General features: G+C 35.3%; 28 protein-coding genes. 12 read left to right on the top strand and 16 right to left on the bottom strand.

Going from position 1 to position 45,799, the window contains the following annotated elements; genetic code table 11:
* Positions 1-433: 433 nt before the first annotated feature.
* The 3 genes from F6K54_RS07810 to F6K54_RS07800 form a co-directional block, all read right to left on the bottom strand.
* On the bottom strand, positions 434-7,753 hold the full coding sequence (locus tag F6K54_RS07810; protein WP_293076214.1) for a sigma-70 family RNA polymerase sigma factor: 7,320 nt from the start codon (positions 7,751-7,753) through the stop codon (positions 434-436).
* Positions 7,754-8,017: 264 nt separating this feature from the next.
* Positions 8,018-8,158 carry a hypothetical protein gene (locus F6K54_RS07805; RefSeq protein WP_293076212.1) on the bottom strand — a complete coding sequence of 47 codons (141 nt, stop codon included), beginning with the start codon at positions 8,156-8,158 and terminating at the stop codon, positions 8,018-8,020.
* A 24-nt stretch (positions 8,159-8,182) separates the two neighbouring features.
* The gene (locus F6K54_RS07800; protein ID WP_293076210.1) at positions 8,183-8,365 is read right to left on the bottom strand and encodes a hypothetical protein; all 183 of its coding nucleotides are present in this window, start codon (positions 8,363-8,365) and stop codon (positions 8,183-8,185) included.
* A gap of 754 nt (positions 8,366-9,119) precedes the next feature.
* Between F6K54_RS07800 and F6K54_RS07795 the strand changes: the two genes are divergently transcribed.
* The 3 genes from F6K54_RS07795 (at position 9,120) to F6K54_RS07785 (ending at position 14,096) form a co-directional block, all read left to right on the top strand.
* Entirely contained in the window at positions 9,120-11,645 is a 2,526-nt protein-coding gene (locus F6K54_RS07795; RefSeq protein WP_293076208.1) for a tetratricopeptide repeat-containing sulfotransferase family protein, read from the top strand.
* 561 nt (positions 11,646-12,206) lie between these two features.
* Positions 12,207-12,452 (top strand): hypothetical protein, encoded by a 246-nt coding sequence (locus tag F6K54_RS07790; RefSeq protein ID WP_293076206.1) that lies wholly within the window; start codon positions 12,207-12,209, stop codon positions 12,450-12,452.
* Between the two features lie 762 nt (positions 12,453-13,214).
* Positions 13,215-14,096, top strand: coding sequence for a hypothetical protein (locus tag F6K54_RS07785; protein WP_293076204.1), 882 nt, complete (start codon positions 13,215-13,217; stop codon positions 14,094-14,096).
* 239 nt (positions 14,097-14,335) lie between these two features.
* On the opposite strand, the gene F6K54_RS07780 is transcribed toward F6K54_RS07785, so the two are convergent.
* Together F6K54_RS07780 and F6K54_RS07775 are read right to left on the bottom strand one after the other, a co-directional pair.
* Positions 14,336-16,672 carry a TOMM precursor leader peptide-binding protein gene (locus F6K54_RS07780; RefSeq protein ID WP_293076202.1) on the bottom strand — a complete coding sequence of 779 codons (2,337 nt, stop codon included), beginning with the start codon at positions 16,670-16,672 and terminating at the stop codon, positions 14,336-14,338.
* A 518-nt stretch (positions 16,673-17,190) separates the two neighbouring features.
* The gene (locus F6K54_RS07775) at positions 17,191-17,358 is read right to left on the bottom strand and encodes a hypothetical protein (protein ID WP_293076200.1); all 168 of its coding nucleotides are present in this window, start codon (positions 17,356-17,358) and stop codon (positions 17,191-17,193) included.
* Positions 17,359-17,554: 196 nt separating this feature from the next.
* Between F6K54_RS07775 and F6K54_RS07770 the strand changes: the two genes are divergently transcribed.
* The 4 genes from F6K54_RS07770 to F6K54_RS07755 all read left to right on the top strand — a co-directional run bounded on the left by F6K54_RS07770 (position 17,555) and on the right by F6K54_RS07755 (position 20,243).
* A complete protein-coding gene (locus F6K54_RS07770) occupies positions 17,555-18,124 on the top strand; it encodes a choice-of-anchor W domain-containing protein (RefSeq protein ID WP_293076198.1) in 570 nt (189 codons plus the stop codon).
* Positions 18,125-18,740: 616 nt separating this feature from the next.
* A complete protein-coding gene (locus F6K54_RS07765; RefSeq protein ID WP_293076197.1) occupies positions 18,741-18,860 on the top strand; it encodes a PEP-CTERM sorting domain-containing protein in 120 nt (39 codons plus the stop codon).
* 184 nt (positions 18,861-19,044) lie between these two features.
* Positions 19,045-20,082, top strand: coding sequence for a hypothetical protein (locus tag F6K54_RS07760; RefSeq protein ID WP_293076195.1), 1,038 nt, complete (start codon positions 19,045-19,047; stop codon positions 20,080-20,082).
* A complete protein-coding gene (locus F6K54_RS07755; RefSeq protein ID WP_293076193.1) occupies positions 20,076-20,243 on the top strand; it encodes a hypothetical protein in 168 nt (55 codons plus the stop codon). The genes F6K54_RS07760 and F6K54_RS07755 overlap by 7 nt, the downstream gene beginning before the upstream one ends.
* A gap of 845 nt (positions 20,244-21,088) precedes the next feature.
* On the opposite strand, the gene glcD is transcribed toward F6K54_RS07755, so the two are convergent.
* The gene (gene glcD, locus F6K54_RS07750) at positions 21,089-22,567 is read right to left on the bottom strand and encodes a glycolate oxidase subunit GlcD (RefSeq protein WP_293076191.1); all 1,479 of its coding nucleotides are present in this window, start codon (positions 22,565-22,567) and stop codon (positions 21,089-21,091) included.
* Positions 22,568-22,681: 114 nt separating this feature from the next.
* Between glcD and F6K54_RS07745 the strand changes: the two genes are divergently transcribed.
* Positions 22,682-22,816: a hypothetical protein gene (locus tag F6K54_RS07745; protein ID WP_293076189.1), complete on the top strand. Its 135-nt coding sequence runs from the start codon at positions 22,682-22,684 to the stop codon at positions 22,814-22,816.
* Positions 22,817-24,787: 1,971 nt separating this feature from the next.
* Here the strand turns inward: F6K54_RS07745 and F6K54_RS07740 are convergent.
* The 4 genes from F6K54_RS07740 to F6K54_RS07725 form a co-directional block, all read right to left on the bottom strand.
* Positions 24,788-28,165, bottom strand: coding sequence for an ATP-binding protein (locus F6K54_RS07740; protein ID WP_293076187.1), 3,378 nt, complete (start codon positions 28,163-28,165; stop codon positions 24,788-24,790).
* Positions 28,166-28,952: 787 nt separating this feature from the next.
* Positions 28,953-29,366, bottom strand: coding sequence for a hypothetical protein (locus tag F6K54_RS07735; RefSeq protein WP_293076185.1), 414 nt, complete (start codon positions 29,364-29,366; stop codon positions 28,953-28,955).
* A gap of 440 nt (positions 29,367-29,806) precedes the next feature.
* Complete coding sequence (locus F6K54_RS07730) at positions 29,807-30,529, bottom strand: 1-acyl-sn-glycerol-3-phosphate acyltransferase (RefSeq protein WP_293076183.1); 723 nt, start codon at positions 30,527-30,529, stop codon at positions 29,807-29,809.
* Positions 30,530-31,215: 686 nt separating this feature from the next.
* Entirely contained in the window at positions 31,216-31,686 is a 471-nt protein-coding gene (locus F6K54_RS07725; RefSeq protein ID WP_293076181.1) for a nucleoside deaminase, read from the bottom strand.
* 223 nt (positions 31,687-31,909) lie between these two features.
* Here F6K54_RS07725 and menB point away from each other — a divergent pair, with 223 nt between their 5' ends.
* The gene (menB, locus tag F6K54_RS07720) at positions 31,910-32,743 is read left to right on the top strand and encodes a 1,4-dihydroxy-2-naphthoyl-CoA synthase (protein WP_293076216.1); all 834 of its coding nucleotides are present in this window, start codon (positions 31,910-31,912) and stop codon (positions 32,741-32,743) included.
* Between the two features lie 190 nt (positions 32,744-32,933).
* On the opposite strand, the gene F6K54_RS07715 is transcribed toward menB, so the two are convergent.
* Positions 32,934-33,149: a hypothetical protein gene (locus tag F6K54_RS07715; protein WP_293076179.1), complete on the bottom strand. Its 216-nt coding sequence runs from the start codon at positions 33,147-33,149 to the stop codon at positions 32,934-32,936.
* A 750-nt stretch (positions 33,150-33,899) separates the two neighbouring features.
* The gene (locus tag F6K54_RS07710) at positions 33,900-34,460 is read right to left on the bottom strand and encodes a DUF721 domain-containing protein (RefSeq protein WP_293076177.1); all 561 of its coding nucleotides are present in this window, start codon (positions 34,458-34,460) and stop codon (positions 33,900-33,902) included.
* A 72-nt stretch (positions 34,461-34,532) separates the two neighbouring features.
* Between F6K54_RS07710 and F6K54_RS07705 the strand changes: the two genes are divergently transcribed.
* From F6K54_RS07705 to F6K54_RS07695, 3 genes are all read left to right on the top strand, one after another.
* Positions 34,533-35,795, top strand: coding sequence for a hypothetical protein (locus F6K54_RS07705; protein ID WP_293076176.1), 1,263 nt, complete (start codon positions 34,533-34,535; stop codon positions 35,793-35,795).
* A 664-nt stretch (positions 35,796-36,459) separates the two neighbouring features.
* Positions 36,460-37,146, top strand: a complete 687-nt coding sequence (locus tag F6K54_RS07700) for a PspA/IM30 family protein (RefSeq protein WP_293076174.1) — start codon at positions 36,460-36,462, stop codon at positions 37,144-37,146.
* 252 nt (positions 37,147-37,398) lie between these two features.
* Positions 37,399-37,548, top strand: coding sequence for a hypothetical protein (locus tag F6K54_RS07695; protein ID WP_293076172.1), 150 nt, complete (start codon positions 37,399-37,401; stop codon positions 37,546-37,548).
* Between the two features lie 1,448 nt (positions 37,549-38,996).
* Here the strand turns inward: F6K54_RS07695 and F6K54_RS07690 are convergent.
* The 4 genes from F6K54_RS07690 to F6K54_RS07675 all read right to left on the bottom strand — a co-directional run bounded on the left by F6K54_RS07690 (position 38,997) and on the right by F6K54_RS07675 (position 45,342).
* The gene (locus F6K54_RS07690) at positions 38,997-40,094 is read right to left on the bottom strand and encodes a DUF563 domain-containing protein (protein WP_293076170.1); all 1,098 of its coding nucleotides are present in this window, start codon (positions 40,092-40,094) and stop codon (positions 38,997-38,999) included.
* Positions 40,095-40,238: 144 nt separating this feature from the next.
* The gene (locus F6K54_RS07685; RefSeq protein ID WP_293076168.1) at positions 40,239-40,874 is read right to left on the bottom strand and encodes a tetratricopeptide repeat protein; all 636 of its coding nucleotides are present in this window, start codon (positions 40,872-40,874) and stop codon (positions 40,239-40,241) included.
* Between the two features lie 191 nt (positions 40,875-41,065).
* Positions 41,066-43,102, bottom strand: a complete 2,037-nt coding sequence (locus F6K54_RS07680) for a tetratricopeptide repeat protein (RefSeq protein WP_293076166.1) — start codon at positions 43,100-43,102, stop codon at positions 41,066-41,068.
* Positions 43,103-43,290: 188 nt separating this feature from the next.
* On the bottom strand, positions 43,291-45,342 hold the full coding sequence (locus F6K54_RS07675) for a tetratricopeptide repeat protein (protein ID WP_293076164.1): 2,052 nt from the start codon (positions 45,340-45,342) through the stop codon (positions 43,291-43,293).
* Positions 45,343-45,799: the final 457 nt, after the last annotated feature.

The following is a 45,799-nucleotide window of genomic DNA, read 5'->3' as shown; positions in this document are numbered from 1 at the left end:
GCTTAAAAACCCTCATAGGCTATTGCGGGAATATACTTAGTAAAACAAAATTAACAGGTGTTATTCAGCATTCAAAGATAAGAGTCTATGTTATAGGGGCGTTTTGCTCCGCAACATATAAAGCGGAGCTTTGCGGAACGCAAATGGCATTCGCTCCTAACCATTGTATGTATAAGATCGACGGAATTATATTACTCCGATTTCATAGATTTTCCATAGATTGATGTTTTATCGATCTATTGGACAATAGTTACAGCAGTTGATGTTTTATCGATCTATTGGACAATAGTTACAGCAGTTGATGTTTTATCGATCTATTGGACAATAGTTACAGCAGTTGATGTTTTATCGATCTATTGGACAATAGTTACAGCAGTTTCCGTGCGTTATGAAGTACATATGCGCAGCAAGTGCAGCAGCTATATCGCTACTTTCATGCAACAAAGCGATCTATAACTATTGCCTGCAAGATACGTCCCACAACAGGGTCAACTCGCCAGTAGTTTTTTCCATCCTTTTTGCTACCGACGGGGGTAGCGAGACTGAGTAAATCTGCCCACTGGAGAGTTTTGTCGATCATTTCTGGGGAAATGTTCTTATCCTCAGCGAGTAAGATTAAATCCTCAACTGATGCTTCCTCTAATTCGGCTAAAATTTTCAACACTTGTTGTCGTTGAGGTTGGGAATCATCAAATCCCATTGATAGATATACCTCCTTTGCAAATTCAGTAGTTTTTAACTGCTGTTCCAAATTATCTAAAGCATCTTGCCATCGACTAGGTTCAGAATTTGCTAGTTTATAGAACTTTTGCAGCAGAAACGACCAATTTCCGGTGACATTAGTAATTTTTTCCCTGACTTGTTTTTTACTGGGAAAACTACAATCTTCTAACCATTGCCACAATGCAACATCATGCCAAGGTTTGAGACTAACAGTTATATCCTTAAACCAATCCCAAATCAAACTTTGATTGACTAACTGCCACGCTTTTTGAGGATTAGTAATGAAAACAATTCGGACAAACCTTTCTTCTGATATCAATCGTCCCACTTTTTGTGTTGCTTCATCAATCCAATCCTTAGTCCAAGAACATGAAGAGGAGACAACAATCAGTGTTGTACCATATTTGTTGCGGTTGTGAATCCAACTATGTAAGCGTTTGCTAAAATCAGTTTGATTGGAACAGTTCTCTAAATAGCGAAAAAATTTATTATCGAACCCTGACTTGAGGAAAACTGGTAAATCGTCAAAACCAGTAGCAGAAGAACCACATATAATAGAAACCTTGTTGCTACTCCGACGCAGTTCTGACTCCTGTTGAACCGTTAAAGGACTTCTCCTGGGGTCATTTTTAGCATCCTTCAGAGGAGCGCGAAAAGTGGCAGGTTCGTATTCTGGTGGAAGCTCGCGGGGTTCAATGAGAGCTGTCTCAATCTCTTCTGGAGTTCCCATAAGTCGTAGAACATTAGTAGTATTTCTGAGGGTGAAGCAACGACCCTCATTGGTGGAACGTAAAACTCCTAATCCCACCATTTCTTCCAACAAAACTCGCATTTCATCAGATGATAAACCTTGAAATCCCTTGTGCCACCAAGTTAACACCTCCTCCCTAATCCAAGACACCGGAAAACCATCCGCTTTACCTTCTTTATTTTCCAAACAATTATAGGCAATGACATAAGCAATTACCTTGTAGCGTTCATCCAGTCCTAGCGTTAACATAAAGCGATAGCGGATTTCCTTTCGCAAATCCAGATTGTGATAAGCTTCATCAACTTGCTCAGACGTAATTATGTAGGGTGGGGTTGTTTTCTGATCAAAAGTTACAAAATCAGGGTTATTAATATGTTTCAGCAACTGTTGGCAGTATAGTTGAATTAAACTAGGATAGTAATTCGTTTGAGATAAAATCCGAGTGACTAGCTCAGGAGAATCAAAATAATACCCAAGACTCGCCAATGGTCGTTCAACTAAAGCTCTTGCTTCCCGAACTTCTCCATTATTTAGCAGAGGACCGATACAGATGGCTTCTCCCAAATGAGCCAAAGGATGATTTTCTAACCTTGTGGTGCGCTGCACATTGTGTAAACCAGCAAAAACAACCTTAAAATGGCGATTTGTTTGATCCATTAATCCTTTCAAACGAGCAGAGCGAATAAAGTCTCCTTGACTATCATCTGTACTCCTCTTCCCATCACTTTCAAGAAATCTATCTGCTTCGTCTAGCAATAGTAGAATGCGTCGTTTTTCATCACCCTCTAACCAGGTTTTGATTTGTTCGAGTAGTTCACTTGCTTTAACGGAGACAGATTTAGTCGCTGGAACTACACCCAGACGTTTAAATTCTATTGCTAATAGATTCCAAATCTCGTCTATATGTTTGTCGTAACAAATTCCTCTGCTTTTAAGATCGATCCACAGTGCTATTTTTCCTTCATTCGGTTTATGAAAAGTTCGTTCAACGTGGCGCAGCAAAACTGTTTTACCCAACTGCCGACCACCATAAATAAAACAAGACTCCATTGGATTAATTATGGAACTTTGCTCTCTCTCCCGCCCATAAAACATTTCTGGTGGCACAAAAGTGATTGTATAAGGTTCTAGCCATGTCAAAGGTAAGGCACAATTAAACAATACTGGTAAACGGGCACCTGGTTGAGTGCATAGGTAAAACATCAAGATATCGTCGATAACAATTAAGGTACGCAAACGCTGCCGACACAAACAGGCTAGGTTTCTACGTTTCTCTAAACTCATTTGCCCAAAACACAATACTATTATAGGTGAACCCTGAAAGTTCTCTCCAATAGCATTGAGAATACCTTCTGCAGTGGTCTCTCTTACAGGAAGGATGGGGTAGTGTCCTTTGGCGTCGGAACCGTAAGCAGGTAGAGGGCAACGATTTCTATCTTCTATGCTTTCAGTCTCAATATTTATCCAGGTATATTGCCCTGTCTGCTTAGTGTCAAGTTTAATGATATTGAAACCAAGAGGCAGCAGGATTTTTCTTATATCTTCTGGTTCGGGTTGTTTTTTTCCTTTGACACTTAACCAAGTCTTGAGCATTTCTGAAGCTTGTTGAGCTTGTTCGCCATCTGGCATCTGTAGTACCCCAATATTTCTGCCTTTTTTCACATTGTCAATCAGTTCTCGTTTTGGTCTACGAGATTTTAATGCCTTATCCATTTCATCTTTTAGATCGGGGTATTTATCCAGGAAGTCTTTAAAAGTATTTCCACTCTCAGTCTCTTCGGGAGGAAGAGGACGACCATCCCTTACTTTATCAATGTATTCATTAGCTGTAAAAATATCACCTTGTTCTAAAACTTTGGAAATGCGGACATAGCTATAATTTTCTGGTTCTAAATCAAGATTATTAAGTTTTTGCCTAACCTCCTCAGTCTCTTCTAAACGCTTATCTTGAATTACTTTATCTATGTTTTTCAGCAAATCCAACTTTTCCGAAAACCGGAGTGTTGACTCTATCGTATTTTCGATGTTTTCAATCTGCGCCACATAATCAGAACGTTCAGTTTCTCGGAGCAAACCAGACACTACTGCATTTTCAACCTGTTTGCTCGTTTGAGCGATCGCTCCTCTCAAATAATTACGACAATTACTAATTTGTCGCTCTCGTTCCTGTTTGAGTCGTTCAATATTAATTGACTCGGAAGGATTAACTTGAAGATACTCAATAATTCGTTCTGTCGCTTCATGGTCTTGTTGTTGGCAACGTTCTTGGAATGCTTGTTGCCAAGTACCACTACCATTGGCAATGGTTTCGACAATTCTCTCAATTCTTTCTTCGGTATTGAAAACATCTAGTTCCCACTCTTCATTCATCGAAAAAGACGGAATTTTTAATAGTGGAGCATGAAGGATATGTCTTGGGTTAGGATTTCCCATTGTTAGGGGTATGTCTGGATCGAAAAGGTGTCGGATGTCTTCAACTGCTTTTCTACAGCAGGAAATTCCAGCTAGTAAAAATACTGGTAATTTTTTCTGTTCCCAAGCATCTAATTCTTTGAGAACAGCTTCTTGACAACTCCAAACTTGCTTTCTTAACTGTTCTGCTTGATTCTGAATATAGTCTTTTTTCTGCTTTGCTCCTGGTCGTGACTCTTGCAATTCGATCCATTCCTGGACTAGATAAACTATTTCACGGACGCGAGTACGAAGTTGAAGCAGACTTTTGCCTTTAATTGCTGTATTAGAGTTGTAACGATAGATTTGACGGTCCATCCGAGCAACTTCCTCATCTAGCTGGGAATTATCAGATAATCTCTGAACCTCCTCTTGGAGTATTGCCAGTTTGCTCAAATCCTTTTGCAAAATTGGAAACAACAACTCGTGGAGTAACTCTTGAGGTTTGAGCCACTGAAGCCAAACTTTCTTAGCTCGTCCGTAAATCATGTCTTGTTGCGGTGCTTGAGACCACCAATACTCAATTTTTTCATGCAATTCATCTGAAGCTTTTTGCCAACTAGCTCGATCTGTGGCTTTTTTTAGAATACTTGGTTCTAGTGCTAGATGTTGGTCTCCGTATTTAGCTACTATTTGACAATAGTTGTAAAATTCTTCGAGTCCTCTTAAACGAAGTTGGTGAAGGATGTTAGAAGCACCAGTATTGGGAGCTAGTAACGCTGGACGTAGTGCAGTTGCTGCTAACAATAACATTACTGCTTGATTCCATTGGTTTTTCTCAGATATTTCCAGACTCTCACTATCACTACTGAAATCGTATTTGAGCCGATAGGCAATTTCTCCAACTTGGGAACGCAAGTGCTGACTTAGAGCTAATGCTCGAATTAACCATGATGGTAAATGTGGGTCTAGTGTGGGATACTGTTGTTCCACCGCAGAAGCTAAATGATAAGCAAAGCTTAGTTGTTGTTCGCGGATTAGTTGCCAAATTAAATCCCGCAAAGCTGTAGAGTTTTTTTCGTTGGTATCATTTTTAATAGATTTAGCGATCGCTTCTGCTGTATCTTCTGCTGAGAAGTTGTAAATAGGTGCTTCTGTTTCTATTTCCTCTTTCGCTACAGTTTCCTCTGCTACTTCTATGTTAGGTAATGCAGTTACTGTCTCCACTGGTGCTTTCTCTGGGATGACTTCAACAGTTGGTTGCGAGAGTGAATCTTCTATGGGAGGTGGAGCGATATTTTCTGGGGAGTAGTTGTCAATAGATTGTTCGGCTTCTATTTCCTCTGGCGCTTCCGTGCTTGGTAATGGTGTTGCTGTCTCTACTGGTGCTTTTTGTGGGATAGGTTCAACAGTTGGTTGCGAGAGTGAATCTTTTATAGGAGGTGGAGCGATCGCATTCTCTTTTGATGGTATTACTTTTTCTGGAGAATGTATCTTGACAAAGTCCTCATCTTCTGATTGTGATTCAACAATTTGTTTTTGCTCTTCTTTTGCTTTTTCTTGGAAAAGGATATTCCCTGTTAATATCGCCATAGCTAAAGGCATTCCAAACGCGGTACTAACGGCTGCCTGTAGTTCAGCTAAATGCTGATAGTCTTGAGATTCCCGTTCTGAAATTAGTTCCAAAAGTTGCGAAAAAGGACGAGTTTTCTCAGTCAAAACTTGAGTTTCTGCATCTACTTCACCTCCCAATATTTGTTGTTTAAGTTCTTGGGCTTTTTCCTGACATTCTACTAAAGGCTGAAAATCGTTATTATTTTGATGATATAGTCTTAAAACCTTTTCCAAAACTGTTAATGCTTCCTGTCTAACTTGCATTATTCGACTCTGTTTTTCTTCTGCTTTCCCAACAGTTTCGAGCAAAGATTCTAGTTCGGAAATAGAAACAATTTTATCCCACTGTGGCTGAGGCGATACTCCTAAAGATTCAGCTACTTTAAGTAGTTGATTTCGGAACTCATAAAAGCTATTTTGCAAAGATTCAAATTGTTTTTGTAAGTCAGTATAATTATTTGGCATAGTTTGAATATATCCCCTGATTTTATTAACTTTCAAATTATTATCTTTATGGTCAATTTTTTCATAATTCAGTAGATTTTGATTGGTATTAATGCAGTCAGTATTTGACGAAATAACTCCCACTATTTCTTGAGTTAAGGCGGTTTTTTGTAAAATATATGTGGCAATTAAATCTCCTTTTTGATTAAGTTTTTGAGGAAAATTATTATTGGTGCTAGTCTGAGGATTAACATTAATATTTTTTTTGATTGAGGTAGACTGAATATGCTCAAATATGGGATGTTTTTCCCGATTGATATTAACTTTTTTAGAGTAAAGATAATCCACTAAAAAACTTCGGATATTTTGACTTCTCAGTTTCTTCAGAGCTTTTTCCTCAATTTGCCTAATTCTTTCCTTGCTAACATTAAATTTATCCCCGATTTGCTGTAAAGTATTCTCACAACCATCATCTAATCCAAATCGCATTTTAATAACATCTCGTTCCCGTTTGCTGAGAGAACAGTGTAAAACTTTTTCTATATCTTCTTTCAAACAAGTCTGTTCTATTTTTTCTCCTAAAGTTTTCCCATCAGATGAAATAAACTCTCCTAATGTAGATTCTTCTTCACTGCCTATTTTTGCATCTAAGGATTTTATAGGTTGAGCATAGTATAGAATATCTTGCAGATTTTCTACACTTAATTCCAGTTCTGTAGCAATTTCATTTTTAGTTGGTTGTCGTCTTTTTTGTTTATATAGTTGTCTAGTGGTTTTCTTAATTTGATAAATTTTTCCCTCAAGATGAACAGGTAAACGAATAGTCCGCCCATGATTGTAAATTGCCCGTGTAATACCTTGACGAATCCACCAGTAAGCATAAGTAGAAAACCTATAGCCCTTGTCTGGTTCAAATTTTTCAACTGCTGTGATTAATCCTAAATTTCCTGACTGAATTAAATCTAAAAATTCTACACCTATATTTTGATATTTTTTAGCAATATTAACTACCAAGCGGAGATTAGAAACTATCATCTTTTCCTTGGCTTTTAGACCTTGAAGTAGGCATTTTTTTAGCTCTGGCAATTCCAACTTTGCAGCTTTAGCCCACTCATCATCCAGAGTTTTTCGCTCCAAAGATTGCTCTAATTTTTTCCTGATTTTTTCTAGTTTTTGTAAATCTGTAACTTGAAATCCTAGTTCAAATTCCTCCTCAGCAGTTAATAGTTTGAATTTACCTATTTCTCGTAGGTATAAACGAAGTATATCTACATCATTTCGATTATTTTTACCTTTCTTTTGAAAAAAAATGCTATCTTTTAATGCTTGATACTGAGTTTGAGGAATTGTTTCTATTTCTCGGTTAAAGACTGCGATTTTTTCGAGTGTATTTAGCTGCTGAAAAGTTGGATTAGTCAGGTCTATCTGCAAAAATTTGCTCTTAACTTTTAGCTTCCAATCATCATCATAAGTAGGCTGGGGGCTGACTAATAAAAGTTGTTTATAATCTTTAGTTGCAAGTAGTAAAAATCTAGAAGGACGTTGACATAAACTTTCAGCGATCGCCCTCATTCTACTCTTAGCTGTTTCCCAAGAATTGAACTCTTTATCTGTAAGTTGAAATAACAATATTTGCAATTCTCCATTGCCTATATCTGCAATGAGATAAGCATCTTTCACCACTTCAAAGCTTCTAGTTGGTAATTCTAATTCTGCTAAACTTAGTGGTTCTACTGTTGTCTTGTAGCCCAGTTTTCCAAAAATATTTGCTATTCCCTGTTGACTATCGGCATTTTGCAAATCTTCTAGTTTTAGGTAGCGCTTCTGCATTTAGATACTATTAATTGATAAAAATTTATGCTTTTGACAGATGTGTAGGTATTTCATGTAACTGTCCTAAATTGAAAATTAATCCAATAGGTGAGAAGTCTACAACTTCCTTATCTATTAAACATCTCCGGAAAATAAATAAACCTTTTAATTAGAGCAGGCTAAGGATACGAAAAATTAACCCTAAAAACTCCTTTTTCGTGCCTTTTGCGTGAAAATATCTTACCTGTTGCCTGTTGCCTGTTGCCTACTCCTACAACAAATCTATATCTTTTTCACCAGAGGTATATTGACAATTTGGAATGCCATACCTAAGTATTTGGCAAACTGAGAATTAGATAGTCCTAAATGTTGTCTGAGAGTTGTGATGAGAAATGGAATATCTACTGAAGTAGTTAGAATCATGGGAGTTATTACAAAAGTCTAGTATCATCCTACCGGATCTAACTTTTGATAGACAATAGTAAAATTACGGTTGTTAATTATTTGAAAAATACTTTTGTCATCAATTAAACTTAAAGGACTATTTGAAACTTGGATTAATTGAGTAACATTATTTTTGTTCATATTCCCATCATTGAAGAAGGCAGAAGGCTGAAAGGAAAATTTCATTAATGGATAATGGATAATGGATAATTGATAATTGATAATTACCTCTGGTTAAAACCGCTCTTGATTGAATATAAGGAGATATTATTTCTTTTTTTACCCTTAAAAGGGGAGGCTTCAAGGCGTGAATTATTTAATTAGGGCTTGCTGGTTAGATCTCAAAGTCTTTACACATAAAGGTTTGAAGATTTTTAGGTATCAAAAAGTTCTAGCTTTTAGGTAGTTCCGGTTCAAAAATGAGCGTATTTTGGGTAGATTATGGCAGAAAAATTAAGGGATGATTCTTCCAACTACCTCCTCTATAATTCCCGATTCCTCCTGAATTCACTGATTCTGACTCGGTCTTCCTACTCTTACCACTCATACTTTTTCAGCAAACCCTAATTATTAATTATTAATTATTAATTATTAATTATTCGGTAACTGGCTAATATCAAGTCACATTAATTAATTACAATGTAAGGACGTTGTATGCAAAGTTCCTATAGGTTAGGAAAAGCAATACTTAGGGCTTGCTGAAAAAGTCTTATGGGTGAAGGTAGGAGACAGGAGACAGGAGACAGGAGACAGGAGAAATGGGAATTTCGAGGAGGTAGGAGTAAGAATTTTCCCAAGATTGTTCTGCCCAACTCTTGAGCAAAATCCTGAATTTTTGAACCATTACCACCTAAAACCTCGCACTTTTTACAGATCTAAAATTGCTCAAACCAATATCAGTCAATAAGCGCGATATTTAATCAGCAAACCCTAATTATAAATGACTTTAGCAGGAAATATTAACTTAATGGAAAACCCAGAAACAATAGCATTACAACTAAACCAACAAGCAGAATTTTATCTCAATCAAGAGGAATTTGAAAAGGCTTATAACGCTTGCTTAAAAGCTTTAGAATTAGTTCCAGATTTTGTACCTGCTAGCAATACCATAGGAAAAATCATGGGAAAAATAGATGTCTTAGATTCAGCTATTGATTGGTATAAAAAAGCTCTGGAAAAACAACCAAATCTAGCTGAACTTCATGCAAATTTAGGGAAAATTTATGTCAAACAACAGCAGTGGCATAAAGCTATTATCTGCTACGAAATAGCCACCAAACTACAACCAAATTTTGCCAGTGCTTATGGTGCCTTAGCAGAAATATGGCATCAAATTGATAAGCCAGAATTAGCTGCCTCTTGTTGGTATCAAGCACTGAATTTAAAACCAGAATGGGCGACAGATTTAGAATATCTGAAATTGGCAAAAAATCTATTAAAGTACGAGCAAAAAAAAGAGGCGATCGCTTGTTATGAACAAGCACTTAAGTTAAATCCAAATCTATCCCAAGCACATCATAATTTAGGAGAAATTTATAGTGGCGAATCAAATTGGCAAGAAGCTATATTAAACTACCAAAAAGCTATTCAACTTAATCCAAAATTTTCCTGGTCTCATCACAGCTTAGGCAAAGCTTTCGCTAATATTCAGAAGTGGAAAAAAGCAATTTCCTCTTATCAACAGGCACTTCAACTAAACCCTGAAGCTGCTGTTACTTATCATTGCCTTGGAGATGCTTTAGTCAATCAAAAAAATTTAGATGCAGCAATTACTGCTTATCGAAAAGCCATAGAATTACAGCCTGAAACTTGGGTGGTTCATCATAAATTAGCAAATATTTTTCAAGAAAAAGAAGAATTAGATAAAGCTATCCTTGCTTACCATCAAGCTATTCAATTAAATCCAGATTTTCTCTGGTCTTACTACAGTTTAGGAGAAACATTCATCAAGTTACAAAGGTGGAATGAAGCAGTAGTAGCTTTTCTTTATGCCTTTAAAATTAATCAATATTTGTCAAACATCCATGAAAAATTAGGATATGCTCTCGAACAACAATCTCAATCAAATTTATCAGAAACTATTCACCATTATTCCCAGATTATTCAAAATCCCCACCAACAAAAATCCAGCACCATTAAAGAATTATCAATTCAGCCAGAAGCACCAGAATTTTACTTAAAATTAGGAAATATACTAGGACATAAAAACTTATTTAATGCAGCAATAATAATTTATAATATCGGCTTGCAAATTCAGCAAAATAATCCAGAAATTACTAACAAACTGACTCAACTAGAAAACAAAAAAAATCAACTAGACCAGGAACTTACTAACTGCCAAAATACCATCAACAAAAATCCCAAAAATTTCCGTCATCACTATCAACTAGGCAACATATTCTTCAAACTTCAGAGATTCGACAAAGCCATAACAACTTACATAAACGCCATTCAACTAAAACCTGAATATCCTTGGTTCTTCTTCTATTCAAACTTATTAAATTTTATTATTAAACAAGGAAAGCTCCAGCAAATATTAGAATTATTTCAAAAAATTACTAAAGAAAACCAAGACAGTATTTGGTCTTACATTAACCTCGGAGAAATTCTCACAGCAACAGGAAACCTAGATGCAGCAATCAAAAATTATCAAACCGCCTCCTACAACAAAACCCTTCAACTTAATCCCTCCTTTGTTAAACAACATTGGAACTTAAAAAATGCCAAAGGTCCTAATTTTATTATTATTGGCGCTCAAAAAAGTGGTACAACTTCACTAGAAAATTATATCGCTCAAAACCCCCATGTTATACCAGCAATAAAAAAAGAAACACATTTTTGGTATCGAGACTTCAACAAAGGAATTAATTGGTATCTTGCCCACTTTCCTCCAATTCCTAAATCAGAAAATTTCATCACCGGAGAAGCAACCCCTAACTATCTAGAAAATTATCAAGCTGCCGAGCGAATATATAATGTATTTCCAGAAGTTAAACTATTAGTAATATTGAGAAATCCTATAGATAGAGCCTTCTCTCAATACCATCATTGGATTAGACTAAATTGGGAAAACCGCTCCTTTGAAACAGCCATAAATTCCGAGTTAGAAATACTCAGAAAAAATCCCGAAAAACCAGAGGGAGACAAAAATTATTGGCAGCAACCAGGTAACTATATAGGGCGTGGTATTTATATAGAATTTATCAATAAATGGTTAGCAGTTTTTCCCAGAGAACAACTACTGATTTTAAAAGGAGAAAACCTTTATGAAAAACCTGTAGAAACAATGAAACAAGTTTTTGAATTTTTAGAACTGCCAGAACATCAACTGTCAGAATATAGAAAGTTAAACCCTGGTTCTTATTCACCAATAAGTAATGAAATGCGCCAGAGGTTGAGTGAATATTTTAAACCTCATAATCAGAGGTTAGAGGAATATTTAGGAATGAATTTTGATTGGGAATAAAATTTAACTTGCTTCAGTTTTGTAGAATAGTTAGGGTTTGCTGAAAAAGTCTTTTAGTAGGGGTAGGAGGTAGGAGACAGGAGACAACCCACCCCTCGCCCCTCCCAGGAGGGGAAGACAGGAGAAATGGGAATGAGTGAGGAGGTAGAAGTAAGAATTGTCCCTCAATTTTTCTGTCCTAGATTTGCCCAAAATGCGCTCTTTTTTGAACGTTTTAGACTAAAACAAGCGTACTTTTTGGGAATCTCATACCAAGCGTGAAAAAAGAATGTTACGAATAATAAGTGTAATAAAAAGATTTTGCCGGAAATGTCCCTTTGAGACAAAAGAGAATTTACGACCTAAAAACTGGTATTGAAGCTATTCCCATACGAATTCAAAATTCAGAATTATGACTTCTAAGAAATAGCCTAGCTATTTGTAGTAAACATTTATCAAATTGGTATCATAAGGCTACAACCAATATCAGTCAATGCTTTGATAGTTAATCAGCAAACCCTAGTTAAAATCAAACTAAATTACATTGAAAAGTATCGTCATTTTTAATATAAGGAGTAGTTTATGGGAAGAAAGATTTTAAAAGGTAAAGATGCAAAAATGCTTCAAAAGCCTCTAAAAAAAGATATTAAATGGACTCCAAAAAAATTAACTCTTGCCGGAATAGGTTTATTAGTTCCTTATACTGCAATTCTCGTCTATATCATATTTTCTGGAGTACCTTTAGGTTTAGTGATTCTGATGATAGCATTTCCTGTGATATTTTTCGTGGGATATTCTCTACTATATTATTTAACAAAAAATCTCTGAAAAAGTCGCAGTTTTTGACTTAATGAAGTATCAAGTATTAGAGCTTTTTGGAACAGAAAATACCAGATATTAGGTAAAAGTTTCATGATTTTTATCTACTTTGAAAATTTTTCACAAATTTTGAAAATATATATTACGTTGAGTCACCCTTTTTTCAGTGAACAACGTAGATTATACACACGGAGTTAGACTCAAACTAAGTGTATAAATCTAGCTAGTTAGAAGAGCAGCAATAACTTTTGTTCTTTCTCCGCGGAATGTCCAAGGTTTGAGGAAGTGCTTAAGACAATTAAGACAATAAACCTCGCGAACATTATTTATTTTTTCTCATAAAACTGAAATATAGAAGCCTACCTAAATTAAAAGCGCCCCGAACTTAAAAAAGTACGGGGCAATATTCGGAAACGAACTCAAGGCTATTTATTTGTTATTAGGTAGTCTAATTCGTTGTTGTTTACAATCAGCCCGATCCTTTGGACCTATCTTGAAGTTTAACGAAGACCCAGCTTTCCAGTTTAAAGTTAGTTCTTCCGTAAGAAACACAAGTATCAGTACCAAAAAGATCAATCCACCTAATAACACAATTGTCATAGGCTGATTGGATACTGCGGTTATTCATGTACAGTTCTTGTACTCTAAAAATTTTAGAGTACACTAACTAATATAGCAGTAAACTCTGGCATATTTACAGTCCAATAAATTTTTAATATTTATTTAAGATTTTGTGGGCTACAGGCTCTTTGTAAAAAAAGAGAGGAAGTAATGAAAGAAAGAGCGATTGAAGATTATATATACTTAGGTTCATCAGTTCATTTCATTAAAAACATAACAAAAAATCAATCTTTACGTGATAATAATACTGGTAATAGTGATACTTATAGTACTTTACTGGTCATAGAATTACTTTTGAAAAAAATAGAGGATTTGGGGTTCACGAATACTATAGACTCAGTTGCTTTTAAGCAGCTAAGAGAAATAAACATTGAACTAGAAAAATCTTCTAAAATTAGTGATGAGCAAGTAAATAGATTAAGAGGTATTGCTGAAAATTTAGAGTCGTTTTTACATGAAGAGTGTAATCAAAAATCAATTATTGAATTAGATTCTGAGGAGAAATTACCTATGAATTCTCATCCTCCTAATGATGATAATGATGATTGGAAAAAGTCAATTGCAGACTATCCAAAGCAACATCCTGTCTTGACTTTTTTGTTGATGGCGATAATATTGGGGTTGATAGGTTTTGCATTTCATCTAGTTGGAAAAGGATTAATCACTTTTCCAGATAAACTAGAACCAACAAATCCAGAAGAAGAAAATTCTTTAGTGACAGTAAATTTATTTTGTAGCTGGAAAAGCCAGGGAAATTTGACTAAACCGATAGAAGCAGCAGCAGTTACGGCAACATCTATGAGAACTGGAAATTCAATTAATGTTCTAGGTAAAGGAATTGATAGTGATGGACGAATCACACTTGAGATGGAAAAAAATGATCGTGTTTCAGTTACAATTAGACATCCTGATATACGTGATTCGCAAGTTACTATACCTAATATTATAATAAATAAAAATGAATCAAGGCTAAAAGAACAAAATTACACTGTTAGTCGCACAAACTGTTATTTTGACCGTAAGCAACCTTGAAGAAATTTGACAAAAAATTGTTAGTGAGCTTAAATAACTGACAATTGCTCTCCCAAAACCCAGACTGGTAGGTGTTGCTGATTTTGGGTATGATTTGTATTTTTTGACGATTGCTAAACTATTGAATGACAAATATTTGAAATTCTTCAGTTTTTCTTTTCATACCTTGATTCAGCAACGCCAACTGCTGCTATATAAGCGTTGAGCTAAGTCATTTGTGCTTAAGTTTGACTAAAAATTTACATCCACATAGGAAAAGGATTTAATTCCTCTTCCTTTAAAGACTCTTTCAAGCATCCCATTTTCACCGGAACATCATACAATCTTCCTAACCCTAATCTCTTCCACATATGACGCATTCCTGGAACAATTACCTTAGCTACCCTCAACCCAACATCACTACGAGTCTGGTCTAATACTAATAATTCCATATCATTTTTCTCCACAATTTCCTGACACAATTTAACATCCTCTAATAGATCGTCACTAGCTAATTGAAAATAATCACTACTTTTTTTCGACATAACTTCATTATTAGGAACCAGATAAGGTTGATTAATTAAAGTTGCAGTTTGCCACCATTTAAGTGCTAATACATCAGCAGAAGGAGGATAATTAGTTGTGCCATCATCCTGAAAAGATACTACATTAGGTAATATTTGATTCGCCTCAGTTAACGCCCGACTAATAGCGATTTCCGGGTCAAAATGCGCCCCATATCCCAACACAATATCTTCTACCTCTCTATCCTTTCTCGAACTAATAGCAGCAAAACAAGGAATATTCAAATCACTCGTAATATCTAACACCCATAAATCCCGATTCAGACTTTCATAATATTGTTTTAACTGCTGGAAATAAGGCTGTTCAAAACTGTCTAAATCCACTTGAGGTTTTGATAAACGATTGTACCACCATAAAGCCACACAATCTCTTTCTACCAACTCCATAAACCCTTGTAAAATTGCCTCCTCTATCGTATTTCCCGCCGCACAACCATTAGAATCACCCCAACAATCTAATAAATCAGAAGAATCAGATTCAGGATAACCATAGTAACAATAAGCAGTAGGTAAATATTTAAATTCCTGAGCGGTTAAAGACCATACAGGAGTCCAATCAATTACCCTCGTTTCATCAAAGGGTTCCGGTACTTTTTGAAACCACCCTTTACACTCAACATTCCACTCTTTTCGATTTTGATATTGTTGCTCACTAAAAATCATGCACCGATTCGGATGAATAGCTTTTTCTCCCAATTTTTCATAACTCCCTTGCTCCCTAATTTCATCTCCTTGAAACACCCCAGAATAACGTTCGATCGCCTCACAAAAACCACTTGCTCTTGCCTGACTATCAGTTCTCCCTTTCCCCGCACTTCTGCCACCCATATTTTGCCGTAAGCTATCTAAATTGTTGAAAACATTACGAAAATGATGTCTTGCTACATAAGTATGAAGTAATCCTTGACTGGGAATTTTTGCTAATTCTCGCACAACACCTGTAATCGGACTAATATGATGTTGATATCTCCTCAAAGTTTCTTCGGGAGAACAAAAACGATGTCCGCCATCGGCAGTAAAGGCTTTTTTTCGATGTCCTAAAACTACAGGTAAAGGTTGTTTATTAAATACATTTCCGCAGCTATGACATTGAGGACGTTTAACTAAAATGTGGTTTTGAGTTTGTAGAGTTAGATGGTCATAAGTAATCAGATTTCCTGCTAATCTAGGATTGCCTTTTTGGATAATCCATTTAAAAATTTCTGTTGCAGCTATATTTAAAGTTGTTTGGATTGTTGCCTGAGAAAAACCAAGGGGAGAAGTTAAAAGTTTTGCTTTTTCTTTCTTTCTATTAATAAACTCTTCAATCGGTCGATTATCTCGCCAACGTTGAGCAAAACAATCCCAACATCCTGTTTGATTAGGTTGAAATAAAGGTCCTATCCAAGAAATAGTTCCTAATGGTTTGATTAACATCCAAGGAGTTTGAGAGGCTAAAGCTTGTTGATTAAATTCAGCTAAATTAGGGTGGAGATAATCGTCAGTTAGAATAATCGTTAAATCTCCTGATTCAGCTACTTGAATCTGAAAAGATTTTAACAGGGAAATAAAATCTTCATCTGTGGCTGAACCTAATGTTTTGACAGTAACTTTAGTCGATTGTAATTGATGACTAGCTTGGGAATGAGAAATCTGAAGATGATGACAAAGAATAGCTAAGTTAGACGGTAATAAATCATTCTTTTCTAATAGATATCCTTGTTTGTGTAATTGAAATAGAGCTTGTTGGATTTTAATACTAAAATTCAGAATCTCTTGGAAAAAATTAGGATTGTCTTGTATTAATTCTTGGTCTTGTAGAATTTCTAATTGCAAAATATCGATAATTTCATCAACATTACGTTCACCATCAATTAACTGAACTAAACGATAATAAAGAGGATCTTGTAAACATACAGATTCTCTTTCAGATATGAAAAATACGGTATCTGGTTCTAGGGCTTCAACTAAGTAAGCGGGATTAAAATCAGGTTGATTGAGCATATTTGTCAATTTGTCAAATTTTCTTGCCAAAATAATTTTATTCTACTAGACTGACACACCTTAAATAGGGTTTGCTGAAAAAGTCTTTTTTAAGGAGTAGGGGACCCACCCCTAACCCCTCCCAGGAGGGGAGTAGGGGAGAATTTTTTCCCAACTATGCGCTAAAAATGCGCTCCATGCATGAGCATGAAAAGCTGAAAACCATGTACTTTTTCAATACCTAAAAAAGCACTTACCTTTATCTGGTAATTATTTGAGATTTAATCAGCAAACCCTAAATAGTGCATTAGCTTTTTTCGTCACCCCATCCCCCCATCACCCTATCCCCCCATCACCCCATTTTCTAATGCAACATTTAAGATGAAACAGTCCAGTAGACTGACACAGCTAAAACTGTGCATTAGCTTTTAACTTGAAAATTCTTACTTTTGACTTTTGACTTTTGACTTTTGAATTTAATCTAATACACCATTTAAGGTGTGTCAGTCCACTACAAGGGTAATTTATGGAGCATTGGCAGAGTCCAGGGACACCTAATATTGCGACTCTCAAAATAAAATCAACAATGGCAACGTAATACTTTTCCTTCTTCCTTCTTCCTTCCTTCCTCTTCCCTCTTCCTTCTTCCCTCTTCCCTCTTCCTTCTTTCTTCTTTCTTCTTCCCTCTTCCTTCTTTCTCCTGCTATACAGAGAATTAGGAGTAAATACTGATACATGAATTGAATTATTATTACCCAGTACTACATATATTTACAGATACACTTATTCTTTGATAATTATGACTTCTACCTATTAATACTTAAGCTCCTAACTTACCTTAAAGATTGTGTAAATTGTTACTATTGTAGTGGCAGATCGACTTCTCGGTAGCTTAGATTGGAATTGAAACAACAAACTTGAGAAGCAAAGCAGATGAATAAGTGCAAATCATTTTTAGCATTAGCAGCATTAACAATAGGATTTTTAGGAGCGCCAGTTTCAGCAAATGCTTTTACTCTGGGAGGTGTTATCAATGGCGAAGAAGCTTTTAATGAACTAGATGCGACAATAGATGTTGCCGCAGAAGGGCGAATTGGAGACCTATCAGGAGCAGCAGAACATGAATTTAATATTCATTACGATAATGAAAATGGCCATCAAATAGTTCCCACTGAGTACCGTAGATTTGATTGGGTAAGCGGACAAGGAGAAGATTTCACTCTGACATTCGACGACAGTACACTAACCTACGAAATTGGTGGAAAAACTTTGGAATATGGTATTACAGATACTTTTAACGATCTATTTATCCGCACAACAGCTCGTAAGCAAGGTAATAGTGTTGTGGTAGATAATCTAATGCTAAATGGTCAGGCGATCGCGGAAAATTCTAGTTTTGTCTGCTCTGAAGAGGGATGTGGTTATTGGAATAGTTCCCAATATTTATGGTTAACCGATCTAGAGGAGAGTTTCACATTGAAGGGTACAACAACTATGACGTGACGTTCTCCTACATCAAATCAAAGATTATGATGTAGGCTTCCCCACCTCACGGATGCGGGCTTTCTGTTTCACAGGGAGTGCAACCACTTAACCCTCCGCAGACAGAGACGATGGGACCCACCGCCTTTTTGTACTGAACAATTCTGTACTCATCTAGGACCCTCAAGAGTTTTACCTTTTCACGGGCTGACTAGAACTTCTGAATTGAACCCCATACTCTATGTTGTTTTCTATGTACTGTTATCAGGTGCGTATTACCGCCACTCCTGATATAATCATCATAACACAAATATGCATACAATGACAAGAAATAAACCGGTAGTAATTCGAGTAAATCAAGTAAATTATGAAAAAATTAATCGCGTCTGCTAAAAGGAAAGACTTATCTGTTGCCCAAATCATTCGAGACTACATCAAGGGTTTACCGAAAAATCCCGCTCAAGCGGACGCTACGCGGTTTATTTGTTGGTCGGCAATTCCCCTCCCGTTAACATTCGTATAACGGGAGACCCCTTGCCGACATCAAAGTTGGACTGGAGATGCTAAAGACCTTAAAGATAAGACAGCTCCCCATCGCTCGCAACTAGCATTTCAAGTTAAACTAGGGGATGTGATTATGGGAGAAGTATTGGCAGATGAATTAGCAACAGTGCCAGAACCGATTTCTATGCCACTATTTTCTGTTGGTGTTGTGAGTTTAGCAATGGCTAGTTTGCGTCGTCAGCAGAAAGGTTGACGAAGTCAGAACTCAGAAGTCAGAAGTCAGAAGTCAGAAGTTATTACGGTGATTTGAGCAAACCTCCAAAAATATTTGGCCTTAAAAGGTGAGGTTGCACGACCCAATTATTTTGATAACTGACAGCTGAAATGACTGGTCTTCTTTGATGATTAAATAACAATTTGAGGAGGTAGTAATATTTATGATGCCTTTCGATTTAGATAGTACTAATAATCAAAAATTATCTGGATATGAAGTTCTATCCCCAAATTTATCTCAGGGGGAAAATTTTCAATACCAAATTCTTTTAGTGGAAGAAGATGATAACTCTCATCTCGGAATCAAAACAACAGTATATACAGGAACTAAAAAATATTTAAAAGAAAAGTTGCCAGGAATAGGAAGTGAAAAAATAGACAATTTTCCCCATGAGGGATTAGACATGAAGGCAGTGATGAAGTTTAAGAAAAAGAGCTTAGATGATAAGATGTTTATCAATCAATATCATGCCTTGCGGAGGCTTCTGGCAGCGAGAAAATTATCTCAATTGATTGCTGAGACATGGCTCAGGGATGATCAAATAGAAGCAACTATTGATGAAAAGACATCATTAGTAGACCCAACAATTAGTAGTAACCAAGAGACTGAAATAAAAGAAGAGAAAGTATTAGCATTAAAGATTATTAGGAAACTATTTCTGAGTGCTAATAGACCGCCAGATCGTACTAAGTCTGAATCTTCAGCAACTAAATCTGACTGTCAAATGATTATCAAGAAAAATCAAGAAAGTTGGCGAAATATCTGTTTGAATTTGTTGCTTTGTGGGCAAGCTTATTACAAAAAAGGCGATCGATACATAGAAGTATTAAAGAATCCCATTATTTCAACTTATGAAGCGTCTTGTTTCTTCAGTTTTCAGGTAGTTTGGAACAGCTTTGTAGGGACTGTGGAAGAGATTAAGCAGGTAGGAAAGAATCAACCCCCTTTCTACAGAGTGTTTATTCCTTATCCTCAACGTCCTAATGTAACAGAAAAAGCAGATTGCGATGAGGATGGACTATTTCAACCAATACTAACTGCCGATACTATCAAAAATTGGGCATATTCCCAGGATATAGTACGGAAACCAAATTCTACAGAATTTCCGTTTGCCAAGAAAAAGTGGAATTCAGAAGATGGTATCCATATAGAATATGTTTCACCGCCCTATCCTTATTTACCAATGAGTTGTCTTTGCTAAATAATAGTCCTAATGTTTTGACAGTAATGATTGCCTTTCCACCTCGCCCACAATTTAGTGAGGCAACAATCACAAAAGAAGAATTATCAGATTGGCTGAATGACCGAGATAATAGTAACTATACACCTCCTAATTCTTATATTCCTAACTGTAGTTCTTAGTAACTAGGATAGACCCAAAATTTGGGTTTAAAGTCCTATTTCCACAGGCCAAAAAGAACATCTAACCGCAATACTTTAATAATCTCTCATTAACCAAACACAGTTTTAATGGGAGATTCTTTGCTTTATTGGCGGCTATTAAGTAGACTTGCTTATGGCGGTTGGATGAAGAGTACAAAAATTTACATTGGGAAGTCAAAGATATGGTTAAATTCTTACCTTCAGAGTATTTTCGCCTAATAATTAACAATTAATAATTAATAATTACCTCTTCTTATAAAGAAGAGAATTGGCTAAAAGGATTTTTTTTTCTTTCTTTCGCCTGAAGCACACTTGTATTGCATTGTCTTATTGTGACATACGCATGAGTAGAGAAGGAAGATGTTAACTAGGAGGTTTATAGAACCCATTTGATATCTATTTAAAATAAAGATGGGGTTGATATTTATGTGTAATCTGACTGAAAAATAAAGAGGAAGTAGGAAGTGGAAAATTTCTCGCTAGATCATACTCCCCTTCTTTAAAAGTAACGCTAACTTGCCGTCACAAAAAAGATGTTTTATAGCCTCTATCTTCATCTACAGTTTTTTGATTTAGTCACTAGAAAATATTTATAATTAGGGTTTGCTGATTAAATCTTAAATAATTGCCAGATAAAGGTTTTAGCCTTTTTAGGTATTGAAAAAGTACATGGTTTTCAGCTCTTCATGCTCATGCATGGAGCGCATTTTTAGCGCATAGTTGGGTAAAAAAATTCTCCCCTACTCCCCTACTCCCCTACTCCCCTACTCCCCTACTCCTTAAAAAAGACTTTTTCAGCAAACCCTAATTAGGGCAAATAAAAATTAAAAAACTTCTGCTCCCTGAAACTGTTTAACCTGCTGAATATTAGCAGACTCTCCACAAGTTCTAGGTGTAGGAAATATTTTTTCAGGATTAGCTAAACCCTTGGGATTAAAAACACTTCTTACCCATTGCATCGTTTCTAAATCTGTCTCATTAAACATTAAAGGCATATAACATTTTTTATCTGAACCAATGCCATGTTCTCCAGATAAACTACCACCAACTTCTACGCAAATCTTGAGAATTTCCCCACCTATTTCTTCCACAGTTTCAAAAGCACCTTCAACAGCATCATCATATAAAACTAATGGGTGAAGATTCCCATCCCCTGCATGAAATACATTAGCAATACGATAACCATATTTTTTACTTATTCCTTCAATTTCACCTAAAACATAAGCCATTTTTGTCCGAGGAATTACTCCATCTTGTACATAATAATTTTTACTAATATTTCCAGCAGCAGCAAAAGCAGCTTTCCGTCCTTTCCATAATTTCATCCTTTTTTCTGGTTCATTAGCAGTAGTTATTTCTATAGCTCCGTTTTTTTCACATATTTCTTTGATGCGCTGTTTGTTTTTATCTACTTCTACTTCTAAACCGTCTAATTCTACTAATAAAACAGCAGCAGCATTTCGGGGATATAGATTTGTTTTGACCACATCTTCCACAGCATTAATACTGAAATTATCCATAATCTCCATCCCCCCAGGAATAATGCCAGAACTGATAATATCTGACACAGTTTGTCCGGTAGATTCAATATTAGGAAATCCTGCTAAAAGCACACAAACTGATTCGGGAGATTTGAGGATTCTAAGAGTAATTTCTGTGGCTATTCCCAAGGTACCTTCGGAACCTACAAATAAACCTGTTAAATCATAACCAGGCATCTCTGGAATTTGTCCGCCAATATCAACTATTGAACCTTCGGGAGTAACTATTTTTAATCCTAAAACATGATTAGTTGTCACACCGTATTTGAGACAATGAACACCCCCAGAATTTTCAGCAATATTTCCACCAATAGAACAAATAATTTGACTGGAAGGATCGGGAGCGTAATAAAAACCAGCTCCACTAACCGCTTGTGTTACCCAATTATTTATAATTCCTGGTTGTACAACAACTTGTTGATTTTCTAAGTCTATTTTCAGGATTTTTTGCATTAATGAAGTGACAATTAAAACACAGTTTTCTATTGGTAATGCTCCTCCAGAAAGACCAGTTCCTGCACCTCTAGGAAGCCAAGGAATATTTAAGCGATCGCATATTTTTACTGCTTCTGCGACTTGTTCAGTAGTGCGTGGTAATATTACTAATGCGGGACGTTGACGATAGCTAGCTAGACCATCACATTCATATACTAATAATTCTTCTTTGCGTTGAACTACGCCTTTTTTGCCTACAACTGCTTCAAATTGTTTGGCTATTTGTTTCCAATTTTGTTTTGTTTGTTGTTTATCTTTAGTAAGCATTTTAGTTTTATTTATAACATTTGAAATTTCATTAGGGGTTACACAAGGTATGAGGTATAAACGCTATATATCTGTAACGTTATAGTTTTTGTTTGCTATATATAGTGTTTTTGTGTGACTCGTATTAAATTAGGGTTTTTTAATTATACCCCACATTCCGCACCACAAAATGTAGCAACCGAAGAAGGAGTCAGGAGACAGGAGACAGGAGACAGAATTTTAGAAGAAAATCATAACTGCCGTGATTGAGTAATCATCAGAGCAAGTATTTATGCGTAAATTTTTTACTCGGAAGATCGATCGACGAAAAAAATAATTGAGATGATTTGCTTAAGTTACTTATTAATTATTAATTAGGGCTTGGTGATTAAATCTAAAACCATTGACATATAAAGACAAGTGCCTTTTTTAGACCTCAAAAAGTGCCTGGTATCACGTCTAAAACGCTCAAAAAGTTAGTATTTTAGGCAAAAGTTAGGCAGAAAAATCACTCTGACAATTCAAATCCGAATAATTAAGGTAAAAATCCTCTCATGAGCAAGGAGAGACAAGAAAATTTTTTCATTATTTAGTCAATCAATTCCCTTTTTTTTTGAGAGGTAATTATTAATTATTAATTATTAATTATTAATTGTTGAATCCTACCTCCTCGCTCATTCCCATTTCTCCTGTCTTCCCCTCCTGGGAGGGGTTAGGGGTGGGTTGTCTCCTGTCTCCTATCCCCAGCAAAAAGACTTTTTCAGCAAACCCTAATTAAGAACTGAAGCTTTAATGAAGTAAAGCATTATTTTTGGGAACTGGTATAAGTCGTGTTAGGGTTGTCAGACGTGAGTCACGGTTATTATTGTCAATTCCTCGTAAATGTAGAAAGAAAAGAAACTGATAATTTTGGAAGTAATTTAGCAGGAATTGACTTAGGTTTAAATGCTTTCTACGCTGATAGCAATAGCAGAAAAATCAAGGGACAAATATATCGGACTATCTCCTCTATAATTCCTCGTTTCTCCTAACTACTTTCTACTCCTTAAAAATACTTTTTCAGCCAGGGTCATTTCATTCTAGATATTAACAATGAATTTATTGATTTTCAGACAGCGAAAGATAAATTTCCTCAAGCTTGAAATAAGGTGGTTTTGTCAATACATAAAATGGCACAGTTTAGAATGAAATAGCCAGGCTTTTTCAGCAAACCTTATTTATCTGTAATTACCGAAAAATTATGGTCTAAAGCTTCCCCTTTTAAGGGGATAAAAAAAGAGAATATTTCGGGTGCATCTCAATGCGTGAATAAAGCCAAAAATTTATCGCTTTTAGGGAACAGGGAACAGGGAATAGGGAATAGGGAATAAGAAAAAAATATTTTTGCAAATATGAGATGCACCCAATATTTCAGATTTCAAGCCTCTCGCTTTCCGTTTGTCATGCTGCGCAAACAGCTAGAGGTACTGATAACTGATAACTGTAATTACCGAATAATTAGGGCTTGCTGAAAAAGTATGAGTGGTAGGGGTAGGAGACAGGAGACAGGAGACAGGAGACAGGAGGAATTGGAATTTATAGGAGATAGGAGAAAGAATTGTAAGAATGATTTTTCTGCCCAACTATGCACCTAAAATACTAACTTTTTGAGCATAAATAGCTGAAAAATTTGCACTTTTTTCGACTCCAAAAAGGCTTTAGTCTTTATATGTCAATGCTTTTAGATTTAATCAGCAAGCCCTAATTAAGGTTTAAAGTCTCCTCTTTAAAGGAGAAAGAAGAAAAAATTTTCCTTTGAGTAAATCCTCTCCTTGAAAAGAAGAGGTAATTAGGGTTTGCTGAAAAAGTCTTATGGGTAAAGGTAGGAGACAGGAGACAGGAGACAGGAGACAGGAGGAACGGGGAATTTAGAGCAGGTAGGAGTAAGAATTTTCCCAAGATTTTTCTGCCCAACTATGCGCCTAAAACACTAACTTTTTGAGCGTTTTATATCATGTCCGGTTGAATAATTAGACTTTGGTGGAAGGAAGGCAGAAGGCAGAAGGCAGGAGGCAGAAGGTTTTCTCCTATCGTCACCTTAATTTTATACACAAACGATGCTACCGGACATGATATTAGACTTAAATAGGCGCACTTTTTTCGACAAAAAAAAGGCTAAAGTCTTTATACGTCAATGCTTTTAGATTTAATCAGCAAGCCCTAATAATTAATAATTAATTATTAATTATTAATTATTAATTATTAATTGTTGAATATCTCTTTTTTCCATTCTTCTGGAATGCCGTAAATTTGAGATTTTTTACAACGTTTGAGATAAAGTTTTACAACTTTGTCTTCAGGGTTGATGTGAAAAATATTTAAGAAAATTTCTTTTGCTGCTGAATATTTCTGTTGATAATAAAGAAGAATAGCTTCTTCAAATTCAGTTTTGGTTTGAATTTTTAATTGCTTTTGTGCTTCAGTATCTCCATCCAAAATTTCAAATACTGCAACTGCTTCTTTTTTCCCTTTTACTTTAACTCTATCTAAAAAACGATAATTATATTTATCGAATTCTTCTAAATCAAATAAAGTATTTCCACTGATTAAAATATTAGCTCCATAGAACTTAGTTAAATTTTCTAAACGAGAGGCTAAATTAACAGCATCACTGATTACTGTACCATCAATTCTTTTACCACCTCCCACAGTTCCTAACATTAGGTTGCCGGTATTGATTCCAATGCCAATTTTAATAGGTTGCTGCTGGATTTTTTGGCGTTCTTGATTATATAAATTCAGACTTTTTAACATATTAATTCCGGCACTAACTGCATCATCTGCCCTTCTACCAAAAAGAGCCATAATGGCATCACCAATATACTTATCAATAAACCCTTCATTATCTAAAATTGCTGGTTCCATTCGAGACAAATAAGCATTAATAAATTTAAAGTTTTCCTCTGGAGTCATAGTTTCACTTAAGGTTGTGAAAGAGCGAATATCAGAGAATAAAATTGACATTTTTTTCTTGACATTATCCCCTAATTTGACATCCACAATACTCTCGCGCTTTAAAAAGTGTAAAAAACTATGGGGAACAAAACGACCATAAGCAGCATTTATTTTAGCTAAACGAATATGAGTTTTAATTCTGGCAAGTAATTCTGGTTTAGAAAAAGGTTTAGTCAAGTAATCATTTGCTCCAGAAAGAAAACCTTCTACTAAATCAGAAATTAATGGCTTTGCTGTTAACATTACAATTGGTAATTCACTTTGTAAAAATTTTTCTCTCAGCTTCTTTGTCACTTCATAACCTGTCATGTGAGGCATCATTACATCCAGTAAAATTAAATCTGGAATTAAGCCATTTTCAATTATTTCTAATGCTTCAATACCATTATTAGCTTGAGTAATAGCATAATTTTGTAAAGCTAGATTATTTCTAATAACTTGGAGATTTACTGGTTCATCATCCACAATTAAAATTTTAAAGTCTCCACTTTCGGCTACTAAACCTTCTAAAGCTATATCTTGATTTTTTTGCCCCAATTCTGTAATTAAAGATATTGGTAAAGGGCAAGAAAGTTGTGGAAAATCAACTGTTTTATTTTGAGATATTGGCAAAGTAAATTTAAACTTAGAACCGACTCCTACTACTGATGAAACAGATAAATTACCACCATGTAATTCTACTAATTTTTTGGTAATAGCTAAACCCAAACCTGTTCCACCATATTCTCTAGCTGTAGAGCCATCTGCTTGTTCAAATGATTCAAAAACTCTCTCTAATTTATCCTCTGGAATGCCAATACCTGTATCAGCAATAGTAATTTCTAGTAGGGAAAGTTGATTAGTAGATTCAATTTCTTGATTTTCTAAAAGTTTAGCCGATACTTCAACAGTACCTGACTCAGTAAATTTAATTGCATTGCCAATTAAGTTATAAAAGATTTGCTGGAGTCGATTTTCATCAGCATCCACAAACGGCATATCATGGCTAATAGAATTAATTAGTTGTAAAGACTTTTTGCCAATCATGGGACGAGAAAGAGTCAGCACTATTTCTGTTAGTTCTCTAATTCCCACCGGCTTTATTTGCAATTCAATATTTCGATGTTTAAGTTTAGAAAAATCTAGAATATCGTTAATCAAATTTGATAATCTTCTACCAGAAGTAGCAATTATAGAAAGATTAGTTTTAACTTGGGATGGCAATTTTCCTGCTGCTCCATCTATCAATGATTCTGCAATGCCAATAATTCCATTTAAAGGAGTACGAAGTTCATGGGATGTATTAGCTAAAAATTCATCTTTTAATTTATCTAAACGTTCTAGTTGTTCATTCTTAGTTTTGAGAATATCAAAGGAATTTCTTAACTGAAAAGCCATAGAATTAAAAGCTTTACCAAGGACACCTACTTCATCCTCACGTTGTAAATTTATTATCTGATTAAATTCTCCTTCTGATAAAGCGGTAGCTGCATCTTTCAATTGTAAAATTGGCTGCACCAACCAACGAGATGTTAAAACTCCAATTGCCGTTGCTAAAAGTAAAGCTAATAGACAAAGTACAATCGTAATCTTGGTCTGTTGATATATTTGTTCTAGAAAATCTGTTTCTGGAATTACTACTACAATTAACCAATCTAAACCATACTTATCTTGAAAAGGTTTGACATTAATAAACTCTCGTTGACCATCAAACTTAAATTCTAGATATTGTTGACTATTAATTGATTTATTGAAGTTAAACTCTTTGGCTAAATATTTTGCTGTAGCTTTAGTCAAATCATTCTGGCTTTCAGTAGCTTTAACTCGTTTGGCTCCGTAAGCTTTATTCATAGTATGAAAAGGCTTTTCACCTGTAGAAGTTGCCACTAACATTCCCGAACGTTCAATAATAAAAACTTGTCCTGTTTTACCAATTCTAAGACCACCTAAAAAATCGCCAATTTGTGAAAGATTAATATTAGTTAGTAATACACCCTGCAATTTTCCCTGCTGATTATAAAAAGGCATCGATGCACCAAGATAAGCCGTAATACCAGCAGTATTAGGATAAATTTCACTCCAAATAGGTTGACCACTCGCCACAGCAGCTTTATACCAAGGTCGAGTGCGCGGGTTGAATTTAATACTACTTAATAACTCAACCCGCTCACCAAATTGATTTGTAGAATAAGTTTCAAAAATATAGTTACTTTCTTGAGTTGAAACTCTCACAGTCAGAGTATCATTATCAAATCTTTCCGCCCCCAAATTAACTTTACTTTCTAACCCTAATCCCGTAAAAGTTAAAACATCAAATATTTGTAGTTGTTGCCAAAAATAATTTTCTAATTGAGAGGTATTTTCTAAATCTAATTGACCATTACGAATAGCAGCAGCATTAATTTGATTAACCTGATGAGGAACATGAAGATAAGCTTGTAAACTTTGTTCAACTCTAGCAACTTGTTCATTCAAAAGTTGAGTAACTACATCATTAACTGCTCTCTGGCCATTTCTCATAGAAATATATCCCACTACACTTACTACCCCAAAAATTTGCACTACAAATGGCACTATTAGAGTGATACGGAGGGGCACTTTTCCGTAAATTTGAGCAACTAATTTAGTCAAAAATTTGAAAGACATATTCAACAATTAATAATTAATAATTAATAATTAACAATCACCCCTCTTTGAAAAGAAAACGCATGAGTGCTAAACACTAGATATTTATAAGGTTATATAGCAGTCTTAAATAATTTATAAAAAAGAAGAAATAGACCGAAATTCAGAAATTATTTTCCCGTATTTGATATTCTCAGTTCAGATCCTCCTTAATTTGAAGATATTTTATGTCTAACTAAAATAAGATTATTATAGTTTTTTGTTCACTATATACTATAGCAATTCTCAAGAAGCGTGAGGTACAAAATTCCTTTGCTTTAGGGAGTAGGGAATAGAAAACAAAAAGAACAACTGTGCCTTAGTAACTTGAAAATGCTATATATGAAGTACAAATATTAACAATTAAATTTTCCCAGTGCGAGTATCTTGCCCGCTTCCGGGGTAAGCATTCAGCTATTAGCGTTCAGCTCTTCGGTGCGGAATGCTACGCAAACAGCTTTTTAATAAATGAAACAAGCATTTGCTTAACTTCTACGACATTTTTAAACAAAGAATTTAAGCACAAGAACAGCAAGCTTAAATTGTTCACTAAAATTAATAGGACTTACGCAGATACGCTATATATAGTACTCATAACTATTGTCCAATAGTTACTGGACTCTATACACAGTGTCTTTGCGTAAGTCCTGATTAATAAAGCTGATAACGCAGTTCCGACCATAGGAGGCTAGCTGATAGCTGACTGCTGAATGCTTACAAATAACATCGATTAATTGCTAGATTGATTACTGCTCAAATATTCCAAATATCAATCCTGAATTAAGGGAAAAACATCAGGATAAGCCTGCCAAACTTTCCTCACAAAATGTTGTAATTTTTGATGTGAAATTTGCAGATTTTTCTCTTCACTATCAAGGAATTCTAATTCAGTCAAAAGTGGCATAAACTCTGTATCAATAGCTTCCCTGAATAAACATAGTGGCCAAACCAAATCAGCACCATCTCGTAAATCCCATAAACTTGATTTTTCTAAATTGTTTTGATGATTTTCACACCCAACTTCTGAAGCAGATAATTTCAATAGCAAAGGACGAACCCAACACATTTTGCGTTTTTCTAATACTTGAATTACTTCTGCATATAAACAAGTATTTTCATACTCCAAGCAAACAATTTGGCTAGATTGAAAATTAGGTATAATTTTTTTCAATACTGGCTTCATATACAAAATATTCTCCTTCTTTCTTCTCTGATTTACCAAGTAATCAAGATTTATAGCCTCTGCTTTAAAGAATAGATAAATCCAAAAAACCTTGTTCGCAAATTCTATCCATTTTTTGAAAATGTAATTGTTAATTATTAATTAGGGCTTGCTGAATAAGTCTTTTTGCGCTCGACAGGGAGTAGGGACCCACCCCTCGCCCCTCCCAGGAGGGGAGTAGGGAGTAGTGAAAACTCAAGAGGAATCAGGGGTTGTAGAAGACATACAAAGGAAAAATTATCCCAGGCTCAAGTCTACCCAATTCTTACCCAAATACTCAATTTTTGAGCATTCTTAGAAGAAAACAGAGATACTTTTTCACTACCTAAAAAACCTAAAACCAATATCAGTAAAGACTTTTATATTTAATCAGCAGAGCAATAATTATTAATTATTAATTGTTAATTGTTAATTGTTGAATGTCTATCTATATTTTTAAGCGCTGCTTCTAAATCCATAGTTAAATTTTGTGCCTGCTTTTTCCCTGAGCCATAAATATAATCTTTTACAGATAAAGGAACACCAATACGAACCATAACATTACAACCACGGCGTGGAATAACTGGATTATAATTCAAAGATATAGGCACTATTTGAACATCAAGATTTTGTCGATCAGATTCAGCTTGTAACCCTATTCTAGCTAATCCTGTTTTGAGAGAATGAACTTGATTATCCCGATAAATTTTACCTTCAGGAAACATCACTAACATTTCTCTCTTTAACATTAATTCTACTCCATGGCGAAAACAAGAAACTGCCGGATTTTTCGGATTAACAGGAAACCCGCCCAAATGTCTAATCAACCATCCTTGTAAACCTTTCATTTCATCCATACTAACCATAAATCTTAGGTCTCGACCAGTCACTAACCTACCTGTAGCATAAGGTATGATTAACCCATCCCAACGAGAACGATGAGTGGGAGCTAAAATCACAGGTCCATCTTTCGGAATATTTTCTTTTCCAATAATATTTATTCTACGAAAATAAAACGGCATTACTATGTGACTACCTAAAAAATAAGACAAAGATGCTAACCAAGGAGAAATGCTGGAATATTTTGAATTTACTGGAGAATGTACTTTCCTTAAAAAAGCTTGAATAAAGTCAAGATTTATCATAATTTTTTAGCTTAATCATCTAACTTGATTTCTTGACTCTAAGCTAAATTTTATTCCTGCTCTAGTGGCATTATTAAATGACACTTATTCTACTGTCAACTATATATAAATTAACACCTCAGTTATCATCTTTTTGATTTTTCTGTGCCTATTTTATACTCAATCCGGTTTTCATAAATCTCTTACTTTCATAGCGTAACTGCTTGATATAAAAAGGTTTAATCAATCTTGAAAAGTTGGTTTTACCACCGGATTTTGTATTACTTTCAAAAGACTTCTTGCAAAAGTGTTAATTAAATCAATTCAACACTATGAAATAAACAATTTCATCTCTCTATTCCCTATTCCCTATTCCCTGACTTCTGCAAAAAGTCTAAAGTTAGTTACTTTACTCGATCAACACAAAAATTGCTCATTACCTGTCATTGTGGATAGTAGGTTTCACCACAAAATAATTCCCTTTCTTATACCAATTTGAAAAAAGAATTCTATACTTAAATGGTACTTAAATTATTAAGTAATTAACACAGACTGAATAATTTTTTTGATAATTATTAGCTAGTTATTGTTAATTATTCTTATTTTTACTACTCCCCTACTCCCCCACTCCCCCACTCCCTCACTCCCCTACTCACCCACTCCCCCGCTCAAGAAAATGTAGCAAATATTTATCAAATTGGTATTATTTACCGAAGGCGAGCAAACCAAGACTGTAATTCTTGACGACAAACAGATTCCATTATTCCTCCCAATACAGCTAGACGATGATTAGAAAAAACACTATCTGGAAAATTAGCAACAGTCCGTATTGTGCCAGTTTTCGGATCGTCCGCTCCATAAACCAATAAACCTATTCTTGCCTGCAATATTGCCCCCGTACACATCGGGCAAGGTTCTAGATTAACGTAGAGAGTACATTGATTTAAGTGCCAATTCCGCAAAATTTGTCCCGCTTGTCGCAAAGCCAATATTTCTGCATGAGCAGTAGGGTCAAAATCTCGCTCCCGTCGGTTTTGAGCTTCTGCAATCAACTGGCCATCTGAGTCAACTACTATAGCTGCAACTGGTACTTCTCCAGCATTACCAGCAATTTTGGCCAATTCTAATACTCGGCTCATCCACTTTCGATGGACTAGATAGCTCGGATGGTCAATCATCTATTTGGGAGTAGGGGAGTAGGGGAGTAGGGGAGTAGGGGAGGTTGAAGTAATTTAAGAAATTATCAACATATGATTATGTAACCAGATTCTATATAATTTCTAACTTCTGACTTCTGATTTCTAACTTCTCAAAGGATTGGGGAGATTATTAAATATTGAAGTAATTATAGAATTATCAACAAAATATCTATCAACTTCTAAAAATATGAGTAATCAGCCTTTGCAAATAAAGTGGCAAATTGTTAAAGAGTATAGCGATATTTTTTACCACAAAACTGATGGAATTGCAAAAATAACTATTAATCGTCCCCACAAACGCAATGCTTTTCGTCCTAAAACTGTGTTTGAACTTTATGATGCTTTTGTTGATGCTCGTGAAGACCCAAATATTGGAGTAGTTTTATTTACAGGTACTGGACCTCACACAGATGGTAAGTATGCTTTCTGCGCTGGTGGGGACCAAAGTGTAAGAGGTACAGCAGGTTATGTTGATGAGGCTGGAGTACCACGACTGAATGTATTGGACTTACAACGCTTAATTCGTTCCATGCCCAAAGTTGTCATTGCTTTAGTTGCTGGATATGCTATTGGAGGGGGTCATGTTTTGCATATTATTTGTGACTTAACTATTGCTGCTGATAATGCAATTTTTGGTCAAACTGGACCTAAAGTAGGTAGTTTTGATGGTGGTTTTGGGGCCAGTTATTTAGCTAGAATTGTAGGTCAGAAAAAGGCACGAGAAATTTGGTTCCTCTGTCGGCAGTATACAGCTCAAGAAGCTTTGGAAATGGGCTTGGTTAACTGTGTTGTACCTATAGAGGAACTGGAAATAGAGGGCATTAAGTGGGCTTCAGAAATTCTGGAAAAAAGCCCGATCGCTATTCGTTGTCTCAAAGCTGCTTTTAATGCTGACTGTGATGGGCAAGCTGGTTTACAAGAATTAGCTGGTAATGCCACTCTTCTTTACTACATGACAGAGGAAGGAGCTGAAGGTAAAAAAGCATTCCTAGAAAAACGACCTCCAGACTTTCGTAGATACCCTTGGTTACCTTAGAGGATGGATAAAAATGTAGCTTTTTTTTACATGGATAAGTTACTGATGTATTAACTTATATTTCTCATAATAACCAACTCCAATTTTGTTAGTTAGTTGACCTAAAAAAATGGATATCAACCTTGTTATTATAAAAATAAACTAATAAATCTCTTGAAATAAAAAAGAAACAAGGCTTTTAACTTGGATTTTAGATCAAACTAACTACTTCCAAATTTTGATCGATTTGCTGATTCCAGATAGCTATACTTTCAATATTTTCGCAGGATTTATTGAAGGGAGATGAAGCTAATGAACAAGCTTTCCAGTGACTTTCAACTGGTGTAGTTAACTTTTGACAAACACCACCACGTCTTCCTTCTGGTAAATAGTATCGGCAATTACGACAAACTAAAGTGGGTTTCATAAAAAATTTTCCTAAATTTAATTGAGTCTATCTTAATTATTTTGAATCCCAGTGACTCCTGGTGTTAATCTATTAAATCTATTGTGACACCTAGATTCTGAATATCCCTATCAATTAAATAAAATTTATATTATTTTTATAATTGCTTTATAAACAGAAACATTTATGTAAAATCAAGTAAGAGAAAATGTATTGTTTCATACATTATCTTGGTAAACTTGATAGGGATCAAGTTAAAAGCCAAGTCAGAACGAAGTAAAATAGATAATATTTAAACCCAGTAATGGAAAGTATTTTTGGATCAAAGCCCATAAAGATAGACTAAAAAAACCATCAAAAATTTTTAGTCACCGACTCAATATAAAAATTAATATTTTTGTCTTTTAAATTACATTTTAGGAGTTAAAATTATGAAATAATTAGGGCTTGCTGAAAAAGTCTTATGGGTGAGGGTAGGAGACAACCTACCCCTCGCCCCTCCCCCTCCCAGGAGGGGGAGACAGGAGACAACCCACCCCTCGCCCCTCCCCCGACCGTGGAGGGGAAGACAGGAGACAGGAGGAACGGGGAATGAGCGAGGAGGTAGTAGTTAAGAATTATCCCAAGATTGTTCTGCCCAACTATGCGCCTAAAATATGCTCCTTTTTGAGCGTGAAGAGCTGAAACAGGCGCACTTTTTTCGGTCCTAAAAAGGTTAAAACCTTTACCTATAAATGCTTTGATATTTAATCAGCAAGCCCTAATTAAAGCTTAAGTCGATGACCACTGTTTAGTGGCACAAATTGCACATACTGACCAACGTTCAATTTCTCCCGGGGGTGTAGGACATTGGCATTGAGGACATAGAGGTAAACCTTGAAAGCGGGTATTGATAGCTTTAGCCCAATTTTTAAATGTGGTTTGAGGATTTTGATTTTTTTGAGTTGAGTCTTCCAAGGTTGCTTTTTGAGATTGAGGAATCATGCTAGGATGCTCTAGCCAATCATTTTTTTCAGTTTGTCTTGATTTATGAGAATGAATTGTATGCCAGTGAGCAGCAGAAAACCTGATATTGTCTAGGGGTGTGGGTAAAAAATGATTGAGCTTATCTAAAAGTTGGGGCACTCTAAAACTAAGTTCTTGAGACAAAGCAGCACTAGATGTTGCAACATATAAAACTCCCCGGTCTATATATAGAGGCTTAGTTTGAGTAGCCATAACTCCTAAAACTTGTTCCCAATACTCCATCAGTTTTTGAAACTGTTGTTGTTGGGGCGATCGCTCCATAATTTTGAGATAGCCTAAAATCTGATTGAGAGATTGAAAATTCATAGTCGTTTTACAATAGTTGGGAAATTCTATCTCAAATATAAAATTTATTGAGTCAGTAACAGGAGTTCTCAAATGAGTCAAAGTTCTTTAGTTAAGTCCACTAAAAGCTCTACATACCAATTGAATCCGACTCTGCAAGCTGTAATGGACAGTTTAGATGTACAACTAGAAGCAGAATTAACAAGATATCGCAAGTACCGCAGGCGAACAGAACAACAATCACAAGTTTCTCAGCAAAATAGTAATAAACAAATTTATAAAACACCCGAATTAATCTCTGTATCACCAGTAGATGACCAAACAACATCCCCATTACCTTTATCAGAACCAAAATCATTACTAGAAGACTCTAAAATATCTAATACTTCAGCTAACAAAAATTCACCAGTAGAGATCGAACCTCCAACTCCATCAGAACTTACTATGGCCAACAGAGGTGATGCAGAAGATCGGAATGGCGAGAAACAGACATCTCAACTAGGTACAGATAATTCCACAGCGCCAGATGACAACCTTGAATCTTCAGAAAAACTTCTACAGAGTTTAGACAAATTAAAATCGCGTCGTCAGGAGCAACCTACTTACTTAGCAAGTTTGTTTACTCCTCTAGGAATAGTTTCCATGTTTCTATTTTTGATTTCTTGTACAACTTTGGGTTATGTTGTGATGAACCCATCAGGTCTGAAAAATCTTGGTTTAGACCGTTTTTTAAAAGATGCTTCAGCTCACAAAGATACAGATGATACTACTGCTGGTAATGGTCAAAATAGAGAAGAGCAACCTTTACCAAAGTCTCCTGACTTGGCATCTCAAGAATTTGTAGATTTAGATTTGAATACCCTCAGTAATGTTAATCCTAAACCTAGCCAGTTTCCATCTCCAACTGCAACATTAAGACCTGCGGTACCACCTCCAATATCGGGAAGTGTTAATACTGCGGCACAACCTACTTATAAACCAGGTGCAGAACTTGATAATCTCAGCAGCACCTTATTGCCTCAGTCTACTCAATCTTCTAATCAACAATCTGTTGCAACTGCTCCATCTTCTCCAGTGCCATCTCCAACAGTAAAAAATTCTGACAGTTCTCAAATAACTACTCCTATACAGTCAGAGAATGGTTGGTATTATGTTGTTGTAGATTATGTAAATGAAGAGTCTTTGTACAATGCACAGCAAATAGTCTCAGATGCTTATCTTCGTGAAACGTCTAGTGGTATGAAGATACAGATGGGAGCTTTTTGGGAGCCAGAAAAAGCGAAGGAATTTCTCCAAGAATTACGTCAGGAAAAACTTGATGCGAAGTACTATAAGTTACCACCTGAGAATTATTAAAATGACTTAGGCAAATAATTTTAGCCACCTGCGGAAAGTTGACCATCCTGCATAACTAATGCTCTTGGATAGATGGCGATTTTTTATCGAAAAATTATGGTCTAAAGCCTCCCCTTTTAAGGAGATAAAAAGGGATGGCTCCGAAACCTGCGCCATATCCAATCGACCAAGAGAAAGATAATATTCCAGATTTCAAGCCTCTTTCTGAAGCAAGAGGTAGTGATAACTGATAGGTGAAATGAAACACTCTTTGAAATTTAAGTCTTCATAGGACTTATACGGATGACTATTCAAATCAGGGGAAATGTTTTTCCAACTTTTTACTTTTCCCTGCTATAGATAATATCAAAATATATTGACATTTTCCCGACGTTGCGCTTACGCTACAATGCGGGATTCCCTAAAATCACTGATAGGGGCTTTCTGCTTCATAGCACCTGCCTCTAAGGCAGAGCCTCTTTTCGGTCTAAAGGCGCGCTCCACAGACTGACACTGCTAGCCCAGCAGCCTTATACTATTTATAGCATACTATTGCAAGAACCGCTCTTATTGATTGGCTTTTCCTGCGGAATGCGCTCGCATTCATCCCGACGCTCCCGATCTGCGGAGAGGGCAGGTCTTTAACCAACGTTAAGATAAATAATAATGAAGAGGAATAGTTTTTATGGGACTTTTAGACCGTATTTTGCGGGTAATTCGTGCTAATATTAATACTTTAATTTCTGGTGCTGAAGATCCAGAGAAGGTTCTGGAGCAGACAGTGGCAGATATGCAAAATGACCTGGTGAAACTACGCCAGGCAGTGGCACAGGCGATCGCTACTCAAAAACGTACAGAGCGACAATATTCTCAAGCTCAGTCTACTGCAGATGAATGGTATAGGAGAGCGCAGTTGGCTTTGCAAAAAGGTCAGGAAAATTTGGCACGGGAAGCTCTAACTAGACGGAAGTCTTACCAAGAAACTGCTGCAGCGATGAAAGTTCAGGTGGAACAGCAAAAACAGGTAATGGAAAAGCTGAAGCAAAATATGAGACAGTTGGAACAAAAAATTAGTGAGGCTAAAATAAAAAAGAATATGTATATTGCTAGGGCACGTTCTGCTAAGGCCTCGGAAAAGTTAAATGAAATTTTGGGCACTGTGAATACTGGTAATGCTTTGAGTGCTTTTGATAGGATGGAAGAGAAGGTAATGCAGCTTGAGGCTAAGTCTGAGGCGATCGCTGAGTTGGGAACTGATAGTTTAGAAAAACAATTTGCTTCTTTGGAGGAGGGTAATGATATTGAGGCTGAGTTAGAGGCGATGAAGGCGGAAATTTTGCCAGGGGGAACTAATTCTCAAAATCCAACTTGATTTGGCAAGGGGTCTCCTGTTATAATATCCGATTTAACGGGTGGGGAATTGCCAACAGCAAATTAAACAGGTATTGATTGATGTTTAAATCAAGCAATAAAGAGTAGTAGAACAATTATGATAATTACTCATTGCTACAAAATTAAGCCTAATTGTGAACAGTCAGTCAAAATTGATTATTGGCTAGAACTCCTGCGAAGACATTACAATTATGCGTGATAGCCAAAGACTAGATTGGTTAAATAGAACTAAATGTCAAGTTACCGTTGCTCATTAATTTTATGTCCTATTGGTGAGATTCAAGAGTTACCAGATTATTATTTTCAGCAGTCTGCACTTCAACAGACAAAAAAGTTATTTCCTGACTACAAAGAAATATCCATACGAAATCCAGCAAATTAACTTACAAAGACTAGATAAAGCTTGGCAACGTTTCGGCTAAGAGCCGACATGAAAGGCTAATACCTGATAAAACTGGTAAACGTGGAGGACAACCAAGATTTAAAAAATCAGGAAAGTTAAGGTCATTTTGTTTCAGTAGAGTTAATCATCCCAAAGGAATAATAAAATTTGATGGTAAACAAATAATTATTAGTAGGCTTGGTGCTATTCCAGTAATAGTTCACAGACCAATTCCATATGGGTTTACGATTAAAACTGCAACTATAACCAAAAAGTCTTATGGTTATTATATGAGTGTTAGCTTAGAAGATAAGTCAGTTCCTAGTTTAATTTCTACAGAAAATATTAAAACTGCTGCAGGCATTGATGTCGGCTTAAAATAATTTTTGACTACTAATACTGGTGAGACTGTTTCTGTTCCTAAATTTTATAGAAAATCTCAATCTAATTTAGCAAGAAAGCAAAGAAAAATAGCTAGAAAAGAAGTTGGATCTAATAACTGGAGGGGCACGTTGATAATTATTAATTGTTAATTATTAATTATAGCAATGAGCGCTGGTATATTTACAAATTGCAGGAGGGGCCAAATAGCTAAAAGTCTTATATTATCAGCAATTCATTCCCCCAGATGAGCTGTTGCCTTCTGGAGCTGTTGCCTGCGCACAGCGCTATAGGATTTAGGGGAGTTGTAGAAGAGGTAGTCATTCAGGCGTTGCCCCTGAGTTTTTCTGTCATCATTACCCCACCCATACTCACTTTTTCCGCTCCATCAACCGAAAAGCTGGTATTTCAGCAGTACCTAAAATTCTTCAAACCAATATCAGTCAATGCTTTAATATTAGATCGGTAAGCCCTAATTATACGATGTAAGCATTTCCTGCGGAATGCTGCGCAAACAGCCGTCAGCTAGCCTCCTACAGTCGGAACTGCGGACTTCAGCCAGCCTCCTGCGGAGGAACTACGAATTTCAGCTATTGCTTTTAGTTTTAGATAAAAACTTTACTAATTGAGCCATAACTTATATTTACTAAAAAAGCTGTCTGAAACAGTCTATATTAATTTAAACCCCCTTATGAGAGCTGAAAGCTGACAGTGAACTAGCTGAATGTTTACCGAAAAATTAAGGTATAATACCAATTTGATAAATGTTTGCTACAAATAGCTAGGGTATTTCTTAGAATCCAGCAATTCTGCAATCCAGAATTCGTATGGGGATATATTTAATACCATTTTTGATGTTTTAAATTATCTTTTTCGTCAAATAGACTTTATTTGAAAGTTTATTTATGATTTTTATTATTCGTAACATTCTTTTTTCAAAATGGTATAACCCAATCCTCCTCTTTTCAAGGAGAGGTAATTCTAAATTCTAAATTCTAAATTCTAAATTCTTGAATATACGATTGATTTTATTCCCTTTCTTCTCTTCTGTCTTGGAGTGAAGTAAATCAGATGATTTTTGCTAATTTCATTAAGTTTAATAGTTTTTGTGAATTAACAAGAATATCTTTCTGTCCTGGTTTAATAGAAAAGTCTTGATCAAACTCATCACCTATTAAATGGTAATGTTCCAAACCACAGACATTGCTGATTAACCAATAACATTTAACTACATATTCAGAATTAAAAAATTCTATAACTTTCGTACCAGAACTACAAAAGACAAGGTTAGTTAACCCTGCACCATGAGGTGCAACTACAACTTTAGCATTAGCAAAACATAATGCTTGTTCTGCTACTGACATTAGTTCTAAGATAATAACTTTAAAACCAAATTTTTCTAACATACTAACTACTTCTGCTTCATTCACTACTTGTCTTTTTGATGCTTGTTTACGACTTATATATATTCGCTCTCCTAATGATGATTTGAGGGGATTTTTTGACAAAAAAGTCTCTTTTAAAAAATCACAAGCCCACTTTGTATTTCTAAATCTTTCCCCATAAGGAATTGAAGGAATTATTAATTTATGGGCATGGAGATGAGGATAATTGCTACTCTCTATAATTTTGTCTTGAGAAATTCCTAAAGTTTTGATACTTTCTATCTGAAACTTTGTCTGTATTGTATTGAAAACAAACTTATCTATACTCGATATATCTATACTGCTTTGATATAGTAAAGACATTCTCCCAAGTACATCAAACATCCAATGATAATATCCACCACCACCCCATCTAACTGATAGAAAAGCTGCTGTTCCATCTATCTGATAAACAGGGGGTAATTTTCGTGAAGATATAATCAGTTCGGCAGCACCAGAAGATATATCTATTACCAGTTTATTATCGGAAGTAATAACGGCACTATTTAATTCATCTCCCCAAGCTCTTGCTTCTGGAACGATAGTGACGAATGCTTCTCCTGATTTTACTTGATTCATTTGTAGATCGGGATGAAGTTTTTTTTCTAGATTTTGAGATAACAATAAATCTATTTGATTAGAAGGATGTATGTTGATTCGATTTATTCTACTTATAGAATTAGAAGTAACTTTATCCTCTTCTGTTAATCGACAAAATTTTTCTAATATATATCTTGGCAAATGCTTATGAAATCTACAATTTTGCGCCGCTTCAGTGTAGGTTTGTTTTTCTAAAATATCAGCTATTTTACTATAACTATATCCATAATTAGGTTTAATTTGTAAAGCCTGAATAAAACAGGCGATCGCTTCATCTAAAAGACCTTATTTTTGTAAAACATCTCCCAGTTTTCTATAAAATAAATGATTATGGGGATTTAATTCTATAGCATGATTAAAAGCAATAGTAGCTTGCTGATATTCTTGTTTTATTGTCAGTGCTTCCCCTAAGTTGTAATGTAATCTTGGATTGTTTGGCCTTATTTGTATCCCCTGATTATAAACAGTTATTGCTGCATCTATATCCCCTTTTTGAATTAAAGTATTTCCAAGTTTATTGTATGCTGCTGATAAATTTTTATCTGATTTTATTGCCTGGTTGTAACAAGCGATCGCTTCTTCTAATCTGCCTAATTCTAATAATTTATTTCCTAAATCCAAGTATTCTTTTGCTGTAGTTGAAGTGGGTTCCAAAATAACTGCTTGATAGCTGCATTCTATTACTAACTGCTCTTTTCCTAAACCCTGCCATATTTTAGCTAAATTCCGATAAAAACCTGCTGTATTTGGTTTAATGCTAATAGCTTTTTCATAATATTTTATTGCTTGTTCCCATTGCTGTTGTCTAGCACTTATGCTACCTAGATTTGCGTAAGATTCTGCTAAATTATGATTTTCTTCAATTGCTTTTAGATAGCATTTTTTAGCTGATTCCAGCTTACCCATTTTTTTGCATAACATTACCTAGAGTATGATGAATTTCTCCACAGTTGGGTAATATTTCTAGAGCTTTTAAACAAAAGGCAAACCTTCGGACAGAAAAATTGAGGGACAAAACGCCCGCTCCTACCTCCTCGCTCCCGAACCATTTCTCCTGTCTCCTGTCTCCTGTCTCCTACTCTTACCCATAAGACTTTTTCAGCAAACCCTAATTAAATCACTTCTGCTAGTTTCAGCAAGCTTAAGAGTTTATCCAAATTAACAAGAATATCTTTGTTAACTGGTTTACCAGAGTACCCCTCATCAAAAACCTCACCTATTAAGTGGTAATGTTCCAAACCACATATATTACTAATTACCCAATAACACACAAGTATATATTCAGGAGCAAAAAATTCAATTATTTTAGTTCCTGAATTACAGAATAAAATGTTAGTTAATCCAGCACCATGAGGTGCTACTACTACTCGAGCATTAGCTAAATATAATGCTTGTTCTGGGATTGAAATTGATTCTAAGACTATGGTTTTAAAACCAAATTTTTCTAAGAGGTTAACCACTTTTTCTTCATTAACTACTCGTCGCTTTAATGCTTGACTACGACTTATATATATTTTCTCTGGATACAATGACGATCTGCTAACTTGTTGAGATAAAAATATACTTTTCAACGATTCACAAGCCCATTTTGTAGTTCTAAATCCGAATTGAACCGGAATTGATGGAACTATTAATCTATCAGCTTGAATATGAGGATAATTACAACTCTCTATAATTTTATTTTGGGGAATTCCTAACTTTTTGATAGTTTCTTTGTGAAACCTTGTCTGAATTTTATTAACAATAAATTTATCTATACTTGATATATCTATACTGCTTTGATGTAATAAAAGTATCCTGGCAACCATATCAAACATCCAATGATAATAACCACCACCTCCAAATTTAACCGATAAAAATGCTACTGTTCCGTTTAACTTGTGAATGGGAGGTAATCTAGACGAAGATATAATCAACCCACCATTACCAGAGGATATATCTGTTACCAGTTTATTATCTGAAGTAATAACGGCACTATTTAATCCATCTCCCCAAACTCGTGCTTCTGGCACAATTGCGATGAATTCTTCTGCTAATTCTACTAGCTTCGTTTGAAAATTTGGATGAAGTTTTCTCTCTATATTTTGAGATGGCAATAAGTCTATTTGATTAGGGGGATATATCTTGATTAGATTTATTGTACTTATGGAATTAGAAGTAACTTCCCAATCTCCTGTTAACTTACAAAACTTCTCTAATACATTCTTTGATAATTGCTTATGCAATCTACATTGAACTGCAGCACTTGGATAATTTTTTTGTGCTAAAATTTCGGCTATTTTAAAGTAGGTATCCCGATGGTCTGGTTTAATTTGTAAAACTTGAATAAAACAGGCGATCGCTTCATCTAAAAGACCTTGTTTTTGTAAAACATCTCCCAGTTTTCTATAAAATAAATGATTATGGGGATTTAATTCTATAGCATGATTAAAAGCAATAGTAGCTTGCTGATATTCTTGTTTTATTGTCAGTGCTTCCCCTAAGTTGTAATGTAATCTTGGATTGTTTGGCCTTATTTGTATCCCTTGATTGTACGCTGTTATTGCTACATCTATCTCCCCTTTTTGAACTAAAGCATTTCCAAGTTTATTGTATGCTACTGATAACTTTTTATCTGATTTTATTGCCTGGTTGTAACAAGCGATCGCCTCTTCTAATTTGCCTAATTCTAATAATTTATTTCCTAAATCAAAGTATTCTTTTGCTGTAGCTGAAGTTGGTTCCAAAATAACTGCTTGATAACTGCATTCTACAGATAACTGCTCCTTACCTAAACTCTGCCATACTCTAGCAAAATTCCTATAAAAGCCTGCTCGATCTGGTTTAATCTCAATAGCTTTTTGATAGTATTTTATAGCTTCTTCCCACTGCTGCTGCCTAGCATATATACTGCCTAGATTTGCATAGGCTTCGGCTAGAGTTGGATTTTCTTCAATTGCTTTGATATAAGAATTTTTAGCTAATTCTAACTTTCCCATTGCCTGCAATACATTACCCATAGTCTTATAAATTTCCCCACAATTGGGGAAAATTTCTAGAGCTTTTAAACAAGCTCCATGAGCTGCATCTAACTTTCCTTGAGATAAATATATTTCTGCTTGTTGGTTTAAATGAATAGTTGCTATTTCTTGATTTTTTGTAGAAGACATATTTTTCCTAAATCCTAACTTGAAATAGCAGTCAGCGGTCAGCTATTAACTATCAGCTTCTCAAGGTGTATAATAGGAGATTTAAACCCCCATAAAAGGTGCACCACTAATTTTTCAAGTTTGGGGGACGCCGAGTCCTTGAATTTTTAGCTGATAGCTAAATCCTGAAAGCTAATAGCTAGTTAATATTACCAATTAAATTTTATCCCCAGATATTCTTCTAATCTCTGATTATGAGGTTGAAAATATTCATTTAACCTCTGACGAAAAGATTGACTAATCGGTTTATAATAGCCAGAATTTAATTTTTTATATTTTGGCAGTTGATATTCTGGCAAACCCAAAAAATGAAAAACTTGCTTCATAGTAGTAGTAGGTTTTTTATAAAGGTCTTCTCCTTTCAAAATTAGAAATTGTTCTCTAGGAAATATTTCCATCCACTTCTGAATAAATTCTATATAAACACCTCTACCTATATAATTTCCTGGTTGTTGCTGCCAGTAGTTTCGATTTCCCTGGGGTCGATATGGACTTTTTAAAAGCATTTCTAATTCAGAATTTATAGCTTCTTCAAAAGACCGTTTTTCTCTCTTTATTCTCACCCAATGATAATATTGAGAAACGGCTCTATCTACAGGATTTCTGAAAATTATTAATAATTTTACATCAGGAAATACATTATATATTCGTTTGGCAGACTGATAATATTCCAGATAATTAGGAGTAGCTTCACCAGTAATAAAATTTTTTGATTTTGGAATAGGAGGAAAATGAGCAAGATACCAATCAATTCCTTTATTAAAACCTCTATACCAAAAATGAGTCTCTTTCTTAATAGCTGGTAAAACTTGAGGATGTTGAGCGATGTAATTTTCTAAAGAAGTTGTGCCACTCTTTTGAGCGCCAATAATAATAAAGTGAGGTCTCCTAGTATTTTGGGAATTCCAGCTTTGTTCAACAAAAGTTGGATGAGATTGGCTAATTTTATGATAACAAGCAGTTTTATAGCAGGTAATTGCTGCATCTATATTTTCCATTTCTGTAAAAATTTCTCCTAAGTTTAGATAACACAAAACACTTTTTGGATTAAGTTGAGTGGCATTTTGATATAACTTAAATATAGGCTGAAGTTGCCCTTGACTTACCAGAAATTTCCATAATGTTGAGTAATTGGAAAACCAAGGATGTTCTGGTTTTAATCTAATAGCTTCTAGGTAAGCATCTACAGCTTTATCATTTTGAAGTTTGTGTAGAAAAGCATTGCCTAAGTAGAAGTAAAGTCGATGAAATTTCGGGTTAATAATAGTTGCTTGGTGGTAAACATCAATTGCTTCATCCCATCGTTGTTGTTTAGTATATAAATTACCTAAACTGTAGTAAGACCAAAAAAAATTAGGATTGATTTCTAGCGATTTTTGGTAACAGGCGATCGCTTCTTCTAGCTCACCTTTTTCTTGAAAGACATCTCCTAATTTTTTGTGGAATAAATGATTTTCTGGTTTGAGTTTTATCGCACTACTATAGGCGGAGTGGGCTGAATCATATTCTTTTTTTTCTTGGAAAACTGTTCCTAGTAAGTAGTAAAGTCTAGGATTTTTAGGAGCTAATTTTATGCCTTGGTTTAAAACTACTAATGCTTCTTCTAACTCGCCCTTTTGACTCAAAATTTCTCCTAAATTTTGATATGCTACTGATAAATTGGGGTTGATTTTAATAGCATTACGGTAACAGTTAATTGCTGCTTCTATTTTGTCTAACTCTAAAAGTTTTTTTCCTAAATTTAGATGTTCTGTGGCTGTCAATGATTCTGGTTCTATAATAACTGCTTGATAATTACATTCTGTGACTAATTTTTCTTGACCAAGACTATGCCATACTTTAGATAAATTTCGATAAACTCCTGCTAAATTTGGTTGAATTTTGAGGGCTTTTTCATAAGCTGAAATTGCTTGTTCCCATTGCTGTTGTTTGGCATACATACTACCTAAGTTGGCATGAGCTTCAGCAAAATTAGGTAGTATTTGAATAGCCTTATTGTAGTAATTTTTTGCTGCTTCTATATCACCTTGTGCTTGAAAAATATCTCCCATAGTTTTGCAAGCTGGTGCAAATTCTGGTTCGCTATTTAATGCTTTTATACAAGCTGCATAAGCCTCATCTAACTTTCCTTCGGCTAAATGAGATGTTGCTATTTGGTTGAAATTAATTGCTAGTTTTTTTGTCTTTTCATTATTAGACATACAGCAGTTTTCCAGTTGATCGGGTACAAAGTTTTATGCTTTAGGGAACAGGGAACAGGCAACAGGCAACAGGGAATGAATAAAAATTATAGATTAGTCTCAAACTGTACCTCACGCTTCCTAAAATTTACTGTATTTCAATAAGTTATATCAATTCTCATTAAATTATCTGAAATTTCCTACCATTCCCTACCCCCTACTCCCTTTTTTTCATTATTAGCACGCTGGTTAGCATTAATTAGGGTTTGCGTATGGAAAGTCTTTTGGCTAGGGTAGGAAACAGGAGACAGGAGACAAGAGACAACCCACCCCTCGCCCCTCCCAGGAGGTAGGGCTGTTTCATTCTCAATAGACACGGGGACACGGAGAAACGGAGACACGGGGATAGAGGCTTTTAAGCGACGTTGAACCAGATATACTCTCAGAGCTTAAAGACGCGTACTTTGCTGAAAAATAG

It is taken from the genome of Okeania sp. SIO3B5, assembly GCF_010692555.1.
GTDB lineage: Bacteria > Cyanobacteriota > Cyanobacteriia > Cyanobacteriales > Microcoleaceae > Okeania.
Note: the sequence above shows the minus strand (reverse complement) of the source record. Positions and strands in the feature narration are given on the sequence as shown.

Coding starts and splice junctions, on each gene's coding strand:
- F6K54_RS07810 (WP_293076214.1), bottom strand. CDS start 7,753: ATGCAGAAGCGCTACCTAAAACTAGAAGATTTGCAAAATGCCGATAGT.
- F6K54_RS07805 (WP_293076212.1), bottom strand. CDS start 8,158: ATGATTCTAACTACTTCAGTAGATATTCCATTTCTCATCACAACTCTC.
- F6K54_RS07800 (WP_293076210.1), bottom strand. CDS start 8,365: ATGAAATTTTCCTTTCAGCCTTCTGCCTTCTTCAATGATGGGAATATG.
- F6K54_RS07795 (WP_293076208.1), top strand. CDS start 9,120: ATGACTTTAGCAGGAAATATTAACTTAATGGAAAACCCAGAAACAATA.
- F6K54_RS07790 (WP_293076206.1), top strand. CDS start 12,207: ATGGGAAGAAAGATTTTAAAAGGTAAAGATGCAAAAATGCTTCAAAAG.
- F6K54_RS07785 (WP_293076204.1), top strand. CDS start 13,215: ATGAAAGAAAGAGCGATTGAAGATTATATATACTTAGGTTCATCAGTT.
- F6K54_RS07775 (WP_293076200.1), bottom strand. CDS start 17,358: ATGTATCAGTATTTACTCCTAATTCTCTGTATAGCAGGAGAAAGAAGG.
- F6K54_RS07770 (WP_293076198.1), top strand. CDS start 17,555: ATGAATAAGTGCAAATCATTTTTAGCATTAGCAGCATTAACAATAGGA.
- F6K54_RS07765 (WP_293076197.1), top strand. CDS start 18,741: ATGGGAGAAGTATTGGCAGATGAATTAGCAACAGTGCCAGAACCGATT.
- F6K54_RS07760 (WP_293076195.1), top strand. CDS start 19,045: ATGATGCCTTTCGATTTAGATAGTACTAATAATCAAAAATTATCTGGA.
- glcD (WP_293076191.1), bottom strand. CDS start 22,567: ATGCTTACTAAAGATAAACAACAAACAAAACAAAATTGGAAACAAATA.
- F6K54_RS07740 (WP_293076187.1), bottom strand. CDS start 28,165: ATGTCTTTCAAATTTTTGACTAAATTAGTTGCTCAAATTTACGGAAAA.
- F6K54_RS07735 (WP_293076185.1), bottom strand. CDS start 29,366: ATGAAGCCAGTATTGAAAAAAATTATACCTAATTTTCAATCTAGCCAA.
- F6K54_RS07730 (WP_293076183.1), bottom strand. CDS start 30,529: ATGATAAATCTTGACTTTATTCAAGCTTTTTTAAGGAAAGTACATTCT.
- F6K54_RS07725 (WP_293076181.1), bottom strand. CDS start 31,686: ATGATTGACCATCCGAGCTATCTAGTCCATCGAAAGTGGATGAGCCGA.
- F6K54_RS07715 (WP_293076179.1), bottom strand. CDS start 33,149: ATGAAACCCACTTTAGTTTGTCGTAATTGCCGATACTATTTACCAGAA.
- F6K54_RS07710 (WP_293076177.1), bottom strand. CDS start 34,460: ATGAATTTTCAATCTCTCAATCAGATTTTAGGCTATCTCAAAATTATG.
- F6K54_RS07705 (WP_293076176.1), top strand. CDS start 34,533: ATGAGTCAAAGTTCTTTAGTTAAGTCCACTAAAAGCTCTACATACCAA.
- F6K54_RS07700 (WP_293076174.1), top strand. CDS start 36,460: ATGGGACTTTTAGACCGTATTTTGCGGGTAATTCGTGCTAATATTAAT.
- F6K54_RS07695 (WP_293076172.1), top strand. CDS start 37,399: ATGTCAAGTTACCGTTGCTCATTAATTTTATGTCCTATTGGTGAGATT.
- F6K54_RS07685 (WP_293076168.1), bottom strand. CDS start 40,874: ATGTTATGCAAAAAAATGGGTAAGCTGGAATCAGCTAAAAAATGCTAT.
- F6K54_RS07680 (WP_293076166.1), bottom strand. CDS start 43,102: ATGTCTTCTACAAAAAATCAAGAAATAGCAACTATTCATTTAAACCAA.
- F6K54_RS07675 (WP_293076164.1), bottom strand. CDS start 45,342: ATGTCTAATAATGAAAAGACAAAAAAACTAGCAATTAATTTCAACCAA.